The organism is Castellaniella sp. FW104-7C03 (assembly GCF_040276085.1).
GTDB lineage: Bacteria > Pseudomonadota > Gammaproteobacteria > Burkholderiales > Burkholderiaceae_B > Castellaniella.
In genome coordinates this window covers 229,653-286,226 of record NZ_JBELOK010000003.1, presented here as the reverse complement: position 1 = coordinate 286,226, position 56,574 = coordinate 229,653, and the positions used below count along the sequence as shown (strand labels likewise).

The 56,574-nt window shown below is 59.5% G+C and carries 53 protein-coding genes (2 of these 53 running past the window's edge); 32 read left to right on the top strand and 21 right to left on the bottom strand.

All coding sequences use genetic code 11. The annotated features are described in order from the left end of the window. The 4 genes from ABS758_RS05295 to dnaA form a co-directional block, all read right to left on the bottom strand. Positions 1–1,067, bottom strand: the 5' portion of a protein-coding gene (locus ABS758_RS05295; protein WP_350381252.1) for an ATP-dependent nuclease. Its footprint begins 748 nt before the window's first position; only the first 1,067 of its 1,815 coding nucleotides appear in the window; its start codon is at positions 1,065–1,067; its stop codon lies beyond the left edge, outside the window. A gap of 185 nt (positions 1,068–1,252) precedes the next feature. Beyond that, positions 1,253–3,706, bottom strand: a complete 2,454-nt coding sequence (gene gyrB / locus ABS758_RS05290) for a DNA topoisomerase (ATP-hydrolyzing) subunit B (RefSeq protein ID WP_350381250.1) — start codon at positions 3,704–3,706, stop codon at positions 1,253–1,255. 38 nt (positions 3,707–3,744) lie between these two features. Further along, positions 3,745–4,854 carry a DNA polymerase III subunit beta gene (dnaN, locus tag ABS758_RS05285; RefSeq protein WP_350381248.1) on the bottom strand — a complete coding sequence of 370 codons (1,110 nt, stop codon included), beginning with the start codon at positions 4,852–4,854 and terminating at the stop codon, positions 3,745–3,747. A 5-nt stretch (positions 4,855–4,859) separates the two neighbouring features. Then, entirely contained in the window at positions 4,860–6,278 is a 1,419-nt protein-coding gene (gene dnaA, locus ABS758_RS05280) for a chromosomal replication initiator protein DnaA (RefSeq protein ID WP_350381246.1), read from the bottom strand. Between the two features lie 180 nt (positions 6,279–6,458). Between dnaA and rpmH the strand changes: the two genes are divergently transcribed. The 5 genes from rpmH to mnmE all read left to right on the top strand — a co-directional run bounded on the left by rpmH (position 6,459) and on the right by mnmE (position 10,532). After that, positions 6,459–6,593, top strand: coding sequence for a 50S ribosomal protein L34 (gene rpmH, locus ABS758_RS05275; protein WP_043679136.1), 135 nt, complete (start codon positions 6,459–6,461; stop codon positions 6,591–6,593). A 48-nt stretch (positions 6,594–6,641) separates the two neighbouring features. Beyond that, on the top strand, positions 6,642–7,001 hold the full coding sequence (locus ABS758_RS05270; protein WP_350381244.1) for a ribonuclease P protein component: 360 nt from the start codon (positions 6,642–6,644) through the stop codon (positions 6,999–7,001). Further along, complete coding sequence (yidD, locus tag ABS758_RS05265) at positions 6,998–7,216, top strand: membrane protein insertion efficiency factor YidD (RefSeq protein ID WP_350381333.1); 219 nt, start codon at positions 6,998–7,000, stop codon at positions 7,214–7,216. Before ABS758_RS05270 ends, yidD begins: the two co-directional genes overlap by 4 nt. A gap of 102 nt (positions 7,217–7,318) precedes the next feature. Then, positions 7,319–9,067 (top strand): membrane protein insertase YidC, encoded by a 1,749-nt coding sequence (gene yidC / locus ABS758_RS05260; protein ID WP_350381243.1) that lies wholly within the window; start codon positions 7,319–7,321, stop codon positions 9,065–9,067. A 4-nt stretch (positions 9,068–9,071) separates the two neighbouring features. Then, entirely contained in the window at positions 9,072–10,532 is a 1,461-nt protein-coding gene (gene mnmE / locus ABS758_RS05255; RefSeq protein ID WP_350381242.1) for a tRNA uridine-5-carboxymethylaminomethyl(34) synthesis GTPase MnmE, read from the top strand. A 23-nt stretch (positions 10,533–10,555) separates the two neighbouring features. On the opposite strand, the gene ABS758_RS05250 is transcribed toward mnmE, so the two are convergent. Then, on the bottom strand, positions 10,556–10,849 hold the full coding sequence (locus ABS758_RS05250; protein ID WP_350381240.1) for an antibiotic biosynthesis monooxygenase family protein: 294 nt from the start codon (positions 10,847–10,849) through the stop codon (positions 10,556–10,558). A 27-nt stretch (positions 10,850–10,876) separates the two neighbouring features. Beyond that, a complete protein-coding gene (locus ABS758_RS05245; RefSeq protein WP_350381239.1) occupies positions 10,877–11,992 on the bottom strand; it encodes an NAD(P)/FAD-dependent oxidoreductase in 1,116 nt (371 codons plus the stop codon). Between the two features lie 90 nt (positions 11,993–12,082). Between ABS758_RS05245 and ABS758_RS05240 the strand changes: the two genes are divergently transcribed. The 3 genes from ABS758_RS05240 to ABS758_RS05230 all read left to right on the top strand — a co-directional run bounded on the left by ABS758_RS05240 (position 12,083) and on the right by ABS758_RS05230 (position 14,524). Beyond that, complete coding sequence (locus ABS758_RS05240; protein WP_350381238.1) at positions 12,083–12,568, top strand: MarR family winged helix-turn-helix transcriptional regulator; 486 nt, start codon at positions 12,083–12,085, stop codon at positions 12,566–12,568. A 117-nt stretch (positions 12,569–12,685) separates the two neighbouring features. Then, positions 12,686–13,111, top strand: a complete 426-nt coding sequence (locus ABS758_RS05235; RefSeq protein WP_350381237.1) for an organic hydroperoxide resistance protein — start codon at positions 12,686–12,688, stop codon at positions 13,109–13,111. Positions 13,112–13,258: 147 nt separating this feature from the next. After that, a complete protein-coding gene (locus ABS758_RS05230; protein ID WP_350381235.1) occupies positions 13,259–14,524 on the top strand; it encodes an MFS transporter in 1,266 nt (421 codons plus the stop codon). Positions 14,525–14,652: 128 nt separating this feature from the next. On the opposite strand, the gene ABS758_RS05225 is transcribed toward ABS758_RS05230, so the two are convergent. Then, a complete protein-coding gene (locus ABS758_RS05225) occupies positions 14,653–14,937 on the bottom strand; it encodes a heavy-metal-associated domain-containing protein (protein ID WP_350381233.1) in 285 nt (94 codons plus the stop codon). Positions 14,938–15,101: 164 nt separating this feature from the next. Here ABS758_RS05225 and dinB point away from each other — a divergent pair, with 164 nt between their 5' ends. Beyond that, positions 15,102–16,235 carry a DNA polymerase IV gene (gene dinB / locus ABS758_RS05220; RefSeq protein ID WP_350381232.1) on the top strand — a complete coding sequence of 378 codons (1,134 nt, stop codon included), beginning with the start codon at positions 15,102–15,104 and terminating at the stop codon, positions 16,233–16,235. A gap of 53 nt (positions 16,236–16,288) precedes the next feature. On the opposite strand, the gene ABS758_RS05215 is transcribed toward dinB, so the two are convergent. Next, positions 16,289–17,164 (bottom strand): MOSC domain-containing protein, encoded by an 876-nt coding sequence (locus ABS758_RS05215; RefSeq protein WP_350381231.1) that lies wholly within the window; start codon positions 17,162–17,164, stop codon positions 16,289–16,291. Positions 17,165–17,348: 184 nt separating this feature from the next. On the opposite strand from ABS758_RS05215, the gene ABS758_RS05210 reads away from it, so the two are divergent. Continuing rightward, positions 17,349–18,539 (top strand): acetylornithine transaminase, encoded by a 1,191-nt coding sequence (locus tag ABS758_RS05210; RefSeq protein ID WP_350381229.1) that lies wholly within the window; start codon positions 17,349–17,351, stop codon positions 18,537–18,539. Positions 18,540–18,691: 152 nt separating this feature from the next. Here ABS758_RS05210 and ABS758_RS05205 read toward each other — a convergent pair whose 3' ends face one another. After that, positions 18,692–20,866 carry a malate synthase G gene (locus ABS758_RS05205; RefSeq protein ID WP_350381228.1) on the bottom strand — a complete coding sequence of 725 codons (2,175 nt, stop codon included), beginning with the start codon at positions 20,864–20,866 and terminating at the stop codon, positions 18,692–18,694. Positions 20,867–21,089: 223 nt separating this feature from the next. Further along, complete coding sequence (locus ABS758_RS05200) at positions 21,090–21,926, bottom strand: fumarylacetoacetate hydrolase family protein (RefSeq protein ID WP_350381226.1); 837 nt, start codon at positions 21,924–21,926, stop codon at positions 21,090–21,092. A gap of 454 nt (positions 21,927–22,380) precedes the next feature. Between ABS758_RS05200 and ABS758_RS05195 the strand changes: the two genes are divergently transcribed. The 5 genes from ABS758_RS05195 (at position 22,381) to ABS758_RS05175 (ending at position 27,064) form a co-directional block, all read left to right on the top strand. After that, positions 22,381–23,454, top strand: coding sequence for a TRAP transporter substrate-binding protein (locus ABS758_RS05195; protein WP_350381224.1), 1,074 nt, complete (start codon positions 22,381–22,383; stop codon positions 23,452–23,454). A 24-nt stretch (positions 23,455–23,478) separates the two neighbouring features. Continuing rightward, positions 23,479–24,111, top strand: coding sequence for a TRAP transporter small permease subunit (locus tag ABS758_RS05190; RefSeq protein WP_350381222.1), 633 nt, complete (start codon positions 23,479–23,481; stop codon positions 24,109–24,111). Next, entirely contained in the window at positions 24,104–25,402 is a 1,299-nt protein-coding gene (locus tag ABS758_RS05185; RefSeq protein ID WP_350381220.1) for a TRAP transporter large permease, read from the top strand. The genes ABS758_RS05190 and ABS758_RS05185 overlap by 8 nt, the downstream gene beginning before the upstream one ends. Before the next feature lie 44 nt (positions 25,403–25,446). Then, entirely contained in the window at positions 25,447–26,175 is a 729-nt protein-coding gene (locus tag ABS758_RS05180; protein ID WP_350381219.1) for a maleate cis-trans isomerase family protein, read from the top strand. A gap of 172 nt (positions 26,176–26,347) precedes the next feature. Continuing rightward, positions 26,348–27,064, top strand: a complete 717-nt coding sequence (locus ABS758_RS05175; RefSeq protein WP_350381218.1) for a GntR family transcriptional regulator — start codon at positions 26,348–26,350, stop codon at positions 27,062–27,064. Positions 27,065–27,091: 27 nt separating this feature from the next. Here the strand turns inward: ABS758_RS05175 and ABS758_RS05170 are convergent, their stop codons facing one another. Beyond that, positions 27,092–27,811 carry a GntR family transcriptional regulator gene (locus tag ABS758_RS05170; protein ID WP_350381216.1) on the bottom strand — a complete coding sequence of 240 codons (720 nt, stop codon included), beginning with the start codon at positions 27,809–27,811 and terminating at the stop codon, positions 27,092–27,094. Positions 27,812–27,989: 178 nt separating this feature from the next. On the opposite strand from ABS758_RS05170, the gene ABS758_RS05165 reads away from it, so the two are divergent. The 8 genes from ABS758_RS05165 (at position 27,990) to ABS758_RS05130 (ending at position 37,904) form a co-directional block, all read left to right on the top strand. After that, on the top strand, positions 27,990–30,998 hold the full coding sequence (locus tag ABS758_RS05165) for an FAD-binding and (Fe-S)-binding domain-containing protein (RefSeq protein ID WP_350381214.1): 3,009 nt from the start codon (positions 27,990–27,992) through the stop codon (positions 30,996–30,998). A 23-nt stretch (positions 30,999–31,021) separates the two neighbouring features. Then, on the top strand, positions 31,022–31,429 hold the full coding sequence (locus ABS758_RS05160) for a heme-binding protein (RefSeq protein ID WP_350381212.1): 408 nt from the start codon (positions 31,022–31,024) through the stop codon (positions 31,427–31,429). Positions 31,430–31,571: 142 nt separating this feature from the next. Beyond that, positions 31,572–32,768: a pyridoxal-phosphate-dependent aminotransferase family protein gene (locus tag ABS758_RS05155; RefSeq protein WP_350381210.1), complete on the top strand. Its 1,197-nt coding sequence runs from the start codon at positions 31,572–31,574 to the stop codon at positions 32,766–32,768. Between the two features lie 200 nt (positions 32,769–32,968). Next, a complete protein-coding gene (locus ABS758_RS05150) occupies positions 32,969–33,964 on the top strand; it encodes a TRAP transporter substrate-binding protein (RefSeq protein WP_350381208.1) in 996 nt (331 codons plus the stop codon). A gap of 66 nt (positions 33,965–34,030) precedes the next feature. Next, positions 34,031–34,552 carry a TRAP transporter small permease gene (locus ABS758_RS05145; protein ID WP_350381207.1) on the top strand — a complete coding sequence of 174 codons (522 nt, stop codon included), beginning with the start codon at positions 34,031–34,033 and terminating at the stop codon, positions 34,550–34,552. Between the two features lie 55 nt (positions 34,553–34,607). Continuing rightward, positions 34,608–35,894: a TRAP transporter large permease gene (locus tag ABS758_RS05140; protein WP_350381205.1), complete on the top strand. Its 1,287-nt coding sequence runs from the start codon at positions 34,608–34,610 to the stop codon at positions 35,892–35,894. A gap of 18 nt (positions 35,895–35,912) precedes the next feature. Continuing rightward, positions 35,913–36,695 (top strand): enoyl-CoA hydratase/isomerase family protein, encoded by a 783-nt coding sequence (locus tag ABS758_RS05135; RefSeq protein ID WP_350381204.1) that lies wholly within the window; start codon positions 35,913–35,915, stop codon positions 36,693–36,695. Between the two features lie 15 nt (positions 36,696–36,710). Next, positions 36,711–37,904 carry a CaiB/BaiF CoA transferase family protein gene (locus ABS758_RS05130; RefSeq protein WP_350381202.1) on the top strand — a complete coding sequence of 398 codons (1,194 nt, stop codon included), beginning with the start codon at positions 36,711–36,713 and terminating at the stop codon, positions 37,902–37,904. Between the two features lie 23 nt (positions 37,905–37,927). Here ABS758_RS05130 and pyk read toward each other — a convergent pair whose 3' ends face one another. From pyk to gcl, 6 genes are all read right to left on the bottom strand, one after another. Continuing rightward, on the bottom strand, positions 37,928–39,364 hold the full coding sequence (pyk, locus tag ABS758_RS05125; protein WP_350381201.1) for a pyruvate kinase: 1,437 nt from the start codon (positions 39,362–39,364) through the stop codon (positions 37,928–37,930). A gap of 33 nt (positions 39,365–39,397) precedes the next feature. Beyond that, entirely contained in the window at positions 39,398–39,793 is a 396-nt protein-coding gene (locus ABS758_RS05120; protein WP_350381200.1) for a GlcG/HbpS family heme-binding protein, read from the bottom strand. Between the two features lie 21 nt (positions 39,794–39,814). Next, a complete protein-coding gene (locus tag ABS758_RS05115; RefSeq protein WP_350381198.1) occupies positions 39,815–41,074 on the bottom strand; it encodes a glycerate kinase type-2 family protein in 1,260 nt (419 codons plus the stop codon). Positions 41,075–41,208: 134 nt separating this feature from the next. Then, on the bottom strand, positions 41,209–42,093 hold the full coding sequence (gene glxR, locus ABS758_RS05110) for a 2-hydroxy-3-oxopropionate reductase (protein WP_350381196.1): 885 nt from the start codon (positions 42,091–42,093) through the stop codon (positions 41,209–41,211). Positions 42,094–42,170: 77 nt separating this feature from the next. Continuing rightward, complete coding sequence (gene hyi, locus ABS758_RS05105) at positions 42,171–42,947, bottom strand: hydroxypyruvate isomerase (RefSeq protein ID WP_350381194.1); 777 nt, start codon at positions 42,945–42,947, stop codon at positions 42,171–42,173. A gap of 54 nt (positions 42,948–43,001) precedes the next feature. Then, positions 43,002–44,783 (bottom strand): glyoxylate carboligase, encoded by a 1,782-nt coding sequence (gene gcl, locus ABS758_RS05100; RefSeq protein ID WP_350381192.1) that lies wholly within the window; start codon positions 44,781–44,783, stop codon positions 43,002–43,004. A gap of 220 nt (positions 44,784–45,003) precedes the next feature. On the opposite strand from gcl, the gene ABS758_RS05095 reads away from it, so the two are divergent. The 7 genes from ABS758_RS05095 (at position 45,004) to ABS758_RS05065 (ending at position 51,586) form a co-directional block, all read left to right on the top strand. Next, complete coding sequence (locus ABS758_RS05095) at positions 45,004–45,921, top strand: LysR family transcriptional regulator (RefSeq protein ID WP_350381191.1); 918 nt, start codon at positions 45,004–45,006, stop codon at positions 45,919–45,921. Continuing rightward, a complete protein-coding gene (locus ABS758_RS05090; protein ID WP_350381189.1) occupies positions 45,918–46,889 on the top strand; it encodes a DMT family transporter in 972 nt (323 codons plus the stop codon). Before ABS758_RS05095 ends, ABS758_RS05090 begins: the two co-directional genes overlap by 4 nt. Positions 46,890–46,972: 83 nt before the next feature. Then, on the top strand, positions 46,973–48,142 hold the full coding sequence (locus ABS758_RS05085) for an ABC transporter substrate-binding protein (RefSeq protein WP_350381187.1): 1,170 nt from the start codon (positions 46,973–46,975) through the stop codon (positions 48,140–48,142). A gap of 58 nt (positions 48,143–48,200) precedes the next feature. Next, complete coding sequence (locus tag ABS758_RS05080) at positions 48,201–49,121, top strand: branched-chain amino acid ABC transporter permease (protein WP_350381185.1); 921 nt, start codon at positions 48,201–48,203, stop codon at positions 49,119–49,121. Continuing rightward, positions 49,118–50,116, top strand: a complete 999-nt coding sequence (locus ABS758_RS05075; protein ID WP_350381183.1) for a branched-chain amino acid ABC transporter permease — start codon at positions 49,118–49,120, stop codon at positions 50,114–50,116. The genes ABS758_RS05080 and ABS758_RS05075 overlap by 4 nt, the downstream gene beginning before the upstream one ends. 1 nt (position 50,117) lies before the next feature. Beyond that, a complete protein-coding gene (locus ABS758_RS05070; protein WP_350381181.1) occupies positions 50,118–50,879 on the top strand; it encodes an ABC transporter ATP-binding protein in 762 nt (253 codons plus the stop codon). After that, positions 50,876–51,586: an ABC transporter ATP-binding protein gene (locus ABS758_RS05065; protein WP_350381180.1), complete on the top strand. Its 711-nt coding sequence runs from the start codon at positions 50,876–50,878 to the stop codon at positions 51,584–51,586. The genes ABS758_RS05070 and ABS758_RS05065 overlap by 4 nt, the downstream gene beginning before the upstream one ends. Before the next feature lie 79 nt (positions 51,587–51,665). On the opposite strand, the gene ABS758_RS05060 is transcribed toward ABS758_RS05065, so the two are convergent. After that, positions 51,666–52,172, bottom strand: coding sequence for an ureidoglycolate lyase (locus ABS758_RS05060; protein ID WP_350381179.1), 507 nt, complete (start codon positions 52,170–52,172; stop codon positions 51,666–51,668). Between the two features lie 29 nt (positions 52,173–52,201). Continuing rightward, entirely contained in the window at positions 52,202–52,732 is a 531-nt protein-coding gene (uraD, locus tag ABS758_RS05055; protein WP_350381178.1) for a 2-oxo-4-hydroxy-4-carboxy-5-ureidoimidazoline decarboxylase, read from the bottom strand. A 96-nt stretch (positions 52,733–52,828) separates the two neighbouring features. On the opposite strand from uraD, the gene ABS758_RS05050 reads away from it, so the two are divergent. Then, entirely contained in the window at positions 52,829–53,764 is a 936-nt protein-coding gene (locus ABS758_RS05050; RefSeq protein WP_350381176.1) for a LysR family transcriptional regulator, read from the top strand. Between the two features lie 22 nt (positions 53,765–53,786). Here the strand turns inward: ABS758_RS05050 and ABS758_RS05045 are convergent, their stop codons facing one another. Both ABS758_RS05045 and ABS758_RS05040 read right to left on the bottom strand, forming a co-directional pair. Beyond that, entirely contained in the window at positions 53,787–55,175 is a 1,389-nt protein-coding gene (locus ABS758_RS05045) for an NCS2 family permease (protein ID WP_424657960.1), read from the bottom strand. Positions 55,176–55,396: 221 nt separating this feature from the next. Further along, positions 55,397–56,347, bottom strand: coding sequence for a LysR family transcriptional regulator (locus ABS758_RS05040; protein ID WP_350381175.1), 951 nt, complete (start codon positions 56,345–56,347; stop codon positions 55,397–55,399). A gap of 151 nt (positions 56,348–56,498) precedes the next feature. Between ABS758_RS05040 and xdhA the strand changes: the two genes are divergently transcribed. Next, positions 56,499–56,574, top strand: partial view of a xanthine dehydrogenase small subunit gene (xdhA, locus tag ABS758_RS05035; protein WP_350381173.1) — the 5' portion only. The gene runs 1,409 nt beyond the window's last position; the window shows 76 of its 1,485 coding nt (coding positions 1–76); its start codon is at positions 56,499–56,501; its stop codon lies beyond the right edge, outside the window.

Here is a 56,574-nt window from a genome sequence, read left to right as displayed (position 1 = left end):
TTCGTCTTGTCTTTATTCACGATCACTGCATCAGCAGCATTCTCTCTGCTCAACATGAGCGGCGAGTGCGTTGCGTAGACGACTTGAAAGCCCCTCTGTGATAAAGCTGCAAGTGCTTGCCGAAGTCGCCTGACTCCCTGCGGATGAAGATATAGCTCAGGTTCGTCAATAAGTAGAAGGCGGCGGGCGGCACCGGACTTCTCCGCAGTGTGTCGGTCAGCGAGATGTCGTATCAATGCCATTTGAATTGCCCGTTGAGCACCGGTGCCCAGCTGGTCGAATGTCCTCCGGTCGCCCGTGCTCATGTCGGTGATGTTCAAGCTACCAGCTTTGAAAAACTCCTTGATCTCGACTGTTTGCAGGCCCAACTCAATCGTGAGCCCCGGAAAAAAACTTCCGAGAGCCTCTGTCGCGCCTTTATCGAAAGTCTTCAGAAGTTCAGATCGCGACTCACCTTCTACACTGAGGATGCTCCGAACAGTCTGCATGGCTGCTGTCAGCTCGGCGTGTGCCTCAACGATAGGGCCCATGATCAGGTCTAACAGCGATTTCATCGTGCTGCCCGCCTTCGCCTTACCGAGGTCTTCTCCGAGGTCCTCCATTGCATCAATGCATAGTGCGTCCGGTAGTAAAGCCGAAACCGCCTGCGGTAACCCCGTTGGATAGGGCCTCCATGCTAGGGGGAGATCGTTGCCATGATAGGTTTCAAAATCGAAGACTTCACATGCGACCTTTTTGGTTCCGGGCTCGTTGGCGACAACGCGAATCCATATGGAACCGGACGTGCAGTAGGGCGCGATAGCCGCCCGGTGCTTTGGCTCCGGAATTAGTTCCAGGATCTCGTTGGTAATGCCATCGATTCGTGCGGTGACAACCACCGGCTCGCCGATTTTTGAAAAGTCAGATTCCGCTAGAGCGCTTGGTTTCAGTACCCAGGCGAGAGCAAACAGAATCGTCGATTTTCCAGCATTGTTCTGCCCGACAAGTGGGGTGAAGGACTCTATTGGCAGGCTTACATGCTGGCACGCCCGGAGGCCTACGATGTCAATAAAGCCGATCTTGTGCATTTCACCCTCCTATTGTGAACTAATGTTACACGCCCGACTGAGGGTTGCAGGGACTCACCACGCAATGGATAAGGCCTTTCCAGGCAAAAAAATGACCGCCAAATTAGGCGGTCATTCTCTCTGCTCCTATGAATGGCCAACTTTTCCCACAAAACTTGGCCATCTTTTCCGAAAACCAACAAAGCTCACACGTCGATATTCCCCGCCTGCAAGGCATGAGCCTCGATAAACGCACGCCTGGGCTCTACGTTATCCCCCATCAGCGTCACAAAAATCTCATCGGCGGCAATTGCGTCTTCGATCTGCACGCGCAGCAAGCGGCGTACGGTGGGATCCATGGTGGTTTCCCACAGTTGGCTGGGGTTCATTTCGCCCAGGCCCTTATAGCGCTGTTTGCTGATGCCGCGTTCGGCCTCGCTGCGCAGCCAGCGCATTACTTCGCGGAAGTCGGAGACGGACTTTTCTTTGGCCTTGTCGCCAGTGCCGCGACGCACCACGGCGCCTTCGCTGAGCAGGCCCATAAAGGTTTTTGCCGTGCGCGATAGGACGGCGTAGTCGCCACTACGCACGAAGTTGCGGTCGAAGGTGCTGACGCGCAGGTTACCAAAGTGTGGGCGGATGACGGCCAGGCGCCAGGCTTCTTCGATATCGTCGTACTGTGCTTCTACGTGCACGGCGGTGGGGTCCTCGGGGTCTTTCAGGGCTTTTTCCAGGGCGGCAGCGCTGTTGCGTGCGGCGGTTTCGTCCATCAGGCTGATGGCAACACCCTCGGCCATGGCGGACAAGGCTTCGGTATCCAGGATGCGGGATAGCCGTGCGATGACGTTATCGGCCAGCACATACTGGCGGGCCAAATCCATCAGCGCGTCGCCCTGGATGGGCTGGGCATTGGCGCCGGGCACGAGTTCGGTGTCTTTAAGCGCCAGCTGCAGCATAAACTGGGCTTCTTCCGCGTCGTCCTTGAGATAACGCTCTTCGCGGCCTACCTTGACCTTGTACAGTGGCGGCTGCGCAATATACACGTAGCCGCGCTCGATCAGGGCGGGCATCTGGCGATAGAACAGGGTAAGCAGCAGGGTGCGAATGTGGGCGCCGTCGACGTCGGCGTCGGTCATGATGATGATGCGGTGATAGCGCAGCTTGTCGACGTTGAAATCAGGCCCGATGCTGGTGCCCAGGGCGGTGATCAGGGTGGTGATCTGTTCGCTGGACAGCAGGCGGTCGAAGCGTGCTTTTTCTACGTTAAGTACCTTGCCGCGCAAAGGCAAAATAGCCTGAAACTTGCGGTCGCGGCCTTGCTTGGCAGAGCCACCGGCCGAGTCGCCCTCGACGATGTAGAGCTCGCACAGGGCGGGGTCTTTCTCTTGGCAGTCGGCCAGCTTGCCGGGCAGGCCGGCACCCTCCAACACGCTCTTGCGGCGGGTCATTTCGCGGGCCTTGCGGGCGGCCTCCCGGGCGCGGGCGGCTTCAACGATCTTGCTGCACAGGGCGCGTGCGTCGTTGGGGTTTTCAAGCAGCCAGGTTTCCAGGGTGCGGCTGACGGCGTCTTCGACGGCGGGGCGCACTTCGCTGGAGACCAGCTTGTCTTTGGTCTGGCTGCTGAACTTGGGCTCGGGCACTTTAACTGACAGCACGCAGGCCAGGCCTTCGCGCATGTCGTCGCCGGTAGTATCCACCTTGGCTTTTTTGGCCAGCTCGTTGTCGGCGATGTACTTGTTAAGCACGCGCGTCATGGCGGCGCGCAGGCCGGTTAAATGGGTGCCACCGTCGCGCTGCGGGATGTTGTTGGTAAAGCACAGCACGGTTTCGGCGTAGCTGTCGTTCCATTGCATGGCAACTTCTACGCCACAACGCGTGCCGCCTGCGTCAGACTCGGTGGAGACGGCAAAGATGTTGTCGTGCAGGGGCGTTTTGGTGCGGTTAATGTATTGCACGAAGCCTTTGACGCCACCCAGAAATGCCAGGTTCTCGTCCTGGCCTGTGCGCTCGTCCACCAGGCGGATTTTTACACCGTTGTTAAGAAAGGACAGCTCGCGCAGGCGGCGCGCCAGGATATCGTAGGTGTATTCGATGTTGTTGAAGATTTCGGAGTCGGCCAGATACTGCACACGGGTACCGGTGCGCTCTGTGGGGCCGGTGATGGCCAGCGGGGCCACGCGGTCGCCGCGGCGGAACTCCATCTCGTGTTCCTGGCCGTTGCGCCAGATGGTCAGGCGCAGCCACTCGGACAGCGCGTTGACGCAAGATACCCCCACGCCGTGCAGGCCGCCAGACACCTTGTACGAGTTTTGGTCGAACTTGCCGCCGGCGTGCAGCTCGGTCATGACGATTTCTGCCGCGCTGCGGTGTTGTTCGTCGTGCTTGTGGATGGCGGTGGGGATGCCCCGGCCATTATCGGTAACCGAGATGCTGTTGTCGGCATGGATGCAGACAACGATGTCGTCGCAATACCCTGCCAGGGCTTCGTCAATGGCGTTATCCACAACCTCGAAGACCATATGGTGCAGGCCGGTGCCATCGGAGGTGTCGCCGATGTACATGCCGGGGCGCTTGCGCACGGCCTCGAGGCCCTTGAGCATCTTGATCGAATCGGCACTGTAACCAGTGGCCGGCGTGTTGGGGGTAGTGGCTTCTGACATGAAAATCCTGTGTAAGTATCGGGCGGGCGCGGCGGCGATCAGATGCGCATCGGCATGACGACGTACTTGAATTCTTCGTCGTCGGGCACGGTGATCAGGACGGACGCATTGACGTCGGGTTGCACCGACCAGCAGATATCACCGGTTTTGACGTTGGCCAGGACGTCAAGCAGATAGGTGACATTGAAGGCCACGTCCAGTGACTCTTGTGCGTAGTCCACCTCGAGTTCTTCGCGGGCTTCTTCTTGCTCGGCGTTGGATGAGGAGATGCGCAGCAGGTTGTCTCCCAGCTGGATCCTGACGCCCTTGAGCTTGTCGGTGGTAAGGATAGCGGCACGCTGGAGGCTGGCTTGCAAGGCGTCGCGGGGGATCTGGACGTGGCGGGTGTAGCCCGTGGGGATCACCCGTTTGTAGTCTGGGAACTTGCCCTCGACCAGTTTGGAGATGAGTTCGATCTGGCCAAAGGTGAAGCGGATCTGGCCGGTGGCGAGATCGACCTGCACCGGGGTGTCGTCATCGGCCAGCAGACGTTGCATCTCGTGCACGGTTTTACGCGGGATGATGGCGTCCATCTGCGCGGTCAGGCCGTCTACAGTGGCACCGCTATGGGCCAGGCGGTGGCCATCGGTGGAGACGGCGCGCACGTGGCCGGGCTCGAGCACCAGCAGCAGGCCATTGAGGTAATAGCGGATGTCTTGCTGCGCCATCGAGAAGTGCACCTGATTGAACAGTTGCTTGAGCGCTTTTTGCGGCATCGAGAACGACGCATCCCATTGCTGGACTTGCGATACCGTGGGGTAGTCGGTGGCGCTGAGCGTTTGCAAGGCAAAACGGCTGCGGCCTGCCTGCACGGTCAGTTTGTTTTCGTCCAGCGACAGGCGAACATCACCGGATTCGGGCAGGGCGCGAAGAATATCCAGAAACTTGCGTGCCGCGACAGTAGTGGACTGCGTTTCGTCGCCCACGCCGAAGTCGGCCTGGGTGGTGATCTGTACTTCGAGATCATTGGCCAGGAAAGACACTTGCGAGCCATTTTTGCGGATCAGCACGTTGGCCAAAATGGGCAAGGTGTTGCGGCGTTCGACGATGCCGACCACGGTTGTCAGGGGCTTGAGCACAGCATCGCGGGTGGCTTGGATCAGTAGCATGTGTCTTATCCTTTGAGCGTTTGTTCGAGTACGTGAAGTGCGTGATTAAGTTCAGTTTGCTTGGCGCGCAAATCGGTGATTTTGCGCACGGCGTGTAATACAGTGGTGTGGTCGCGCCCACCAAAAAGGTCGCCGATTTCGGGCAGGCTTTTTTGTGTGAGCTCTTTGGCCAGATACATGGCGATCTGACGGGGCACTGCAATATTGGCCGGCCGCCGTTTCGAGTACATATCGGCGACCTTGATTTTATAGAAATCTGCCACGGTCTTCTGGATGTTCTCGACGGTGATCTGGCTATTGGAGACCGACAGCAAATCCTTGAGTGCTTCTTTGCAGACTTCGACGGTCAGTACCTCGCGGCCGTGAAAGCGGGCGTAGGCGGATACCTTGCGCAAGGCGCCTTCAAGCTCGCGCACGTTGCTGCGCAGGTGCTTGGCGATAAAGAACGCCACTTCTTCGGGCATGGTGATGCCCTCGGTTTGCGCTTTACGCAGCAAAATGGCTACCCGCATTTCGAGCTCGGGTGGCTCGATGGCCACTGTAAGACCGGAATCAAACCGGGAGATCAGCCGGCTGTCGATGTTGGCGAGCTCTTTGGGGTAGGTATCCGAGGTAATGATGATTTGCTTGCGCTGCGCCACCATGGCCTCAAACGCATAGAAGAACTCTTCTTGCGTGCGGTTTTTGCCGGCAAAAAACTGAATATCGTCGATCAGCAGAAGATCCAGCGAGTGGTAATAGCGCTTGAAATCATCAAACGCCCGGCGCTGATAGGCCTTGACCACATCAGAGACGTATTGGTCGGCATGCACATAGCGGATGCGCGGGCTGGTGCCACTGGCCAACAGAGCATTGCCGATGGCGTGGATCAGGTGGGTTTTGCCCAGGCCCACGCCACCGTACAGAAACAGCGGGTTGTAGGACACGCCCGGGTTTTCTGCCACCTGCATGGCGGCAGCACGCGCCAGCTGGTTGGCTTTACCGATCACGAAGTTATCGAACGTGAGATCGAGATTAAGCCGCGAACGGTCTTGCATGGCTTCGTCAGTAGCGGCATGCACGACGGAAGGCGGCGCAGCCGGGGTGGCCGTGTGGGCGCTTTGGTTGCTGACGCCCACCGGAGGCGTGCCGCTGGATGGCGCCGGCGAGCGGGGATTGCTTGCTGTGGGCCGGGCAGGGGCAGCCCCCAGCTCGAACTGAACCTGCACCGATTGGGAGAACCAGTCGCTGGCCAGGGATTCGAGGCGGGTAGAAAAGTTTTTGCGCACCCAATCCAGCTTGAAGCGATTGGGCGCAGCGACTCTCAGGATCGCCAGCTCTTCGTCGTAGTCGAGAGGAACCAGGGGTTTGATCCAGGCGCTGATTTGCTGAGGGGGAAGTTCCTGCTCCAGTTGCTGGAGACAGGCCTGCCAGAATTCATTCATAGATATCATCGTGCGAAACCTCGATTCTACCCTTTCCCGAGGCAAGTTATCCACAGGACGGGTGCCTGCGTTTGGATACAGCAGGGGATAACTACGCATGTGATTGACGAAGTGCTCAAAATTTGTTGAAATAGTGGGCTTTTCTGTATCTTTTACCACCCAAGCTCTTTTGGATTCGCCATGAAACGCACTTTTCAGCCTTCTGTAACCCGCCGCAAGCGCACTCACGGGTTTCGTGTCCGCATGAAGACGCGTGCGGGCCGTGCCGTCCTTAGCGCCCGCCGCGCCAAGGGCCGCAAGCGCCTGGCCGTCTAATTGCCTGTCGCGCACAGCCCTTTGCCGGGCATGTGCGACAGCGTTGCCATGCCTTCCGACTTTCCCTCGGCGGCCCGGCTGCATCGCCCCTCGGAATACACCGCAGCCTTAAAGGGCAGGCGTGTCGCTCGAGGGGCTTTGTTCGTTGTTTCCAGTCCGCGTAATACAGCGGCATCGCCGGCCCGGCTGGGCTTGGTGGTGCCCAAGCGATACGCGCCACTGGCGGTAACCCGAAACGCCATCAAGCGGGTCATCCGCGAGGCCTTCCGCATGCGGCGGGCCACGCTTCCCGAAGGTGATCTGGTGTTTCGTCTGGTTAATCGGCCACAGCCGGCCAGCCTGACACAACTCAAGCGCCAGGTGCGTGCCGAAGCCGACCAGCTCCTCGACCGGATCGTCCGATGCTGATACGGTCTTTGTTTATTGCACCGATCCGCTTCTATCGGTATTTTTTAAGCCCGTGGGTGGGGCAGCAGTGCCGTTTTACGCCCACGTGCTCGGCCTACACCATCGAGGCCATCGAAACACATGGCGTGCTGCGCGGCATCTGGCTGGGCATGCGCCGCATCGCACGGTGTCATCCGGGTTGCCCCGGGGGACACGACCCCGTACCGCCAGCCTGACGGCTGATTGTGGGCCTTGTCGGCCCAAGATCAAGTTCTTGTCAGCCACCCTGCGTTAAACTGGTGGGCTTTTGCTCCGACCTCACTCGAATACAGGCGCCAATGGACATTCGACGCACCATCCTCTGGATGATTTTTTCTTTTTCGCTTCTGCTGTTGTGGAACAACTGGCAGATGTATCAGGGCCAGCCCTCGCTGTTTTCTGTGGCGCCTCCGGCAACCGAGGCCAGCAAGACGGCGTCTGGCACAGATGCACCCGCAGGCACGCCTGCCGGGCAAACTGGTGTGCCCACCGCTGCGGCGGGCAGCACCAGCGCGCCAGCCAACGTTCCGTCAGCCGATACCATTCCCCAGGGTCAGCCTGTGCACGTCAAAACCGATGTGTACGACCTCACCTTTGATACGCATGGGGCCCAGCTGGTACGCGCCGAGTTGCTGAAATACAAAAATCAGGACACCACCACCGGCATCTTGCCGTGGTTCAAGGGCTTGATGGGTAAAAAGCCTGGGCAAGATCCTGCAGAGTCCATGTTCCTGCTAAATAATCAGCCGGGCGACACCTACGTGGCACAAACCGGCCTGGTGGGGGCGCCCCAAGGAGACAGCTATCCCACGCACCTCACCCCGTTTACCTTGGTGGGCGCGGGGCCGGTGGTCAAGGATGGCAAGACGCAGATCTCGTTTGAGGCGACATCCGGACAAGTACGGGTGGTCAAAACCTTCACGTTGTCGCCGGATAGCTACGATATCCACGTGCGCAACGATATCTACAACCTGGGCGATCAGCCGATCAACCCGTCTTTGTATTTGCAGCTGACGCGCGACGGCCACGAGCCGGCCAACACCACTGGGTTCTACAGCACCTTTACCGGCCCGGCCGTGTATTCGTCCGAGGATAAATTCCAGAAGATCTCCTTCGAGGACATCACCAAGCAAAAGGCCAGCTATACCCAAAAAGCCGATAACGGCTGGATCGGGATGGTGCAGCATTACTTTGCAACGGCCTGGGTGCCTCAGCAAGGCACCGTGCGCACCAACCAGGCGCTGGCACTGCCCGATGGCCTGTTTGCAATCCGCACCATCGAGTCCGTCGGCACCATTGCCCCGGGCCAGCATACCTCCGTCGATGCGCAGTTGTGGGTGGGGCCGCAAGACCAGCACGCAATGAGCACTGTGGCGCCGGGCCTGGATCTGGTTGTGGATTATGGCTGGGTCACCATCATCGCCAAGCCGATGTTCAAGTTCATGATCTGGCTGCATGGTCTGGTGGGCAACTGGGGCTGGACCATCGTTCTGCTGACGCTGCTCATCAAGCTGGTGTTCTACCCGCTGTCGGCGGCCAGCTATCGGTCGATGGCCAAGATGAAGCTGGTTGCGCCGCGCATGAAGCACCTGAAAGAAAAATTCGGTGACGACAAGGCCAAGATGAACGCGGCCATGATGGAGATGTACCGCACCGAGAAGATCAATCCGCTGGGCGGTTGTCTGCCCATGGTGGTGCAGATCCCGGTGTTCATCGCGCTGTACTGGGTGCTGCTGGGCAGCGTCGAGATGCGAGGTGCGCCATGGATCCTCTGGATCCACGATCTCTCCATCAGCGATCCCTGGTTCATTCTGCCGGCATTCATGATGCTGACGATGTTCCTGCAGATCAAGCTCAACCCCACGCCGCCCGATCCTACCCAGGCCAAGATCATGATGATCATGCCTCTGGTGTTTGGCGGGATGATGTTCCTGTTTCCCGCGGGTCTGGTGCTGTACTGGTGCGTCAACAACACGGTGTCCATCATCCAGCAACGCGTCATTATGAAGCGCCTGGATAAAGAAAAGGCAGCGCTGGCGTCCAGCTGATGCCATGAGCGCATCATCCACCGACCCCATCATTGCCATCGCCACCGCCCCTGGGCGCGGGGGCATTGGCGTGATCCGGGTGTCGGGGCCCAGCCTGCAGGCCTGGGCAGGTGTTGTATGTGGGCAGGCACTCAAGCCCCGGCATGCGCACTATTTACCGTTTCGCACGCAAGACGGCGAGACCCTCGATGAAGGCCTTGCGCTGTTTTTTCCGGGTCCGCATTCGTACACTGGCGAAGACGTACTCGAGCTTCAGGGCCATGGCGGCCCTGCGGTGCTGCGCCGGGTGCTTGAAGACTGCCTGGCACGAGGCGCGGACATTGGGCTGCGTCTGGCCCAGCCGGGCGAGTTCACCCAAAGAGCTTTTCTAAACGACCGCCTGGATCTTGCCCAGGCGGAAGCCGTGGCCGATCTGATCGAGGCCAGCTCGACGGCGGCTGCCCGCAGTGCTATGGCCTCGCTCTCGGGGGCGTTCTCTGCCGAAATCCAGACGCTGAGCGAGCGCATTGTGCAGCTGCGCATGCTGGTTGAGGCCACGCTGGATTTTCCCGAAGAAGAAATCGACTTTCTTGAAACCTATCAGGCGGCCGCCCGCCTGGATGGGATCCGCACGGCGCTGGACGAGGTGCTGAACACGGCACGCCAGGGCCTGGTGCTGCGAGAAGGCCTGCACGTGGTGCTGGCCGGCCAGCCCAATGTGGGTAAATCCAGTTTGCTCAATGCCCTGGCAGGCGAAGACGTGGCCATCGTGACACCCATTGCGGGTACCACGCGCGATCGCGTGATCCAGCAGGTTCATATCGACGGCATCCCGCTACATATCGTGGACACGGCCGGTTTGCGTGAAACCGAAGACACCGTCGAGCGTATCGGCATCGAGCGCAGCTGGGCTGAGATCAGCCGTGCACAAGTGATTGTGCACCTGCAGGATGCGCGCCATCCCGATGACCCCCTGGATATGGAAATCGTCAAACGTTTGCCGGCCGGCACGCCTGTGCTGCGGGTGCTGAACAAGGCTGATCTGCTGGCTGCCGGGGCAAAGGGGCTGGGCGCGCAAGGTCTTGGCGTGCATGGTGCGCCAGACGATCAGCCTGGCGCATACCTGCCTGAACCGCCTGCACCCGCCGGGGCCACGTCTGCGGCCCCGGCCGTGCAGCTGCTGCAGGTCTCGGCCAAAACCGGCCTGGGGCTGGATGCCCTGCGTGCCCGCCTGCTGGAGATTGCCGGCTGGACACCCGGGGCAGAGTCGCCCTGGCTGGCCCGCGAGCGCCATGTTCGGGCACTGGAGCAGGCCCGCGAACACCTGCAACTGGCCAATGAACACGCATCGCACAGCGACCAAGTACTGGATCTGTTTGCCGAAGAGCTGCGCCTGGCCCACGAAAGCCTGTGCGAAATCACGGGCCAATTTACCAGCGATGATCTTCTGGGCGAGATCTTCTCGCGGTTTTGCATCGGGAAGTAAACCGATGCCCGGGGTGTGCAGGTTTACTCGCCCACCACCTCGGTGTGCACAACTTCGGGGGGCTTGGCAAAAAAGCCACCCACAATGCCGCGCCAGGCTTGGAAATCTTCGGATTCGCGGAAATGCGTCATGTGGTCTTCCAGTGTTTGCCAGTGGATTTGCAGCACGTATTGATCGGGGTTCTCGATGACGTGGTGCAGCTCGAGGCGATGAAAGCCGCGTGCGCGCTGAAACAAGGGCAGGGCCTTTTGTACGCCGGCTTCAAAATCAGCCTGTGCGCCGGGTTTGACGGTGATGTGCGCCATTTCGCGGATCATATCGGTTTCCTGTGTTTAAGAAGTAAATCAAGCCTTGATTATGCGCTGTACTACGTGATCTGCAATGGCCAGGCAAGAAGTTAGTCCAGGGGACTCAATCCCGTAAAGATTGACCAGGCCGTTTATCCCATGGGTGTCTGGGCTCTGGATTACAAAATCGGGCTCTTCACCATCTGCCGGTATCAGTTTGGGCCGGATGCCCGAGTAGCTGGGGTGCAGGGCATTGTCGGGCAGGGCTGGCCAGTAGCGCCGGATTGCTGCGTAGAAGTTCTCGGCACGTCCGGGGTCGACGGTGTAATCCAGTGTGTCCACCCACTCCACGTCCGGGCCAAAGCGTGCCTGGCCGGCCAAGTCGATTGTCAGGTGCACGCCCAGGCCGCCGGGCTCGGGGATGGGGTAGATCAGATGTGTAAAGGGTGAGCGCTCTGACAAGGCATAGTAGTTGCCCTTGGCATACCGGCCTGTGGGAATGCTGCCGGATGGCACCCCCTCGATGGCGGTGGCCACGGCTTGTGCCTGCAGGCCCGCGCAATTGATCACATGGCGCGCAGCAATATCCATGGGCTCCGCCCCGCCGATGTGCAGCACGATGGGGGCCTTGCCTGTCGTGATGCGGCCGCCCAGCACGGGGGATTGCAGTGCCAGCAAACCGCCAGCGGTTTCAAGGTCGCCCAGCAAGGCAAGCATCAGGCCGTGGCTGTCGATAATGCCGGTTGATGGTGACTCCAGGGCAGCCACACAGCGCAATGCTGGTTCTCTAGACTGTGCCTCGTCTTGCCCGAGCCAACGCAAATTGTGCACCCCGTTGGCCTGAGCCGCCTGCTGCAGTGTCCGCAGACGATCAGTTTGTGCTGGTTGGGTGGCCACAATCAGCTTGCCGCATCGCTGGTGATCCACCCTGTGCTGCGTGCAGTAGTCGTACAGCATTTCGCGGCCTCGCACGCACAGCTGTGCTTTTAGCGACCCCTTTGGGTAGTAGATCCCGGCGTGGATGACTTCGCTGTTGCGCGAGCTGGTGATGCTGCCGATGGCGGATTCGGCTTCAAGCACGAGGGTTTCAAGCCCGGCCTGAGCGCAGGCCCGCGCGGTGGCCAGGCCAACCACGCCGGCGCCAATGACGACGCAATCCAGGGTTTCAGTCATGGGGTGGTTCGAGCAGTGCGGAAATCGCCATTCTAAGGCACCTGAAATTAATCGTTTGCTATTAAATAGTGCGCGATGTAATATTGAGACATGGATAAACAGCTTACCGCGGCATCATCTGCCGTTTCCCGCCCTCTCAGCCTGGATGCCCAGCTGTGCTTTGCCCTGTATTCGGCGCAGCTGGCCATGGGCAAAATCTACCGGCAACAACTGGCAGTGCTGGGCCTCACATATCCCCAGTATCTGGTGATGCTGGTGCTCTGGGAAACCGATGGCCTGACGGTGTCTGCGCTTGGTGATCGCCTGTATCTGGATTCGGCCACGCTCACCCCGCTGCTCAAGCGCTTGCAAAGTCTCGGCCTGCTGGGCCGCAACCGAAGCCGGGCAGATCAACGCCAGGTGCTGGTGTCGCTTACCCCGGCGGGCCGGGCGCTGCAAAGGCAGGCTCAGGCCATCCCGCACGGGGTGTTGTGTGCCACCGGATGCAGCCCGGATCAAGCTCATATGCTGAAGTCCACCCTCGAAAACCTGCGTGCGCATCTGCTGCACGCTGCCGAAAACCCGGCCGTGCAATAACGCGCGCTTCGGCCGGCCCCGGGGCCGGCCGGATGTGCTGGATGCAAGGTCATCAGAAAAGTAGTCGCTTGTGGTGCCGGCGCTTTTCTTTAGAACCGCACCACCAGGAGTTCAACCATGACAGTCGAAAACGTTCTCTATACCGCACATGCAACTGCCACGGGCGGCCGCGATGGCTCCGCCAAGTCTTCAGATGGCCGCCTGGATGTCAAACTGTCTGTACCTAAAGAGATTGGCGGTGATTCTGGCCCCGGCACTAATCCAGAGCAACTGTTTGCTGCCGGGTATTCAGCCTGCTTCCTGGGCGCTCTTAAATTGGTGGCCGGCAAAGAAAACGTCAAGCTGCCCGCTGACACGCAAATTGCTGGTTCGGTGGGTATTGGCCCCATCCCCACGGGGTTTGGCCTGGCGGTCGAGCTCAAGATCTCGGCACCAGGCGTTGACCACGCCAAGCTGGAGGATCTGGTGCAAAAAGCTCACATCGTGTGCCCGTATTCCAACGCCACGCGCAATAACATTAAAGTGACATTGACTGTTCAGTAATTCTGTCTCACGTTTGGTATCGCCTTGACCTGACACCGGCGGATTTCGTCGGTGTCAGGCCAAGTTCATGATCCAGGTCATAAAACAGTGTTGCCGATATGGATATGATTTGTCCTGCATGCTGCAAATGTGCATCAGGAGAGTCTCATGTCATCTGCCACCCCGGTTGTGTCCGCGGGCCGCCAGGCCTTATCGGTGCTGTTTGCCAGTACCTTTGCCTTCACCGTGTGTTTTGCCATCTGGACAATGTTCTCTGTCCTGGGCGTCCCGCTCAGAACCCAGCTGGCCCTCAATGAAACCCAGTTTGGCCTGTTGATTTCCACGCCTGTGCTCACAGGGTCTTTGGTGCGGGTACCGTTGGGGATGTTCACCGACCGCTTCGGCGGGCGGATCGTTTTTTTCCTGGTGCTGCTGGCATGTGTGCCACCGCTGTACCTCATGGCTTACGCCACAACATATAGACAGTTTCTGGTGCTGGCCCTGTTTGTCGGCTTGGCCGGCGGTACGTTCTCGGTGGGTACTCCCTACGTGGCCCGCTGGTTTGCGCCGCAACGTCGCGGCTTTGCGATGGGCGTCTTTGGTGCCGGCAATTCGGGTTCGGCGCTGAACATGTTTGTGGCCCCCCTGATTATCGGAGCCTTTGGCTGGACGATGTTGCCCAAGGCCTACGCGGCATTGCTGCTGGGCACGGCGCTGCTGTTCTGGCTGTTCAGCCATACAAACCCCGCCCATCAGCTGTCGGCAGCCGTTCCGCTTCGCCAGCAACTGCAGGTACTAAAAGACCCTCGTGTCTGGCGCTACTGCCAATATTATTCGGTGGTGTTTGGCGGCTATGTGGCACTGGCCCTGTGGATCACTCAATACTATGTGGCCGAGTACGGCTTTGATCTCACCCTGGCTGCTTTCCTGGCAATGGTGTTCTCGCTGCCAGGGGGCGTTTTGCGTGCGCTGGGTGGCTGGTTCTCGGATCGCTTTGGTGCATATACAGTTACATGGTGGGTCATGTGGGTGTGCTGGGTGTGCTTCTTTATTCTGTCGTATCCGCAAACTCAAATGACTATCCAGACGCTGGGTGGCCCGGTGTCTGTGCATATCGGCCTGAACGCCACGCTGTTTACCATCCTGCTGTTTGTGGTGGGTGTGGCCATGGCTATCGGCAAGGCTTCAGTGTTCAAGTTCATCAGCGACGACTACGCCGAGAATATTGGCGCGGTGTCTGGCGTGGTGGGCCTGGCGGGGGGGCTGGGCGGCTTTATCCTGCCCATTTTGTTTGGCGTGCTGCTGGATATCACCGGGGTGTATTCCAGTGCGTTCATGTTGCTGTACGGGGCCGTGTGCGTATCGCTGGTGTTCATGCATTACTCGTACCGGGCAGCCCCTCGGGCAGGCACCGAGCTGATGGACGGCTCGTGATATTGCCGGTGACGTCGTGCCGGCTGTGTGGCGCTGGCGGCGACAGTGTGGCTGTTGTGCGGCACTGTTTAAAACAGTGGTTGTGGGGCGGCCGCCGGCGCCCAACCGCGCGTCAGCGGCCGGCGGTCTTAGCCGCCGCAGCCGCCGCAACAGTTGCCGTCCTGGCCGTGCACAGGTTTCATGGCTTCGTAGCCGGCATCTGCCACAGCTACCTGAAGGCGCTGCACCGACACCTGGGCCGTATCGTAGGTAATCGTCATTTTTTCGTCAGCCAGTGACACACTAACCTGCGCGACACCCGGAAGGGCAGATAAAACGTGGTCCAGCTTATCGGCACACTCGGGGCCACGAAGCCCGATCAGGCGCATAGTGTCGGTTTTTTGGGCAGAGCGTTTCAGAGTTTCAGCTTGCATAAGTCCTCGCGAACGGGGAAAGCCCTGGTGAGGGCGGGGTTATAGATACATTAAAAATATATCTTAAAGGTGGGCTAGTATAGCAGTGCCGCAACCGCTTGGCGGGATACGGTTTTCTCCAAGCTAAATCTGCGCCCGATGCCGCCTGAAAGCCGGGATGCCTCATGTCTGAAACCCCTGTTCGCCGAATCGCCCATCTGGATATGGATGCGTTCTTTGCATCTGTTGAGCTGCTGCGCTATCCGGAATTGCGCGGGCAGCCCGTGGTGATTGGTGGCCGCGGCGAGTCGCCCCAAGATGGCCGTTACGCGCGATTGCGGGATTATGTGGGGCGCGGAGTCATCACCACCGCTACTTATGAGGCGCGGGCGCTTGGCGTACATTCGGCCATGGGTATGATGAAAGCCGCCCGGTTGGCTCCGGATGCCGTGATGTTGCCGGTAACCTTCGCCGCCTATCGCCATTATTCGCGTCTGTTCAAGGCGGCGGTGGCTGCGATTGCGCCCCGGATTGAGGATCGCGGCATCGATGAAATCTACGTTGATCTGACGGGCATGCCGGAGGACTCAGAGACGCTGGCACGGCGGATGAAGCAGGCTGTTCGTGATGCCACCGGCCTGGTCTGCTCTATTGGCATTTCGCCCAACAAACTGCTCTCAAAGATCGCCTCTGATCTGGACAAGCCTGACGGCATGACATTGATTGGCCCCGGTGATTTGCAGCGGCGTATTTGGCCATTGCCGGTTTCCAAGGTCAATGGGATTGGCCCCAAGGCTACCCGTCGCCTGCGGGACATGGGTATCGAGACCATTGCACAACTGGCAGCGGCCGCACCGGATCAGTTGCAGGAGGCTTTTGGTCTGGGTACGGCGCGGTGGCTGATGGACGTGGCTCGCGGGATTGATGACCGGCCTGTGGTGGTGGAGTCAGAGCCCCGCTCAATCAGCCGGGAGACAACCTTCGAGCGTGATTTGCATGTGCAGCGGGACAAGGCCCTGTTATCTACGATCTTCCGGGATTTATGCGAGCACCTGGCCCAGGATCTGGCTCGCAAGCGGGTACGCGGGGCCACGATTGGTATCAAGTTGCGCTTTGACGACTTCCGCATTGTGACCCGGGATCTGACCCTGGATGAGGCCATTGGCGATGCCGACGCCATCCATCGGGCCGCCGGGCGGTGCCTCAAGCGGGTAACCCTCGATCGGCGCCTGCGCCTGCTGGGGGTGCGGGCCAGTAAGCTCGAGCCCGTCGATAACGGGAGCGCTGCGCGCCACCCGGTGCAGTTGTCGCTGTACTGAGCGGCATTGATGCGGTGCAGTACGCGGGTGCGGGTATCGACACCGCCACAGGATCAGAAATCGAATTCGGCTTCAACCGCCATGCCCGTTTGCAACTGGCGCACGTCCTCGGGCAAGGCCACTACGGCATTGACGCCAAATAACACGCCTTGTTCAAATTGACGATGGCGTGCCAGCGTCTGGCCTGGCTGGGCAGCAGTTTGGCCAGTGTGCGGATCTACATTGGGAATGGGACAACGCGCGCAGGCCTTGACGAAGGCGAACTGGATATCACCCACGCGTAAGCTTGCCAGGTGGTCTTCGTCGTAGGGCTCCAGCCCCTGCAGCACGATATTGGGCCGAAAGCGGATCATCTCTGCAGGTAGATGGCCGTCTGCCTGCAGCTGCTGGTTGAGTTCTTCCAGCGAGGCCTGGTTGCACACTAAAAACGGAAAGCCGTCGGCAAAGCCAAATTGGTGGTGTGTCAGGGGTAAAAACGCGGCAGCGTCTTCGGGGTGTTTGTCAGCCCAGCTTTGGACGTGCGCCGGGCTGGCCAGGCGGTGTGCTTGCGGGTGCACCTGCAGCAGGCGGCAAGAGACGTCCAAAAACGTGCTCAGCCAATGGGCAACGTCGTCGCCCTGATCCGTCCCTTGGGTTGTGGTGCCCCAGACGGTTACTGGCACGGGCGGGGCGTCGCCGGCTGTGCCGGCAGCCACAAAGCAGTCGGGCATATCGGGCGCCTTGAGCCACAAGCCGTCCGCCTGTGGCAGGGGTTGAATCAGCACCATGCGGGGATGCTGGCGCTGTGTCATGAAGGTGCCGGTGCTATCCACCAACATCCATTGGCGGTCTCCCGCCAGCCCGGCATGGGTGACAGTGATGCGGTCGTGGCGCACCCCGGCGCAGGATTTGACGGGGTAGGTGTACAGGCTGTGGATGCTGGCGGACATGGTGTTTTTGTGTGGCGGACGGGCTCGAGTGCTTATTCTAAGCGCTGCAAGGCAGCCGGCGTGTGGTGTTGATGAGACTGGTGCCTGCTTGTTTGCTTGTGTGGCGCCCATGCCGCCCCGCCCGGGCGGTGTTCCGACCTAAAATACTGGTTTTGATGTCGCTGTCTTACTGGAAATCATACCCATGACCATTGATCGTGCAGGGGTTAACGCCCTGATGGAAATCACATCCCGTCCTGATCTCGTGTTTGTTGGCGGCCAGGGATCCTGGTTGCAGGATAGCGCGGGCAAGCGATATCTCGATTTCATCCAGGGATGGGCCGTTAATTGTCTGGGGCACAACCCTGCACCCATGGTGGACGCGCTGGCCAGGCAGTCGCATGCGCTGATCAACCCCTCGCCGGCCTTCTACAACCAGCCTTCCATTGATCTGGCAAAGCGTATTGTCGAGGCCTCCTGCTTTGATCGCGTGTTTTTTGCCAATAGCGGTGCCGAAGCCAACGAAGGCGCCATCAAGCTGGCGCGCAAGTGGGGCCAGTTGCACCGCAAGGGTGCCTACAAGATCATCACCTTTGATCACAGCTTCCATGGCCGTACGTTGGCAACCATGTCGGCCTCTGGCAAGGCTGGCTGGGACACCAAGTTTGCGCCGCAGGTGGACGGTTTTCCCAAGGCCGATCTCAACGATCTGGATTCAGTGCGCGCCCTGATTGATGATCAAACTGTCGCCGTAATGCTCGAGCCTGTGCAGGGCGAAGCCGGTGTGATCCCGGCTACCCCAGCGTTCCTCCAGGCGCTGCGCGCACTCACGCGTGAGCACGGCCTGCTGCTGATTGTCGACGAAGTACAAACCGGGATGGGCCGTACGGGCCGTATGTTTGCCTATCAGCATGCCGGCATCGAGCCCGATATCATGACGCTGGGCAAAGGCATTGGCGGCGGGGTGCCGCTGGCCGCCCTGTGTGCCCGCGAGGCCGTCAGCTGCTTTGAGCACGGTGACCAAGGGGGTACCTACAACGGCAACCCCCTGATGACGGCGGTGGGTGTGGCGGTGTTCGATACGTTGGCTGCTCCCGGCTTTATGGACGCCGTCAACCAGCGGGCCAATCAGCTTTCGGCCGGCCTGATGGCGCTGTCCGACAAATGGGGGATGAAGGGCGAGCGTGGCCTGGGCCTGTTGCGCGCCCTCATCATGGATCGCGACGATGGCCCGGCGCTGGTGGCCGCTGCCCGCGAGCGTACGCCCGAGGGCCTGCTGCTGAATGCGCCGCGTGGCAATTTGCTGCGCTTTATGCCGGCGCTTAATGTGTCGGCCCAGGACGTCGACACCATGTTGCAGTGGCTGGACGATCTGGTGGCGCAAGTACGCCGCTGATCGATCTTCAAGCCACTGCGGCGCTCGTCAGCGGGTGCTGTATGCGCGGTGGTGGCCGGCCATAAGGTGTGTCTCGCCTGATGCCAGCAATAAAAAAGCCAGGGCCTGGTGCGTAACCGGGCCCTGGCTTTCTAGACGATTCGCGGTGGCAATCAGGCCTTGACGGCTTGCTCAGCCTTTTTTACCTGGCGCCAGTGGTGCAGCAAGGGCTCGGTGTAGCCATTGGGTTGCTCCAGCCCCTTGAAGATCAGGTCGCTGGCGGCCTTGAAGGCGCACGAAGTATCAAAGTGGCCGTCCATGGGCTCGTAGGCGGCATCTCCTGCGTTTTGCTTGTCGACCACGGCGGCCATGCGGCGCAGGGTGGCTTCAACCTGGCTGCGGTCAGTGATCTTGTGCAGCATCCAGTTGGCGATGTACTGGCTGGAAATGCGCAGGGTGGCACGGTCTTCCATCAGGCCGATATCGTGGATGTCGGGGACTTTGGAGCAGCCTACGCCTTGATCCACCCAGCGCACCACATACCCCAGAATGCCCTGGCAGTTGTTGTCGAGCTCTTCCTGGATCTGTTCGGGCGTCCAGCCCGTATCCTTGGCCACCGGCACCGTGAGGATGCGGTCGGTGTAGTCTTCGTGGTGGCCTTCCAGCCCCTTTTGTACCTCGACCACATCCACTTGGTGGTAGTGCAGGGCATGCAGGGTGGCTGCCGTGGGAGACGGAACCCAGGCCGTGTTGCCGCCTGCTTTGACGTGGTTGATTTTTTGCTCGAGCATGGCTGCCATCAGGTCGGGCATGGCCCACATGCCCTTGCCAATCTGGGCATGGCCGCGCAAGCCGCACTCAAGCCCGGTCTGGACGTTGTTGAGCTCGTAAGCCTGGATCCAGGCCTGGGTTTTCATGTCACCCTTGCGCACCATTGCGCCGGCGCGCATCGAGGTGTGCAGTTCGTCACCCGTACGATCGAGGAAGCCGGTATTGATGAAGGCGACGCGTTCTGCGGCTGCGGCGATGCAGGATTTCAGGTTGACGCTGGTGCGCCGCTCTTCGTCCATGATCCCCATCTTGATGGTGTTGGGTGCCAGGCCCAGCAGCTGCTCGACGCGGGCAAAGATTTCGCTGGCAAAGGCGACTTCATCCGGGCCGTGCATTTTGGGTTTGACGATGTAGATGGAGCCTGTGCGGGTGTTTTTACGTGCGGTGAGGTCGTGCATGGCGGCCAGCGACGTGCACACGGCATCCAGGATTCCTTCGGGGATTTCCTGGCCTTGGGCATCCAGGATGGCCGGGTTGGTCATCAGGTGGCCCACGTTACGGACAAACATCAGGGAACGGCCGTGCAGGCTGGCGGTGCTGCCGTCGCGTGCGATGTACTGGCGATCGGGATTAAGGCGGCGGGTAATGGTTTTGCCACCCTTGACCAGATCTTCGGTAAGGTCGGCTTTCATCAGGCCCAACCAGTTGCGATAGGCCAGCACCTTGTCTTCGGCGTCTACCGCGGCCACGGAGTCTTCGCAATCCATGATGGTGGTGAGGGCTGCCTCGAGCACCACGTCCTTGATGTGGGCGGTGTCGGTCTTGCCGATGGGAGACTGAGCGTCAAACTGGATCTCGAAGTGCAGGCCGTTTTGGCAGAACACCAGCGCCTCGGGTGAGGCGGCGTCGCCCCGATGCCCCAGGAAGCAATCATCCTGGGCAAGTGTGGTGACGGTGCCGTCTTTCAGTGTGATTTTCAGATTGCCGGATGCGACCGCATACGCGGTGGCATCACGGTGAGAGCCCTGCTTCAGGGCAATGGTGTCGTCCAGAAACTGGCGGGCAAAGGCGATGACGCGTGCGCCACGTACGGGGTTGTAGCCGCCGGCGCGGGTGGCGCCGTCGGTTTCAGGGATGGCATCCGTGCCGTACAGGGCGTCGTAGAGGCTGCCCCAGCGCGCATTGGCTGCGTTAAGGGCGTAGCGGGCATTCATGACGGGCACCACCAACTGCGGCCCGGCTTGCCGGGTGATTTCGGTATCGACGTGGGCGGTGGTGACTTTTACGTCGGCCGGGACATCCTTCAGGTAGCCGATTTCGTGCAGAAACGCGCGATAGGCGGCAGGGTCGGCCACAGCACCCGGATGCTTGCCATACCAGTCGTCCAGCGCGGCTTGCAGGCGGTCGCGCTCGGCCAGCAAGGCCTTGTTCTTGGGGGCGAGGTCTTGAACCATAGCCGCCAGACCTTTCCAGAAGGCATCAGCCTGTACCCCTGTGCCGGGCAGCGCTTCTTGTTCGATAAATTGGTGCAGTACCCCTGCGACCTGGAGGCCATGGCTGGAGATGCGATCGGTCATGATGGTCCTTGGATAGTCTGAATACAAACCTAAATTATAGGCAGTCTTCTATAAGAGTTAAAGCGGCAAAATTGAGTAGCGTCAATCTTGGTTGTAAGCCAAGTGTTTGTCAGGCAATGAAAAATTTTTGTACGAGCCCCTGGCTGCGGCCTATATGCCGAAGCGGATACTGCTTATTTGTACGCCTTTTTCTAAAGTACGGCAGGCGGCTTTTGGTGTGGCCTTACCCGGGAAGAATCTGGATGTGTTGTTCGCCCAGAATGCCTCCGGAGGCCGTGATTTTGTCGCCCGGTTTCAGATAGCTGCCGGTGGCAAGCCCCACCCCAGCCGGTGTGCCCAGCGTGATGACGTCGCCGCAAGACAGGCGGAAAAAGCGGGAGATATAGGCAATCACCTGCGCCACATTGAAAATCATCCCCGAGGTGTTGGCGTATTGCTTGCGCTGCTGGTTGACGGAGAGCGCCAGCTGGATTTCGCCAGGGTTGGGGATGTCGTCAGCGGTAACCAGCCAGGGCCCCAGCGGGCCAAAACCGGGGGCGCTTTTGCCGATGGTCCATTGGCCTGCGTAATGGTTTTGCCAGTACCTGTCGGTGAAATCATTGCTTAAGCAATAGCCGCCTACGTAATCCAGTGCGTGGGCTTCGCTGACTTGCCAGGCGTCCTGGCACAGCACCACGGCCATCTCCACTTCGTAGTCAAGCTCGTGGCTGCCGGGAGGGATGATGAGGGGGTCGTGGGGCCCGGCGATACACGTAGGGGCCTTATTGAATACCAGGGGGTGTTGGGGGATGGGCAACTTGGCTTCGGCTGCGTGGTCTGCAAAGTTAAGCCCCAGACCAATGAAGTTGTGAACCTTGGCGATGCAAGGCCCCAGGCGGATGGCCGCAGGCAGCGCAGGCAAGCGGGACGTATCCAGCGTACGCAATCGCTGCTGCACCTGTTTTGTGAGGGTGGCGCCGGTGATGTCATCCACGACGTCAGACAGATCGCGGTAGATGCCTTGGGCATCGATGAGGCCGGGGCGTTCTTGGCCGGTGGCGCCGTGTCGAAAGAGTTTCATTGCAGTGCCCTCAAAGCATGAAATTTGCGCAAGGTAAAAACCTGCCCTTGCCGGCCGAGCCCAGGAAGCTTGCTTGCTGAGTAGTTTGGCCGGCTGCCACGCGGGTGGTTTGAGGGCCTAAAGCATGTATAAAGCCTAATATTAAGCGCTTATTGTCAACATTAGTGTTTTCACTTATATAGTGAATTTACCAAGATTTAATAAACAGTGTTTTCTACTGAAATTTCTATTTATATTCATACAGTTATATAAAATATAAAAGAATTTCTGTTCTATTCAAAAAATGTTTTTGAAGGCTTTTTCAAAGTAAATCACAGCACTTTGTATGCAGTTTGTTTTGACATATTGTACACATCATGTTTATGCTTGGATCGCCAATCCGTCCGTCAGGCGTCAGCCGGGGTTTTGCAGGCGGTTATTCACCACACATACGATTAGATATGGCAAGGAGACAATGATGACTTTCAAAATGAAGAGCCTTTTTTTGGCCTCTGCACTGGCTTTCACGTGCGTGGCCTCCACCACCGCCTGGGCAGAGCCTGAAACACTCAGGGTGCTGGGCAATTTTTCGGGTAATAAAAAGCAGGTGGATCTGGTCGAACGGCCGTTTTTCACCAATCTCGCCAAAGACACGGGCATTTCTTCAAAGATCAGCTACAGCCCCATGGATCTGGTCAACGTCAAGGCGGCGGATGCCATGCGCCTTCTGAAATCGGGCGCCTTTGATATCGCTTCGGTGCAGATCGGCATGGCCGCACGTGACGACCCCTTCCTCGAAGGTATCGATCTGGCAGGGGTTGCCACCAATGTGGCAGATCAGCGCAAGGTCATGGAAGCCATCCGCGACGAGTTTGATAAGGAAGTCCAACAGCGCTTCAATGTCAAAACGCTGGCCTTGTGGCCCTTTGGCCCGCAAATCCTGTTTTGCAAAGACCCCATCGAAAAGCTCGCCGATTTCAAAGGCAAGAAAATCCGCACCTTTACAACCTCCATGGCCACCTTGGTACAAGGCCTGGGGGGCTCACCTGTTACCTTGCAGTACGCCGAAGTTTATCTGGCACTGCAGCGCGGTGTAGCCGATTGCGGCGTGACCGCATCGTCTGCCGGCAATGGCGGCAAATGGCCTGAAGTCACCAAGTATCTGGTGCCGCTGGCTGTGTCCAACTCGATGCAAGGGCACTTCATCAATCTGGATACCTGGAAGCAGTTTTCTGCCGAGCAGCAGCAGGCGCTGACCAAGGCATTCAAGAAGATGGAAAGCGATATGTGGGATCTGGCCATCGACGTCGATAAAGATGCCACCAATTGCAATACCGGCAGCGCCGATTGCAAAGAGCACACCAAGTACAACATGACACTCAATCCGGTCACCCCGGCCGAGCTCGCACAGCTCAAGGGCGTGGTTAATCGCCAGGTGTTGCCCCAGTGGGCCGAGAACTGCAATTCGGTGATTCCAGGCTGCTCGGATCGTTGGTTGTCCACCGTCGGCAAGGCGATGGGTTACGGACGGATCTCCGGGGTTAAGTAATACGATTGGATCGGAGACTCTCTCATGGCCAGACCAAATTTGATCGCCAATGCGTGCTTGCCGGTTGCAAAAGCCGCGGCGTATGTGGCTGGGTATGCGTTGATCGTGTTGTCGCTGTTGATTACCTATGACGTCATTGTTCGCAAGGTGTTCAATGCATCCTCTCTGGGAACAGACGAAATCGGTGGTTATATCGTGGCAATCATGGCGGCTTTCGGCTTTACCTATGCCTTGTTGAAAGACGCCCATACGCGCATAGACATCTTCTACCAGTGGCTGCCCAGGCGTTTGCGGCTGCTGGCAAATTTTCTGGCCATGGCAGGCATGGCGGCATACGCCTGCTTCATGGCGTGGCGGGCGTGGGGCACCCTGGCCGAAAGCATCGAATACGGCAGTACGGCCAATACGCCCCTGCACACCCCGCAGTGGATTCCGCAATCTATCTGGTTATTGGGCCTGATTCTGTTTGCCGTGGTTGCGGTACTGCTCTTGTTGCATGCCGTGTGGTTGATGGTGCGGGGGCATTCGCACCAGGCATTACAGTTTTATGGGCCCAAAACCCTCGAAGAAGAAATCCAGGAAGAGCGCCTGAGCGTGGACGATCTGGATGGTCGGCCATCCAGCACCGCCGTCGCCAAAGGAGCTTCTCATGATTGATTTTGGCACGGCGTTTATCGGTTTCCTCATCATGCTGTCACTGATGCTGGTGGGCATCAGCATCGCGGCATCCCTTTTTCTCACGGCCGCGTTGGGGGCCCTGGTTTATCTGGGGCTGCCCACCCTCATGTCTTTTGGCAACACCATGTGGGGGGCGCTCAACGACTTCATCCTCACGTGTATTCCCCTGTTCATTCTCCTCGGAGAAATCCTGGTGCGTGCAGGCGTGACAGACCGCATGTATCGCTCTTTGGCGGGATGGTTGTCGCGCCTGCCCGGGGGCCTGCTGCACACCAATATCGTGTCGTGCTCCATTTTTGCGGCAATTTCCGGTTCTTCGGTGGCAACCGCCGCCACAATTGGTACGGTGGCCTTGCCGGCACTCGAAGAACGCAAGTACGACGAGAAACTGGTGCTGGGAACGATTGCTGCAGGGGGCACCCTGGGGATCTTGATTCCACCCAGCATCAATATGATCGTCTATGGCGCCATCACCAATACGTCCATTGGCAAGCTTTTCATTGCCGGTATTGTGCCCGGCTTGCTGCTGGCCGCCATGTTCATGCTGGCTATTGTCTTGCTCTGCGTCATGCGCCCTTCTTTGGCTGGGGTCAAAGAAGCGGTTCCGCCTTTGTCGCAACGCCTTAGGGCCCTGTGTGATCTGATTCCGCCCGGCCTGGTTTTCTTTGTTGTGATGGGTGGCATCTACATGGGCTGGGCGACACCCACCGAGGCCGCGGCCATCGGTGTGGTGATGTCGTTGCTGGTGGCGGCGTGGTATCGCAAGCTTAGCTTTGCCATGCTGCACGAGTCGTTTCTCGCGGCGACACGCACCACCGCCATGGTGCTGCTGATCATCCTTGGAGCGTTCTTTCTAAATTACGTCGTCGGTATCCTGGGGGTGCCGCAGGCCGTCTCCAGCTACGTGGCTGCGCTGGGTACGACGCCCATCGAAACCATGTGGATTCTGGTCATCCTCTACATCATTCTGGGATGTTTCCTCGAGACCCTGTCAATGATGATCGCCACAGTACCCGTCATCGTGCCGCTGGTGGTGTCGCTGGGTTTTGACCCCGTCTGGTTCGGGATTTTCCTGGTACTGATGATGGAGCTGTCGCTGATCACTCCTCCGGTGGGCATGAACCTCTATGTGGTGCAGGGGATTCGCGGCAAGGGTTCCATCATGGATGTCATCCGCGGCTCACTGCCCTTCGTGGTGATCATGCTGATATTGGTGGCATTGATCATTTATTTTCCCGGTATTGCGCTTTGGCTGCCTTCGCATCTGTAGCGCCGGGGCCGTCCACTTTGTTTATTCAGATCAAGAGGTAAAAAATGGCCAAACGTGTGTTGCTCGGAATCCTGACGCCCTCCTCAAATACGGCGCTGGAGCCACTGACCAGCGCCATTGTCAGCGAGGTGCCGGGGGTCTCGGCACACTTCGCGCGGTTTACCGTCACCGACATTTCGCTGGATAAGAACTCCTTGCGGCAGTTTGATACCCAAAAGATTCTGGATGCGGCCAGGCAACTGGCGGATGCGCGTGTGGATGTCATCGGCTGGAGCGGCACAGCCGCCAGCTGGATGGGTTTTGATTCGGATGAGGCCTTGTGCCGCGAAATCACCGGGGCCACAGGCATACCGACCACGACCTCCGTGCTTGCGCTTAACGAAATCCTGGCGCTTACCGGGGTCAGGAAATTGGGCCTGATTTCGCCCTACATCGAGTCTGTGCAGCAAAAGATCATCGCCAACTATCACTCGGCTGGTATCGAGATCCCTGCCGAGCGGCACGCCGATTTGCACGTCAACTTCGAGTTCTCCGAAGTATCCGAGGCCCAGATCATGCAGATGGCCCGAGAAGTGACCACTGCCGGGGTGGATGCGCTGACCGTGATGTGCACCAACGTCAAGGCGGCACAACTGGCTGGTCGAATCGAAACCGAGTTGGGCGTGCCTTTGTACGACTCCGTCTCTACGGTAGTCTGGAAAGCACTGAAGCTGGCTGGGACAGACCCGAAACAGATCAAAAACTGGGGGCGCCTGTTTCGGGAAGTGGGCTGAGCCAGGCTGTCCGATATCTTGTGGCAGTTTAAACGCGACAATATCGACAAAAAATTGTTACTGTGTTGTGTACAATAAACTGCAACAAAACGAATTTCTGATGTTGGCCGGCCTTCCATTTGCTCCAGCCCTCGGGCCGTGCAGTGGGCAACTACTCTGAAGCCTCAATACTATGCTCACCCCAGTCAAGAAAACCGCCCCCCGCCGCAAGCAGACGCGAGCCGTCATGAGTGTCGAGGACATCTACCAGCGTATCCAGCTGGGTATCCTCGAGCGCCGCTTGCTGCCGGGAGCCAAATTGGCTGAAGAGCGCCTGGCCGAAGTGACCGGCGTCAGCCGCACCAAGATCCGCCAGGTGTTGGCGCGTCTTGCACACGAGCAGATCATTACCCTGATCCCAAACCGTGGTGCCTACGTGGCGCAGCCCACTGTAGAAGAAGCCTGCGAGATGTTCGAAGCCCGGCGCCTGCTCGAGCCCCCCCTGGTGGCCAAGCTGTGCAGCCAGGCCACACCAGAAGACGTGGCGGTGCTGCGTCAACACCTGACCGAAGAAAAAGAGGCCCGCGATCAGGATGACCTGCGCAGGATCATCCGCCTGTCGGGCGTCTTTCACATCCATTTGGTGGATATGGTGGCCGGTGGCTTTCTGGCCCGCGCGATTCGCGAGCTGACGTCCCTGACGTGCCTCATCATCACCTTGTATGACAGCCCCACGGCCGCTGCATGTCCGCAAAACGAACACGCCGACCTCGTTGATCTGATCGAGGCGGGCGATGCGGCAGGCGCCGAGCGCCTGATGCGCGAGCACCTGATCCACATCGAGCGCAGCCTCAATCTAAACGGCGGCCAGGCACTTGAGCCGGATTTCGAGGAAATCTTTAAGGTTTAAGGATTTGGGCTTGGCTGCTGTGGCGGTTTAGCTGACTGCTGCACTACTGTTTTCTGCAGCCAGCATACGCAGCACGGTTTCGCGCTTGGTTAGCAGGTGCTGGCGCAGCAATGCCGCCAGCCGCGGGCCATCCCGAGCCTCAAGAATCTGGATCATCTCGGCGTGCTCTTGCACGGCTTTGTCCCATTTGGCGTGTTCCAGGTTCGAGCGAAAGCGCAGCGCCTGCAGCCTTTGGTTTGTGGTGAGATAAATATGGCGTAGTGACGCATTGCGGGCCACTTGATTGATCTTGTCGTGAATCTCGTGGTTTTTTGCATAGTAGCCAGGAAGGTCTCCCTGGGCGTGGCACGCCAGCATCGTGTAGTGCAATGCCTTGATCTCGGCCAGCTCGGCCGGGGTGATGCGCTCGCAGGCCAGTAAACCGGAAAACGCTTCCAGCCCGCTCATGAGCTCAAAGAGCTCGCAGACCTCGTCTTCGGAAATCTGGAAAACAGAGGCACCCCGATTGGGGGTAATAACAACCAGGCCCTCGGCTGCCAGCACTTTCAGGGCTTCTCGTAATGGCGTGCGAGAGATACCCAGGCGCTCGCAGAGCTCACGCTCGTTGAGTTTGCTGCCGGGCGGCAAAACGCCTTCGACGATGAAATTGCGCAGATGCCCCACCACGGTATCGTGCAGCTGCGTGCGTGTCAGGCGGGAGATTTGTGCCGGCGGGTGCTCTTGGTGGATATTTTTAGCGTTTTGCATGCAAAAGACAAATATATTCAAACGACGTCATGGTACTCGATTGTATGTTTTCCGGGAAGAACTAGGGAAAATACCCACGCAAAACAGGGGGGTTATGCGCCTTTGACACTTTCTTTTCGGAATAAGTGTTGTTAATCTAAATTGAATTCAAAATTCAATATTCACGGTACTGTACTCCATGGATACTCTGGCGCCTCGCACAATTGTTCATGCCGGCCAACAGCGCAATGCGCTGTCGCAACGTCTGGCTCGCGAAGTCCAGGGTGAAATCCTGTTCAGCAGCGGTGATCGCGGGCGTTATGCCACAGATGCCTCTATCTACCAGATAGACCCCATCGGGGTCTTGGTGCCAAAAACCTTCGACGACATCCGTATTGCAGTAGATATCTGCCGCGAACTCAAGGCGCCCATCATTGCTCGTGGGGCCGGTACCTCGCAGTGTGGGCAAACCGTGGGTCATGCCCTGATCCTCGACAACAGCAAATACCTGAACCAGATTGTTGATCTGAACCTCGATGCCATGACGGTTACCGTCGAGCCAGGCATCGTGCTGGATCAACTGAATGCCGCCTTGCGCCCACATGGCGTGTGGTTTCCGGTGGATGTCAGCACGGCAGCCCAATGCACGCTGGGGGGTATGGCGGGCAATAACTCCTGCGGCTCACGGTCAATCGCCTACGGCAATATGGTGCACAACGTGCAGGCCATCGATGCCTTGTTGTCGGATGGCACCGAAGGCTGTTTTCAGGCAATGGCCCAGATGCTGGATGACACGTCTCGCCTGGGTGCACTGGTGCAGTCGCTGCGCGATATCGCCACTCGCGAGCACGAAGAAATCGCGCGCCAGGTGCCCAAGGTGCTGCGTCGGGTTGGGGGCTACAACCTGGATATATTTAATCCGCAGAGTGTTCGTCCGTATACGCCGGATAACAGTGTCAATCTGGCGCATTTGCTGGTGGGCAGCGAGGGCACGTTGGGGATCACCCGGCAAATCACCCTGAAACTCTCGCCGTTGCCGGCCAACAAGGTGCTGGGGGTGGTTAATTTTCCGTCGTTGCGTGCCGCGATGGAGTCTGCCAAACATATTGTCACCCTCGAGCCCACCGCCGTCGAGCTCGTCGACCACACCATGATCACGTTGGGTCTGGGCAATCCCGCCTTTGCGCCGGTTATCCGTCAGGCCCTGATTGGTGAGCCCAGTGCCCTGCTGCTGGTCGAGTTTGCCGGCCCGTCGCGTGATACTCAGTTGCACAAACTTGATCAATTGGCGGATCTGATGGGTGATCTTGGTCATCCGGGCTGTGTGGTACGCCTGCCCGAGGCCCATCAGCAGCAGGCCTTGTGGGGTGTGCGCAAAGCGGGCCTGAACATCATGATGAGCATGCGGGGCGATGGCAAGCCGGTATCCTTCATCGAAGACTGCGCTGTACCACTAGAGCACCTGGCCGATTACACCAGTCGCCTCACCGAAATTTTTCACAAGCATGGCACCAGCGGTACTTGGTATGCCCATGCCTCAGTGGGTACGCTGCATGTACGGCCGATTCTCGATATGCGGGCGGGTGGTGCCGAAAAAATGCGGGCTATTGCCGAAGAGGCCAGCGCTATCGTGCGCGAATACAAAGGGGCCTACTCCGGCGAGCACGGCGACGGTCTGGTTCGCAGCGAGTGGATCTCCTGGCAGTTTGGTCCGCGCCTGGCTCGTGCTTTCGAAGACATCAAGGCGCTGTTCGACCCTGCCGGCCTGATGAATCCGGGCAAGATCGTTCATCCACCCAAAATGGATGACGTCTCCCTGTTTCGCTTCAAGCCGTCATACCAGATACTGCCATTTCAGCCTGGTCTTGATTGGGGGGCCTGGAATGTCACTCAAAACCCCCGCGAGCAAACCTCTGGGCCCGCCGGCTCGGGCAGCGATCCAGCCAAGGGCTTTGGCAAAGCCATCGAGATGTGCAACAACAATGGCCACTGCCGCAAGTTTGATGCGGGGGCCATGTGCCCCAGCTACCGTGTCACCCGCGACGAGCAGCACCTTACCCGTGGGCGTGCCAATACCTTGCGTCTGGCCTTATCGGGCCAAATGGGCCCCAATGCGTTTGTGTCCGAAGAGGTCCGACGCAGTCTGGACCTTTGCGTGGGCTGCAAGGCTTGTAAACGTGAGTGCCCCACCGGCGTCGATATGGCGCGGATGAAAACAGAATTTCTCTATCAGTGGCAAAAGCAACATGGCACGACACTCAAAGATCGCCTGATCGCCACGATGCCCAAGTGGGCGGGCTGGGCTGCACGCATGCCGTGGCTGTTTAATGCACGAGATACCGTGCCGGGTGCCGCGTGGCTGTCCGAAAAACTCCTTGGGTTTTCGGCGCGGCGCACACTGCCCAGGTGGCGGCGCGATACCTTTCTATCTTCAGCGCCTGCCGATCATCACGACGACGCAGATGTGGTGCTGTTTGCCGACACCTTTAACAACTACCTCGAATCCGAGAACGCACACGCAGCGCTGACGGTGCTGTCTGCAGCAGGCTACAAGGTGCATGTGGCACGCCCGGCCAGCCATGACGCCGAGCGTCATCGGCCCTTGTGTTGCGGGCGCACCTACCTGTCGGCAGGCTTGCTCGACGAGGCCAAAAAAGAAGCCAGCCGTGTGGTGTCTGCCTTGCAGCCTTTTGTGGCGCGCGGTGTGCCGGTGGTGGGGCTCGAGCCCTCGTGCCTGCTGTCGCTGCGTGACGAATTCTTGGTGATGGGGCTGGGAGAAGACGCGCAGGCGCTGGCCAAACAATCGTTCCTTTTCGAAGAGTTTCTTGCCAAAGAGCACCAGGCTGGGCGCCTGAATCTGCCACTGAAGGCGCTGCCGCAAACGCGCGCATTGCTGCATGGACACTGTCATCAAAAGGCCTTTGACGCCGTCAGGCCAGTGCAACAGGTGCTGGGCCTGGTGCCCGGGCTTCAGGTGCAGTTGATTGAGTCCAGCTGTTGCGGGATGGCGGGCGCTTTCGGTTACGAAGCCAGCCACTTTGATATTTCCATGAAGATGGCCGAGCTTTCTTTGTTACCCGCTGTGCGCAGTGCCGGGCCCGACGATCTGATTGTTGCTGATGGCACTAGCTGCCGCCACCAGATTGTTGATGGTGCACAGCGCCAGGCAGAACACGTTGCCCGGGTGCTGGAACGCGCCCTGGCGTAAGCCTTGTTTTTTGGAGCCTCACCATGAACACCAAGCCTGTTCTCACGGACATAGATGTCCAAACGATTTTGCAGGGTGCCGCCAGATACGCCCGCGAGCACCAATGGGCGGTCACCATTTCGGTGGTGGACGACGGTGGCCATCTTCTGGGCTTGCTGCGCCTGGATGGTGCGGCCCCCATCACGGCCACCATTTCACCGGGCAAGGCCCGCGCATCGGCCATGGGGCGCCGCGAATCCTCTGCCTACGAAACGTCCATCAACGAAGGCCGAACCGCCTATCTGTCTGTCCCCATGGATGCCATGCTGGAGGGTGGTGTGCCTGTTCTTGTAGATGGGCAGGTCGTTGGTGCAGTGGGAGTCTCGGGCGTCAAGTCGGTGCAAGACGTTGAAATCGGCAAGGCGGGCATTGCCGCACTGTTGAGCCCATAAGCATTTGTATGGATCCCGCCTGGCGAGATCCGCAACCGTGGGGTACGGCATATCCTGCCAAGCCTGGTTTTAAGGCCGCCAAAGAGGTGCTTCATCTCTTCGGCATACGAAACGTTGATCTTACCTAGAGGGCAATCCCGATATGTTACGGCTCAGTGCACATCCTTCTGGTCGTCATTTTCTGCAGATTCCCGGGCCTACCAATGTGCCCGATCGGGTTCTGCGCGCCATCGACCATGGCACCATCGATCACCGGGGGCCCGAGTTCGGCGAACTCGGGAAATCTGTGCTGTCCGGCTTGAAAAAGCTCTTCAGGACAGAAAGCCCCGTCATCATTTATCCCGCTTCGGGCACTGGGGCCTGGGAGGCCGCACTGGTCAATGCATTGTCGGCCAACAATTTGGTGTTGATGGCAGAAACCGGGCACTTTGCCACGCTCTGGAAAAAAATGGCGGTCAGCCTGGGCTTGCGGGTTGAATTTCTGCCTGGAGACTGGCGGCGCGCGGCAGACCCAGATGTTATCGAAGCGCGCTTGCGCGCCGACACCGCCCACGAGATCAAGGCCGTGTGCATTGTGCACAATGAAACCGCTACGGGGGTTACCAGCGATATCCCCGCTGTTCGCAAGGCCATCAACCGTGCCAGTCATCCCGCCTTGCTGATGGTCGATACCATTTCGTCACTGGGCTCGATTGATTATCGGCATGATGAGTGGGGGGTGGATGTTACGGTCGCCGGTTCTCAAAAAGGCATGATGTTGCCTCCGGGGCTGTCATTCAATGCCGTCAGCGAAAAAGCACTGGCCGCCAGCCAAAAAAGTGATCTGCGCCGCTCTTACTGGGATTGGCATGCCATGATTGCCATCAACCCCACCGGCTATTTTCCGTACACGCCGGCCACCAATTTGCTGTATGGCCTGCACGAGGCCCTGGAGATGCTCTTTGACGAAGGGCTCGATACCGTATTCCAGCGCCATAAGCGTCACGCCGAGGCTACGCGCCGTGCTGTTCGGGCCTGGGGCCTGGAAATCCTCTGTGCCGACCCCGATCGTTACAGCCCCTCGCTTACCGCCGTGATGATGCCCGAGGGGCACAGCGCCGATGCGTTTCGCACGATTGTGCTCGATCACTTCAATATGTCACTTGGCCAGGGGCTCAGCAAAGTAAAAGACAAAGTATTCCGGATCGGTCATCTGGGCGATCTAAACGATCTCACGGTCTGCGGGACGCTCGCAGGCGTCGAGATGGGGCTGGCTTTGGCAGGGGTGCCGCATCAACCGGGTGGCACTCGGGCAGCCATGAGCTATCTCACCGAAAAGGCCGAGGTGCGGTCGCGCTAGCGCACGACTGGCCAAGGATATGAGCAAACAGTCGTCGCAGCCCTGTGATCGGGTTGCGGCTTGTCCTACAGGAGGAACCGCACACTCAATAAGCAGCACAGGAGGCTTTATGGAGACAACCCAACAGCCGATACGGTGGCCATTTACGGGTGCATTGCATGCCGGACACCGCCAGCGGCTTACAAATTCAGGGTGAAGCAATGATTAGACAGACCAAAAAATTAGTTCGTTTGATGGCCGCCGCCGGCGTATTTGCGTTTGCTGCGATGTCCACCGCACAGGCGGCCACCACCACCATCCGTCTGGGCCACGTGGGCGAGCCAGGCTCGTTGATGGAAGCCACTGCCAACGAGTTTGCCAAGCGGGTAAATGCCAAGTTGGGCGACAAGGCCAAGGTAGAAACCTATGGCTCCAGCCAGTTGGGCAACGACACCGAGATGTTGCGCAAATTGAAGCTGGGCACCATCGACATGGCGTTGCCGTCTACCGTCATGAGCTCCGTCGATCCCGTATTTGCCTTGTTCGAGATGCCGTTCCTGATCAAGGATCATGCGCATATGGCCAAGGTGCAGCACAACGAGTACATCGTGGGCAAGATGACCGAAGCCGCCAAGAAAAACGGCTATGTGTTGCTGGCCTTGTGGGAAAACGGCTTTCGCAACATCACCAACAACGTTCGTCCCATCCGCACCCCCGAAGACCTCAAGGGGATCAAGTTGCGTACCCCCAGCGGCGAGTGGCGCGTGAAGATGTTCAAGTCTTACGGTGCCAGCCCCACACCGCTGCCGTATTCGGAAACCTTTGTAGCGTTGCAAACGGGTGCTGTAGACGGCCAGGAGAACCCCTTGGCACAAATCTATCCGGCGCACTTCTACGAGGTGCAAAAGTATCTCACCCTCTCGCACCACGTATACACCCCGGTGTCTTTGGTCTCAGGTGCCAGCTGGAAACGTCTGCCCGAAGATGTCCGCAAGACCATCCGGGAAGTCGGGCTTGAGATGCAGCCAGTGGCGCTCGAGTACGGTGCCAAGATGGACGAAGACTTGCTCGGCAAGCTCAAAGAGAAAGGCATGGAAGTCAACACCATCGACCAGGCTGCTTTCGAGAAGGCATCCAAGCCTATCTATGACGAGTTTGAGAAAACAGTCCCTGATGGCAAGAAGATGATTGAAGTCATCGAGTCGCTGAAACAATAAACCGTGGCACGGGCCCAGCCGCCTGGTGGCCGGGCCCGCCAACTGCTGCTTCCAAATGAGACTCTTATGAATACAGTTGATTCTCTGCGGTATGCCCTGGATCGTATCCTGGCGGCGATCGTGATGATTCTGGTGCTGGCATTGTCGTTTATTGTCATTTTGGGGTTTACCACGCGTTTGATGGGTATGCCTTTGTCCTGGACGGACGAGCTTGCGGGTATTGGATTGGCCTGGCTGACGTTTTATGGCAGCGCATTGGCCGCCGGACGAGGTGCGCACATTGCCAGCCCCAGCATCCTGGCAATTATCCCGCTTAAGTGGCGCCTGGTCGTCACCGTGCTCTCGGAAATCTGCACCATTGCATTTTTTGTCCTGCTGGGTTGGATGGGTATGTATGTGGTCGAGATCCTGGCGGGCAGCAATCTGGTCAGCTTGCCGGCGATTTCTCAACAGCTCACGCAATCTGCGGTGCCGGTGGGTGCGGCCCTGTTTATTCTGGCCGAAATCCTGCGTTTGCCCGAGCTTCTGAAAACAACGGCTGCTGGTAATTCCTCGGCCGAAAGCGATGCCGAAGATGACATTTTCTGATCTTTCCCCGTACTGATCTCTAGCTACCGGTCTCTCCTATCCGCCGAGGTTATCCATGGCTATTACCCTCATGTTGTTGGGTCTGTTGGCCCTGATTGTCATCAATATCCCGATTGCAGTGGCACTGGCAATTGTGGGTGCCGCGGGCACGTATCTCAGTTACGGTGCCAATGCGCTGCCAGAGGTGCCGCTGGTGCTTTTTGATGGTTCCACCAATTTTTCGTTGCTGGCCATCCCGCTGTTTATCTTTGCCGGCGCCATCATGAACAGCTCAAGCCTGGCGCGTCGCCTCATCGACCTGACCACGGCATTGCTCGGTTTCATCCGCGGCGGTCTGGCGTTGGTCACTATTGGCGCTTCGGCATTTTTTGCCGAGATCTCGGGCTCAGCCGTGGCCGGTGTGGCGGCACTGGGCAGTGTCCTCATCCCGGCGATGGAAAAAAAAGGCTACTCCAAAGAATTCGCCGCAGCGATTTCGTCTTCTGCGGCCAGTCTGGCCATTATTTTGCCGCCGTCGATTCCGATGATTTTGTATGCGGTGATGGCTCAAGAATCCATCGTCAAGATGTTCATTGCCGGGGTGTTGCCAGGTCTTCTGGGGGCATTGGGCCTGGCTGCGATGTCGTACTACCTGGCACGCAAAAACAATTTTCCGGTTGAGGCGCGATTCAAGGCATCGGTGCTGGGCAAGGCTTTTAAAGAAGCCTTTTGGGCGCTTACCATCCCGGTGATTATCCTGGGAGGGATCTTTGGCGGGTTTGTGACGGCAACCGAGGGTGCCGGGTTGGCCGTACTGGTGGCACTGATCATTGCCGGCATTATTTATCGCGAGCTTAGCTTTAAAAAGCTCTACGACGCCTGCGTGCAAAGCGGGATCCAGACTGCCGTTGTGATGTTGCTGGTGGCCGCCTCGGCACTGGTAGGCTCGTACCTTACCCAGGCGCGCCTGCCCCAGGAGCTTGCCGCCAGCATCGAAAGCTTCAGCTCCAACAAATACGTCATTTTGATGATCATGAACGTGTTCTTCCTGGTGCTGGGGATGTTCCTGCATTCGGCTGCAGCCATCATTCTGGTCGTTCCAATCGTGATGCCGCTGGTGCACTCGGTAGGAATCGATCCGGTGCACTTTGGCCTGATCGTCACCATCAACCTGGCGATTGGTCAGCAAACCCCGCCGGTTGCCAGTGTGCTGATCACTGCGTGCTCAATTGCAAAATCCGATGTCTGGCGCACCACCCGTGCCAATCTGGGCTTCATCGGTGTGCTGCTGGTCGTGTTGATGATCAACACCTATTTGCCGGATATTTCGCTGTCGCTGGTGCGGTTGGTGTATGGCGGCTAATGGCCCACAGGTGCTCAGATGACTAACGATCTTGTTTTCAAAAAATCCGGTACACGGGCAGATATTTGCTTCAACCGTCCGCATCACCACAATGCCATGACGTTTGCTATGTACGAGGGGCTGGAAGCTATCTGTGATGAGCTTGATGCTGATCCCGGCGTACGGGTCGTTGTGTTGCGTGGGGCTGGCGACAAAGCTTTCGTGGCGGGTACCGATATTGCACAGTTTCAGCATTTCAAAAGTGGCGACGACGCCATTGCCTACGAAACGCGAATTGACCGGGTGGTGGGGCGCCTGGAGCGCCTTAAGTGCACCACCATCGCCGTGTTGCACGGGATATGTGCCGGCGGTGGTGTGCCTATTGCCTTGGCGTGCGACTTTCGCTATGCAGATCCTGCGCTGCGTCTGGGTGTGCCTATCGCCCGCACATTGGGCAATTGTCTTTCGATGGCCAATGTGGCGCTTTTGCTGGATTTTGTGGGGGTCGCCCGTGCCAAAGAGCTCCTGATGCTGGGACGCATGATCACAGCTCAGGAGGCGCTGGCTGCCGGTGTGGTTAATGCCATATATGAGACATCCGAGATGGTGCAAAAAATAGAGGATGTCATCACCGAGATTCAGGGCCTGGCGCCACTCACGCTAACGGCCATGAAAACCGCCATCAGACGTACCCAGATGGTGCGTCGGGCCAGCCCAGAGGCCGCCGAGGACCTGATCCGTCTGTGCTATGGCAGCGAGGATTTTCACGATGCCGTCGAGGCATTTTTACAGAAACGCCGGCCGGTATGGCATGGCCGATAAAGAAAGGAAACCGCGATGTCTTTGCCGCTAGAAGGTGTCCAGGTACTGGATATGTCACAGATTATGGCGGGGCCCTATTGCACCATGGTGCTGGCCGATATGGGCGCCGATGTCATCAAGATCGAGAAAATCAAAGGGGGGGATGACTCCCGCCAGATGGGGCCGTTTGTCGAGGGCGAATCCACTTGCTTCATGCAGATCAATCGCAATAAGCGCAGCGTGGCACTCAACCTCAAGGACGAAGCCGTGCGCGAGGTTTTCTACGACATGGCACGCCAAAGCGATATCGTGGTCGAGAACTACCGGCCCGGGGTGACACAATCCTTGGCGGTGGATTACGAGACACTACGCAAAATTAATCCCGGCCTTATTTATTGCTCTATTTCAGGCTATGGCCAAAGCGGCCCCTATCGCAACAAGGGTGGGTTTGATTTGGTCGCCCAAGGTGCCACGGGCCTGATGTCGATGACAGGCGAGCCAGGAGGCAGGCCCCTGAAAACCGGCGTGGCTGTCTATGACATCGGTGCGGGCATTACCGCCCTGTATTCCATTCTGGCTGCGTATATTCATCGGCAAAAAACCGGCGAAGGCCAGCATGTGGATGTCGCGATCAGCGAGTGTGGCATCCCCTGGTTTACCTGGGAGGCAGCCGCCTATTTTGCCGAGGGGCGAGAGCCCCACGCCGATGGCTGGCGTCATCGGGTGTCTGCGCCGTATCAGTCACTGGCCACGCGCAACGGCTATCTGGTGCTGGGGTGTGCCAACCAGCGCACCTGGGAGCGCTTTTGCGAGGATGTCGTTACCAGGCCTGAGTGGATTCAGGATCCACGATTCCTCACCAACTCAGATCGCAAGGCCCACATTGAGGTGCTTGAGCCGCTCATTGAAGCCGAGCTGGCCAAAGAGGACACTGCCTTCTGGATTCAGCGCTGCGATGCGGCTGGTGTGCCGGCCGGCCCCATCAACCGCTTTTCAGAGATGCTGGCCGATCCGCATTATGTCGCTCGCGGGATGGTCCAGCAGTTTGATCATCCTACGGTGGGGCTGGTTAAAACGCTGGGCTTTGCCAGCAAATTTTCAGCCACACCGCAGCAAATCCGGCGTCCCAGCCCCTTGTTGGGCCAGCACACCGACGAAGTGCTGCACGCATTTGGCATGGATGACGAGCGGATCGCCACGCTACGTGACCGTGGGGTTGTCGGCCCCTGATGTTATTGGGCTTTAGCCTGCAATCAGCAGGCCTTTTGCGTTTCAGGCACCTGCGAAATATGCAGCAAATTGGTGCTGCCGCTGCGGCCAAACGGCAAACCGGCAATCACAATCAGGGTATCGCCAGGTTGTGCCAGGCCGGCGGTGCAGGCTGCCTGGGTGGCGCAAGCAATTATCTCGCTGGATTCTTGCAGTTGTTCGGGAAAATGCACCGGCCGCACGCCCCAGACGAGGGCCAGACGCCGGGCGGTGCGCTGCTCGGGTGTCAGGGCCAGGATGGGGGTGGTGGGGCGCTCGCGGCTGGCCCGCAAGGCGCTAAACCCCGACGCCGTGTAGGCCACGGTGGCCGCCGGCTGCAGCAGGCCGGCTACCCGGCGCAGGGCACAGCAGATGGCGTCGGGTATATTGGATTCGGCCTGGCTGTGGGTGGCATCCAGGTTGTCGCGCCACGATGGGTCGGACTCTACCTCGCGGATGATGTTGTTCATGATGGTGACGGCTTCAAGCGGATACTGGCCCGAGGCAGATTCTGCCGACAGCATCACGGCATCGGCGCCGCTGTACACGGCCGTAGCCACATCCGAGGCCTCGGCCCGCGTGGGTACGGGCGAGGTGATCATGGACTCGAGCATCTGGGTGGCCACCACCACCGGCTTGCCGGCGGCGCGGGCATGACGCACGATGCGCTGTTGCAGTACCGGCACGCGCTGGGGGGGAAGCTCGACCCCCAGATCGCCGCGGGCCACCATGATGCCGTCGGCCTGTTCGATGATGCCATCCAGGTGGTCGATAGCGGCGGGCTTCTCCAGCTTGGCCATGATCCAGGCCTGATCGCCAATCAGCTGGCGTGCCTCGGTGATGTCTTCGGGGCGTTGCACAAAAGACAGCGCCACCCAATCCACCCCCAGCGACAGCCCAAATGCGAGGTCATCGCGGTCTTTGGCGGTAAGGGGCGAAATCGGCAGGATCACCCCGGGGACATTGACCCCCTTGCGATCGGACAACGGCCCGCCCACCATCACAGTGGTTTCGGCAAAATCGGGGCCATGCTGGTCTACCCGCAGGCGCAGCTTGCCATCGTCCAGCAGCAGGTCGGTGCCGTCTTCCAGTGCGGCAAAGATTTCGGGGTGGGGCAGATGGGCGCGCCGGGCATCGCCTTCGGCGGCGTCCAGATCCAGCCGGAACGGCTGGCCCGCCTGCAGGGTAACCTTGCCGCCCGCCATTTTGCCCACGCGCAGCTTGGGGCCTTGCAGATCCATCAGGATGCCGATGGGCCGGCCGATGTCCTGCTCGATCTGGCGGATGATGCGGTAGCGTTCGGCGTGGTCCTCGTGGGTGCCGTGGCTGAAATTAAGCCGAAACACATTGGCGCCGGCGTTCACCAGGGCGCGGATTTGGTCGGGGGTGGAGCTGGCCGGGCCCAGGGTGGCCAGAATGCGGGCACGTCGTTCGCGGGTCATGCAAAATATCCTTGTTGACGAATCGTCAAAACGTTACAGGGCGCTGATGCCGGCGCGAGCCACTTGCGCGTCCTGGGCGGCTTGTACGCCCGAGACGCCGACTGCGCCGATCACCTGACCCTGCTCCATGATGGGTTCGCCCCCTTCGAGGGGCATCACCGGCATCGACAATGCCGAATACCGGCCTTTGTTAACCATTTCTTCGTATACCTTGCTGGGCTTGCCGCTGAGCACGCAGGTGCGGGCTTTTTCAGGGGCAATCATGGCGCTCATCAGGGGCGCCCCATCCATTCGTTGCAGCCACAGCGCATGCCCCCCTGCATCGCAGATGGCGATGCTGACGTTCCAGCCTTGTGTGCGTGCCTCGGCTTCTGCCGCGGATGCCATCTTGCGGGCGTCTTCGAGAGTCAGGATGCGGATCGTTTTCATGGGGAGTCTCCTGTGGTGGGGTTAAAGAATCAGTAGTGCACGGAAATCGTTGACGTTGGTGAGTGTAGGGCCGGTAACCAGGGAGTTGCCCAGCGCTTCGAAAAACCCATGGCCGTCATTGTTATCCAGAAACTGGCGCGGTGGCATGCCGGCCTGCCAGGCGCGTGCCAGCGTATCCGGGGTGATGAGTGCACCCGCGATTTCTTCCTGGCCGTCCACACCGTCAGTGTCGCCTGCCAGGCCGTACACATCTTTGGCGCCATCCAGTGCAATGGCACTGGACAGCAGGCACTCGACATTACGCCCGCCACGGCCCTGGCCACGCACGGTAACCGTGGTTTCACCCCCCGAGAGCAGCACGCAGGGCGCGGCAGCCGGCTGGTTGTGGGCGCGCACCTGCAGGGCGATGCCGGCCAGCACTTTACCCACATCCCGGGCCTCGCCTTCGATGCGATCGCCCAGCAATACTGGTGTGATGCCAGCCTCGCGCGCCACTTCGGCGGCGGCTTCCAGCGCCATCTGAGGGGTGGCGATCAGGTGTGTTTCAACGCGGGACAAGGCTTTGTCGCCCGGTTTCAGGGTTTCGCCCTGGCCGGATTCGAGCAGCGCCCGGGCACCCGCCGGTAGGGTGATGCCGTAGCGCTGCACGATCTCCAGTGCGTCGCTGCAGTGGGTGGGGTCGGCTACGGTGGGGCCGGAGGCAATATCGCTGGGCGCATCTCCGGGGACGTCGGAAATCAGCAGGTTGACCACGCGGGCAGGCGCACAGGCAGCGGCCAGGCGCCCACCTTTGATGCCTGACAGGTGGCGGCGCACGCAGTTCATCTCGGAGATGGTGGCGCCGGATTTAAGCAAGGCGCGATTGATGGCCTGTTTGTCGGCCAGCGTGACGCCGGGCCCCGGCATGGGCAGCAGGGACGAGCCGCCACCGGAAATCAGGCAGATGACGAGATCGTCTGCGCCAAGCCCGCGGACGGCTTCAAAGAGTCGTTTGGCAGCGCGTTCGCCGGCTTCGTCGGGCACCGGATGTGCGGCCTCGATGATTTCGATGTGTCGGCAGGGAACGGCATAGCCATAACGCGTCACCACCACACCCGAGAGGGGGCCGGCCCAGTGTTTTTCCAGTGCCTGAGCCATGGCGGCCGATGCTTTGCCGGCGCCAATGACGAGGGTACGCCCCTTGGGCGGTTTGGGCAGGAATGCCGGAATACAGTGCTCGGGCTGGGCTGCGCGAACGGCAGCGTGAAACATGCGGGTCAGGAGATCGCGAGGCTCGGTCATGTAGGCATTCCTGTCAGGGACATCGTGTGGGCAGGCACCCGCCTGGATACCTGCCCACGTAAAGGGAGGTGCTTCGCCCGGGGGGCTGAGATGCTGCGGTTAAGGCAGCATCCCGGGCGGGCACCCTGACCAGTTTATTGGCCGATTTCGTGATTGGCCATGATTTCCAGTGCACGCACCATGCCGGAGTGATCCCAGCCAGCCCCGCCGTGTGCCACGCAGGCGTTGAAAAGCTCTTGCGCCACTGCGGTGCTGGGCAGGGAAAGCCCCAGCTGGCGTGCGGTGGAGAGTGCCAGGTTGAGGTCTTTCTGGTGCAGGTTGATACGGAAACCCGGGTCGAAGGTGCGCTTCACCATGCGCTCGCCGTGCACTTCCAGGATCCGCGAGCTGGCAAAGCCGCCCATCAGCGCCTGCCGCACCTTGGCGGGGTCGGCGCCTGCCTTGGAGGCCAGCACCAGGGCTTCGCCCACAGCTTCGATGGTGAGGGCCACGATGATCTGGTTGGCCACCTTGGTGGTCTGGCCGTCGCCGTTGCCGCCCACCAGTGTGATGTTCTTGCCCATCAGCTCAAAAATCGGCTTGCATTGGTCAAACGCCGCCTGACTGCCGCCAATCATGATGGTGAGGCTGGCAGCTTTTGCGCCCACCTCGCCACCCGAGACCGGTGCGTCCAGGTATTCGCAGCCCAGCGCGTTGATCTTTTTGGCGAATTCTTTGGTGGCCACCGGCGAGATCGAGCTCATGTCGATAACCGTCTTGCCTTTGGACAGGCCCGCGGCCACACCGTTTTCGCCAAACAGCACGGCTTCGACATCGGGTGTGTCGGGCACCATGATGATGATGATGTCGGAAGCCTTGGCCACTTCGGTGTTGTTGCTGGCCGCTTTGGCGCCTGCGTCCAGCAGGCTTTGTGGCACATTGCCGTGCGTGTGGACAAGCAGCGTATGACCGCCCTGGATGAGGTTGGCTGCCATGGGTGCGCCCATGATGCCCAGACCGATAAAACCAATATTTGCCATGAGAATTCTCCTTGTTGGATAAGGGGTGAGCCGCTGCGGTGCATGAAAGGCCGCAGCGAATCAGACAGGGGTGGGCTTTAAGCCAGGGCTTTGATCCAGCCCAGGCCGTCTTCTGTTTTGCCTGCCGGCTTGTATTCGCAACCAATCCAGCCCTGGTAGCCGGTCTGGTCGATGTGGCGCAGCAACCAGGCGTAGTTGATTTCGCCGGTGCCCGGCTCGTGGCGCCCGGGGTTGTCGGCCAGCTGGATATGGCCGATGGATGCCAGTTGCCGGCTGATGGTGTTGCCCAGCTCGCCTTCCATGCGCTGTGCGTGGTAGATGTCGTATTGCACCTGAAGATTGTCCGATCCGACTTCAGCCACGATGGCCAGTGCCTGATCGGTGCGGCTGAGGAAAAAACCGGGGATGTCAAAGGTGTTGATGGGCTCGATCACCAGACGGATCCCGGCCTTTTTGAGCTCGGCCGCGGCATGACGCAGGTTCTCGACAAACGTTTTGTGTGCGGTGGCCTGGTCTACGCCTGCAGGAACGATGCCGGCCAGGCAGTTCACCTTGGGACAGTGCAGGGCCGTGGCGTATTCCACCGCTTGGGTGACACCTGCCTTGAATTCTTCGATACGGTCCGGGTGACAGGCAATCCCGCGTTCGCCGGCTTCCCACTTGCCTGCGGGCAGGTTGTGCAACACCTGCTCCAGGCTGTTGTCTTTAAGACGCTGGGCCAGGGTTTCTTTGGGATAGGCGTAGGGAAACAGGTATTCGACGCCTTTGAATCCAGCCTTGGCCGCGGCTTCGAAGCGGTCAAGAAAGTCGATCTCGGTAAACAGCATCGACAGGTTGGCAGCAAATTTCGGCATATGGGCTCCTTGTTGGTGTGGGGCAGCCCGTTGGGCGGGCTGCCGCGGCCTGCTTTAATCCAGCAGGGTAATTGCGGTGGGGGCGTCTTCGCCGCACTCGGCCAGTTCTTCGAACTCGTTGATCGCGTTGATGTCGTTGCCCATCGAAATATTGGTGACGCGCTCGAGGATGAACTCGATCACCACCGGCACCTTGAACTCCTGGATCCAGGCACGTGCCTGGGCAATTGCCGGCTGGATGTCCTCGACCTTCTTGACACGGATGGCCTTGCAGCCCAGGCCCTCGGCAACCCTGACGTGATCCACTCCATAGCCCTCGGTTTCGGGGGCGTTGATGTTGTCAAAGGACAGCTGCACGCAGTAGTCCATGTCAAAGCCGCGTTGGGATTGGCGAATCAAGCCCAAGTAGGCATTATTGACCACGATGTGGATGTACGGCAGATTGAATTGTGCACCCACGGCCAGCTCTTCGATCATGAACTGGAAGTCGTAGTCACCCGACAGGGCCACCACTTCGTCGCCCGTGTTGGCGGCCACCACACCCAGTGTGGCCGGTACCGTCCAGCCCAGGGGGCCGGCCTGGCCGGCATTGATCCAATGGCGCGGGCCATACACGTGCAGCAATTGTGCGGCAGCAATCTGCGACAGGCCGATGGTGGTGACGTAGCGGGTGTTGCGCCCAAAGGCCTTGTTCATTTCTTCGTATACGCGCTGCGGCTTTAACGGCGCCTGCTCGAAGTGCGTCTTGCGCTGCATGGATTTCTCGCCACGGCGGTTGCGGCAGGCCTGGGCCCAGTCACTGCGGTCGCGCAGCTGGCCGGCCGACTTCAGGCGCCGGGCTTCTTCGATCATCAGGCGCAGTGCCACGCCGGCGTCGGAGGCGATCCCGTAATCCGGGCCAAAGACTTTGCCGATCTGGGTGGGATCAACGTCGATGTGCACAAAGGTGCGCCCTTCGGTGTAAACCTGGGTGGAGCCCGTGTGCCGGTTGGCCCAGCGATTGCCGATCCCCATGACAAAATCGGAGGCCAGCAGGCTGGCGTTACCGTAGCGGTGGGCGGTTTGCAGTCCAGCCATCCCGGCCATCAGCGGGTGATCATCAGGGATGACGCCCCAGCCCATCAGGGTGGGGATCACCGGCACGCCGGTCAGCTCGGCAAACTCTTGCAGCAGGTCAGCGGCATCTGCACTGAAAACGCCGCCGCCGGCCACCAGCAAGGGGCGCTCGGCAGCATTCAGCATGGCCACAGCCTTGGCGGCCTGGGCAACGCTGGCGGCTGGCCTGTATACGGGCAGGGGCTCGTAGGTGTCGATATCAAATTCGATCTCGGCCATTTGCACGTCAAACGGCAGATCCACCAGCACGGGGCCCGGCCGGCCGGAGCGCATGACGTGAAACGCCTGTTGCAGGATGCGTGGCACCAGCTCGGGCTCGCGGGCCATCACGGCCCATTTGGTGACCGGTTTGGCGATGGTTTCGATGTCCACCGCCTGAAAGCTTTCCTTGTGCAGCTGGGCGCGGGGTGCCTGGCCGGTGATGCATAAAATGGGGATTGAATCACCCAAAGCGGAGTACAGCCCGGTAATCATATCGGTGCCGGCAGGCCCTGAGGTGCCCAGGCACACACCGATATTGCCCGGATTGGCACGGGTGTAGCCTTCGGCCATATGCGAGGCGCCTTCGACGTGGCGCGCCAGCACGTGCTTGAACTGGCCGTTTTTGCGCAGGGCGGAATACAGTGGGTTGATGGCGGCACCAGGCACGCCAAATAATGTGGTGATGCCTTCTTTCTGCAAGACTGCTGCGGCGGCATCGACGGCTCTCATTCGGGCCATGGTCACTCCTTGTCTGGTTCAATGGATCTCTACGGATTGAAATCAGAATAAAGAAAGCCATGCGGATGAGGAATCCCAGTGAATCTCGGTTCTGTCGATACTATAAGTATCTGATAAACAAAACATGGGATAGAATCCGAACGAACGGACCACCGATGTTCTTGGGTGGAAGTCTTTTAAACATCAGTGTTTAGGCTGATTTGCCATTCAGGAGCCTGCCTTGGGGCGCTATACAGACATCAGCAGTTTTGTATTGATTGCCGAGAAAGGCAGCTTCGCTGCTGCCGCGTTGGCCGAAGGGGTTACCCCCGTGGTGATGGGGCGGCGCCTGACGGCCATGGAGAAACGCCTGGGGGTGCAATTGATGCACCGCTCCACACGAGGCCTGGTGCTGACCGACCTGGGCGAGCGCTACCTGGAACAATGCCAGCAACTGATCCAGGATTTTGATGCGGCCGAAGCCGGTATCATGTCCCGGCGCCGCTCGCTGACCGGGCATCTGGTGGTGTCTGCACCGGCCTCTTTCGGGCGTTTGCATGTTGCTCCTCATGCGCTGGCCTTCAGGCAGCGCTACCCCGATCTGGCGCTGTCCTTCAACTTTACCGACAGCGTGGTCGACCTGGTGCGCGAGGGCTATGACATGGCCATCCGGATTGGCGAGGTGCGCGACCCCAATTACGTGGCGGTGCGCCTGTTTCCCAATCGGCGGGTGGTGTGCGGCACACCTGCCTACTTTGAGGCCAACGGCGTGCCGCGTGTGCCCGAAGATCTGGTGCGCCACAATTGCCTGGCATTTAATCTGCAAGGCGGTCAGCATCGCGGCTGGACATTTGTGCGCGACAGCAAACCGTTTGCGGTGCGTGTGCACGGAGACCTTGCCTGTAATGATGGCGAGTTGCTGTATCGCTGGGTGCGCCAGGGCCTGGGGATCGGCTGGCGGTCTACCTGGGAGATCCAGCGGGAGCTCAAGCGTGGAGAGCTGGTGACCGTGCTGGATGATTTTGCCTTGCCCGCCTATGACATCCAGGCGGTGTATCCGCAACAACGCTACCTGCCCGCCAAGGTACGATACTTTATCGATGATTTGAAACAGCATTATCAGCAGCCCGGTTATTGGGAAGGCCAGGAGTTATCTTGAGTTCCAGTCAGCACGTGTCATCCTCTGCTTCAAAGAGCCTTCTTAAGGGGGTTGAGCCCCCGCCCACACCCCGCGCGCGCCCCCCGGCCACCACCGAACGCCAGCGGCGTCTCGCCTTGCTGGCGCTGGCCGGCATGGCGGTGGGCTGGGGCTATAACTGGGTGGTCATGAAATCAGTGCTGGCCTATGTGGGGCCGTTTGATTTCTCTGCCCTGAGAACCCTGTTTGGCGCCTTGCTGTTGCTGGCTGTGCTGCTGGTGTTGCGCCGGCCACTCAAAATCCGCGCCTGGCCGCGTGTGGTGCTGCTGGGCATCCTGCAAACCGGGGCGTTTTCCGCCCTGATCCAGCTGGCCTTGCTGCAGGGCGGGGCGGGCAAAACGTCCATATTGGTCTACACCATGCCCTTTTGGGTGGTGCCGATGGCCTGGCTGGCCTTTGGCGAGCGCGTTCGCGGCTTGCAGTGGGTGGCATTGGCACTGGCCGGGGCAGGTCTGATGCTGATTCTCGAGCCGTGGTCTTTGAAACAAAGCAATCTGCTCAGCGAGTTCCTGGCGATTTCGGCCGGCCTTTGCTGGGCCCTGGCCACCATCGTGGCCAAGTGGATTCGGCGGGACGCCCCGATGGATGCCTTGCCACTGACGGCGTGGCAGATGCTGTTCGGCGCCTTGGCGCTGTGTCTGGCCGCCTGGTTGGTGCCCGAGCGCCCCATCGATCCTGCCCCGTATTTTATTGGTGCGCTGGCCTACAACGCCCTGATTGCCACGGCGATTGCATGGTTCCTCTGGCTGTTTGCGCTGCAGCATCTGTCGGCCGGGTTGGCCAGCATGTCATCCCTGGGGGTGCCAGTGGTGGGCGTTCTGGCTGGCTGGCTACAGCTGGGTGAACAACCCGGAATGCTTGAGCTGGGCGGCATGGTACTGATTGCGGTCGCTTTGCTGATCATCACCCGGCGCTCGAACCCCGGTTAAGGGGGTGGCTTGCACGCTGCTGAGTTTCGTGTAATGTCTGCAATACTTTAAAACTAAATCATAAACACCTTGGGGAGACAATCATGGCCTTTTGCAAAACGGCGCTTGCCGCTGCACTCACTTTATCTCTGGGCCTTACCGCAGGCTCGGCGCTGGCTGAAGTCAAAATCGGCTTTCTGGCCACGCTATCGGGCGCTGGTGCGGCACTGGGCCAGGATATGGTCGACGGCTTCAATCTGGCGCTGGATCAAAACGGCGGCAAGCTGGGTGGGCAGGAGATCGTCTTTCTGAAAGAAGACGACCAGCTCAAGCCCGACGTCGGCGTGCAGGCCGTGCAAAAGTTTCTCGAGAAAGACAAGGTGGATATTGTGGCGGGGGTGACGTTCTCCAATGTCATGATGGCCATTGCCAAACCGCTGGCCGATGCCGGCGTGACGTTTGTGGGCTCCAACGCAGGGCCCGCGCCGCTGGCGGGCAAGCAGTGCAACCCGGGGTTTTTCTTTGCCTCCTGGCAAAACGATGGGCAGGCAGAGGTCATGGGCCAGTACGCCGCCGACCAGCAGTACAAGGACGTCTACCTGATCACACCCAACTATCAGTCGGGTCGTGACCAAGTGCTGGGCTTCAAACGGTTTTACAAGGGCAAGATTTCCGGCGAGGTCTATACCCAGCTGGGCCAGCAGGATTACTCGGCCGAGTTGCTGGCATTGCAGGCAGCCAATCCCTCTGCGGTATGGGTGTTTTTGCCCGGTGGCATGGGGGTTAATTTTGTCAAACAGTACAAGCAGTTTGGCCTGATGGGCAAGATCCCGCTGCTCTCGGCGTCTACCGTGGATGGCAGCACCTTGCCGGCCCTGGGCAACACGGCGCTGGGCGTAAAGGCCGGCACTTTCTGGGGGCCTGATTTCACCAATGCCACCAGCCAGCAGTTTGTTGCAGCCTTCGAGAAAAAATACAATCGCATCCCCTCGCAGTATGCTGCGCAGGCATACGACTCCGCCTTGCTGATTGACAGCGCACTGAAAAAAACCAAGGGTGATGTCAGCGATAAACAGGCCTTTCGCGATGCCTTGCGGGCGGCTGACTATCAGTCGCTGCGTGGCGATTATGCCTTTAACGTCAATGGCTTTCCCATCGAAGACTTCTACGTCTTTGAGGTGGCCAAAAACGACAAGGGCCAGGTCTCGCTCAAGACCTTGGGCAAACCCCTGCCCAAGCACTCGGATGCCTACTTTGGCCAGTGCAAATATTGATTCCGCCCGTCTGGCTTAATTGGCAGGCGGCCCAGGCCGCCTGCCTCGGAGATCGGGCATGAGTCCGCAGCTGTTGTTCATGCAGGCGCTCAATGGCCTGCAATATGGCATTTTGCTGTTTTTGCTGGCGGCAGGCCTCACCCTGGTGTTTGGCATCATGAGCTTCATCAACCTGGCTCATGGTGCGCTCTACATGATGGGGGCTTATTTTGCGGCCGCCACGTTTCACCAGACCCACTCCTTTATCCTGGCCATTTTTGCGGGCCTGGCCGGTGCCATGGTGCTGGGCGTGGTGCTGGATCGCTGCGGCTTTGCGCGCCTTTACCCGCGTGCGCACCTGGATCAGGTGCTGGCCACCTTTGGGCTGATGCTTTTTTGCAATGAGGCAGTGCGCATGATCTGGGGTGCCGCGCCGGTATTCATGAGTTTGCCGGACGCCCTGAGCAACGTCGTCATGGTCTTTGGTACGCCCTATCCCTTGTACCGCCTGCTGATCATCCTGGCCGGTTTGCTGGTGGCCCTGGGCCTGTATTGGCTGATCGAGCGCACCCGGGTGGGGATGCTGATTCGCGCAGGCGCCAGCAATCGCACCATGGTGGCGGCGCTGGGGGTCAACATCGGCTGGCTGAACACCTTTATCTTTGCGTTGGGTGCGGGCCTGGCCGGCCTGGCGGGTGCCCTGGTGGGCCCGATTCTGTCCGTGCAGCCCGGCATGGGGGATTCCATCCTCATCATGACCCTTGTCGTGATTGTGATTGGCGGCATCGGCTCCATTCGCGGGGCGTTTTTGGGTGCCCTGGTGGTTGGGCTGGTGGACACGCTTGGCCGTACCGTTGTGCCGGCCTTGCTGGCCAAGTTCCTGGCGCAAGGGCTGGCCAGCACACTGGGTGCGGCCATTTCTTCGCTGGCGGTGTATGTGCTGATGGTGGTTGTGCTGGCGCTTAAGCCTGAAGGCCTCTTTCCGGTAAGAAAACCATGAATCCTGTTGTCAGCACAGCGTCTTCTGCTGCAGGCCTGCGCCTTGCGCGCCCTGCAGGGCGCCGCCGCGTGCCGGTGGTGCTCACGTGCCTGATTTTTGCCTTGTTGCTGCTGGTGCCCGTGCTTGCCCAGGTGACCGACACGCCCTATCTTTTGCTGCAGTTCAGCCGCATTTTGGTGTTTGCCCTGGCCGCCATCGGTCTGAATCTGGCGCTGGGCTATGGCGGCTTGATCAGCTTTGGCCATGCCATGTATGTGGGCCTGGGGGCCTATTGTGTGGCGGTGGCATCGCACTATGGCGCCGATAGCGGTGTGCTGCATCTGCTGCTGGTGCTGGGCGTCACGGCTGTGGTGGCGGTGCCGGTGGGCCTGATTGCGCTGCGTACCACGGGGATTGCCTTCATCATGATCACGCTGGCCCTGGCGCAGATGTTTTATTTTCTGGCGGTGGGGCTTAAACAGTATGGCGGCGACGAGGGTCTGCCCATCCACCAGCTAAGCCGGTTTGGCAGCCTCACCGGCAGCCATCTGGCCTTGTATTTGTCTTTGCTGGCCTGCGTGGCGGGTAGCGTGTGGCTGATGCGCCGGCTGGTGGCCTCGCGCTTTGGGCTGATCCTGCGGGCCTGCAGCCTGGATGTGCGGCGGGTGCGGGCCTCGGGTACGACACCCTTGCCCTATTTGTTGCTGGCGTATGTGCTGTCGGCTCAGCTGTGTGCGCTGGCAGGGTTTTTTCTGGCCAATCTCACGGCCTTTGCATCGCCCGCCTATATGGCCTGGACGGCTTCGGGCGAGCTCATCATCATGGTGTTGCTGGGTGGTGCCGGGACGCTGATGGGGCCTGTGGTGGGTGCTGCAGGTTTTCTGCTGCTCGAAGAAGGGCTTAAAGCCTTCACCGACCATTGGTTGATCGTCATGGGGCCGGTGATTGTGTTGATCGTGCTGTTTCTGCGCAATGGGCTTTGGGGGATCCTCAGCCCTGCGCCGGAGGATCACTGATATGGCGCCCCTTCTTTCCGTGCGAGGCCTGGCCAAGTGCTATGGCGGCCTGTTGGTTACCGACCATGTGGATCTGGATGTTTTTCCCGGTGAGATCCACGCGGTGATCGGGCCCAACGGGGCAGGCAAAACCACGCTGATCTCCCAGATCATGGGCGAAGTCCCCAGCGATGCGGGCCACATCCAGTTGGCCGGGCGGCCTTTAAACGGCTTATCCATGCCACAACGCGTGCGCGCGGGTATCGGGCGTTCGTATCAGATCACCTCTGTCATACAGCAGTTTACGGTGCTGGAAAACATCCTTTTGGCAGTGCAGGGGTGTCAGGGCCATGGGTTTCATTTCTGGACGCCTGCTGTCCAAACCCGTGCCCTGCTTGAGCAGGCCGATCAGTTGATCGCCTTGATGAGCTTGGGTGCCTATCGTGATGTTCATGCGGCATCGCTGTCTTATGGACAGCAGCGGCAGCTTGAAATCGCCATGGCGCTGGCGGCAAAGCCCAAGGTCTTGTTGCTGGATGAACCCATGGCGGGGATGGGCCACGGAGATACCGGGTCAGATCGCATGGTGGCGCTGTTGCAGGGTCTGCGATCCCGTTGCGGCATTTTGCTGGTAGAGCACGATATGGATGCCGTGTTCTCATTGGCCGATCGCATCAGTGTGCTGTGCTATGGCAAGGTGATTTGCTGCGGAGACGTGGACACGATTCGCAACAGCGCCGAGGTTCGCGAAGCTTATCTGGGCGACGAAGAGGTTGCGGCATGAGCCCATTGCTGCAGCTCAGCGAGGTGGTGTCCGGTTATGGCCGCAGCCAGGTGTTGTACGGCATGCAGCTCAGCATCCAGGCCGGGCAGTGTGTGACATTGCTGGGCCGCAACGGCATGGGCAAGACCACCACTGTCAAAAACATCATGGGGATGCATCCCATGTGGCAGGGCCAGATTCGTTTTGCGGGTGCGCCCATCCACAATTTGCCCAGTTACCGCATTGCGCAGCGAGGCATTGGCCTGGTACCCGAGGGGCGTCAGATTTTCCCCAATCTGTCGGTCGAAGAAAACCTGGTGGCCACGGCTGCCAATCGCAAAAGAGCCGCCGCCCCGTGGGATCTTGCCCGCGTGTATGCACTGTTTCCGCGGCTGCATGAAAGATCCGGCAACTTTGGCAATCAGCTTTCGGGTGGCGAGCAGCAAATGTTGGCCATCAGCCGGGCGCTGATGACCAATCCCGAGTTGCTGATTCTGGATGAAGCCACCGAGGGCTTGTCGCCCCTGGTGCGCCAGGAAATCTGGGCGGCACTGGCCATGTTGCGCCGCGAGGGCATGGCCATTTTATTGATCGACAAGAACCTGGCACCCTTGCTGCAGCTGGCAGACCACCACTACATCATCGAGAAAGGCCGAGTGGTGTGGGAAGGGCCATCCGGGGCCCTGCGCGCAGTGCCGCAGGTGCAGCAGGCCTATCTGGGCGCGTGACCCTGGCACTGCTTGCGGGATAGGCTGCCCGGCGCAGCCCAAACCGGTGTTGGATATTTGCTGCGCCGGGGGACTGCGTTTAAGCCAGTGCGGGAATCAGCCCCTGATCCGGCAGCTGCACGACATCACAGTTATCTCCCGGGCCTGCGCGGTCGATGATCAGAAAATCGGATACGGCATCCAGTGCCAGCAGCGGGTGGTGCCACACCCCTTTGGCGTAATTAACCCCTTGCTGTCCCGTGCACGCAAAAACCCGAAGATTCCCGGCAGTGGGCGTGGCGTTGGGGTTGGCCACCACCACCAGATAGGGCAGCCCGGACAGCGGGATGAAGGCCTGGCTGGCTTTTGGATGGCGCTCCATCATGCTGACGGTAAAGGGCAGCGTGCGCGGCTGGCCACGAAAGATCGAGACAATCGCGTGGCCGTCCGCGCCGGCGTCGATGTGGGCGAGGTCGTGGTAGCGCTCGGTGTTGCCGTCGTTGATGGTGAAGTGTTTGGCGGCATCATCGGCCTGGATGACATCACCGAAGGGCGCGAAGGCCTCGTGGGTCAGGGGTTCGATGTGAAGCTGCACGGGAGTGGTCATGGCGGTTATTGAGTAAAGACAATGAAAGATTATCGGGCAAACAGGGCATCCAGGCGAAACCGCGCAATCTGTGCGATTTGATCGAGACAGGTGGCCAGTTCGGTGTCGCGGTCATTTTCCAGGCGCGCCTCGACGGCGTCCATGATCTGATACCGGCTGCGTCCCTTGACGGCGATCACAAAGGGAAATCCAAAACGTTGGCGGTAAGCCGCGTTTAATCCACGCAGGCGCTTAAGCTCTTGCGCGCTGCATTGATCCAGGCCGGCGCCGCGCTGCTCGTGGGTAGAGGCGTCGGTCAGCGTGCCCTCGGCGGCTTCTTTGCCGGCAAGCTCGGGGTGGGCCGTGATCAGGGCCAGTTGCTCTGCCAGGCTTGCCTGCTGCACCACTTGCACCATGGCGTGGTGCAGGTCGTCAACCGTTGCAAACGGACGGGCTGCCCAGGCGCGTTGCGGAATCCAGGGAGAGTGCTCGAAAATGCCGCTGAGTTCGTGGGAGAATTCGGCTTGCGGCAATGCGCACAGGTCTGTCAGGGTCATGGTGGGTGTCGTCAATTGCATCATGGTAGAAAGTCTAAGGGGTATCCTGCATCAAAAGAAGGGTGTTCCAACGTATAAGTGGTATAAGCCCAACCGCATCTCCATCCAGGAAAAATAACGATGGCCATACGACGTAGCAGTGCAACGCTGGATACTTATTTGCTTAAAGTATTTTGCATCCTGATGGCAGAGCGCAGTGTGTCGCGCACGGCGCTCAAACTGAATCAATCTCAGCCCGCCATTAGCGTGGCACTTAAAAACCTGCGTCTGATTTTTGGCGACCCGCTGCTGGTGCGTGAAAAAGGCGGCATGGTGCCTACGGATCGCGCGATGGCGATTCTGGATCATGCCAAAACGGCGCTGCAGTCGATTGACACCATGCTGGATTCGGGCGAGTCCTTCGAGCCCGAGAGCAGCCGGCAGGTGTTTCGGATTGGTTCGCCCGATTATCTGGCACCCGCCTTTGCGGCATCGGTGGTGGCCCGGTTTCGGCAAGAGGCCCCGCACGCCCGCCTGGTACTGCATGCGCTGGGCCCCGCGTTTGATTTCGAGCGCTCGCTGGCTGAAGGCGAGCTGGATGTGGTGATCGGCAACTGGCCCGAGCCCCCCGATCGCATGCATTTGTCGATGCTTCTGGAAGACCCGATCGTGTGCCTGATGTCGGCGGATAATCCGCTGGCTTCGCGCACTCTGACAGTGGATGATTTCCGGCGCATGCAGCACGTGGTGCCTACCCCGTACTCGATGACGCAGCGCGGCATGATTGACACCGTGCTCACATCCTTGCGCATCCAGCGCGAAGAATGTGTCGAGGTGCAGTCGTTCATGCTGGCACCCTATCTGCTGCCGGGCTCTGATCTGGTCTTTACCACCACCCGGCACTTTGCCCGCTACTACGCCGGCTTGTTGCCGCTGGCGATTGTAGAGTCGCCCATCGAGTTTCCGGCCATGCGGTTTTACCAGTTGTGGCACGCACGTAATCACCATGCTCCGTCCCATCAGTGGCTGCGTCACCTGTTGGGCGACTGCGGCCGGGGTTTACTGGGCCAGGCGTAAAGCGCCCGGCCCGGGTAACAGCTTAAATGGCCCAGCCGCCCAGGTAAAACACCGCCAGAGCAATGGCGATGGCCAGGGTGCCAACGTTAAGCTTGCGCCATTCGCCGGCAAAGATGCGGCCAATCACCAGGGTGCTGAAACCCAGCATGATGCCGGTCACGATGTTGCAGGTGAGCACAATAAAAACCGCACAGACCATGCCGGCCATGGTGTCTACCGTGTCGTCCAGATGCAGCTTGCGCACGCCGCCCAGCATCAGCAGACCTACGTACATCAGGGCGGGTGCCGTGGCGTAGGCAGGTACAAGCGCCGCCAGGGGCGACAAAAAGATCAGCGCCAGGAAACCCAGACCCACAATGGTTGCCGTCAGGCCGGTTTTGCCGCCAGCAGCGGTGCCCGCTGCCGATTCGATGTAAGCCGCTGCCGGAGCGCCGCCCAGGCCGGCCGATACGATCGAGCTGACCGAGTCTGCCGTCAGGGCACGGCCGCCGTTGATGATCTGGCCGTTTTCGTCCAGCTGGCCGGCCTGCCCGGCCACGGCGCGGATGGTGCCGGTGGCGTCGAACACGGCGGTCATCACCAAAGCCAGCACACTGGGGATCACCAGCCCGCTCAGCGCGCCGCCGATATCCATGGTGCCAATGAGAGAGTGCTCGCCGCCAAACGAAGGCAGCGCAAACAGACCATTGAACTTCACCGCCGGATCCCAGATCAGGCCAACGCCAGACAGCGCCAGAATCACCAGCAGGATGCCGCCCGGCACGCGGCGGTGTTCAAGCCCAAAAATGGCGGCCAGACCCAACACCGACATCAGCGCGGGCAGGGCGTTCAGGTCGCCCAGCGACACCGGCAGGCCCGGGCCCGGGTTCTTGACCACCAGGCCGACTTCGTTGGCGGCAATCAGCAGCAGGAACAGGCCAATCCCGATCCCTGTGCCGTGGGCAATGCCCGCCGGCAGGTTGCGCAAAATCCAGGTGCGCACGCCGGTCACCGAGATGGCGGTGAAGATCAAGCCCATCAGAAAAATGGCACCCAGCGCCACAGCGGGCGACAAGCCCTGGCCTAGCACCAGGTCAAATGCCGTAAAGGCGGTAAGCGAGATCGCACAGCCCACGGCGATGGGCAGGTTGGCCCACAGCCCCATCAGCAAAGAGCCAAAGGCGCTGGTGAGGCACACGGCGATGAAGACCGATGAGGTGTCAAAGCCGGCCTTGCCCAGCATCGCGGGCACCACAAACACCGAGTACACCATCGCCAGAAAAGTGGTGAGGCCGGCCAGAGTCTCCTGGCGGGCATTGGTGCCGCGGGCGCTAAGTTGAAAGTGCTTTTCCAGCCAGTTACCTGTATGCGCTGGATGGGAAGCCGGGGCGGCGGGAAAACCTGCCGGCATGACTGATTCTTGCTCGCTCATGAGCCTTGTCTCCTGATGATCTGCCGGATCTGTGGCCGGTTTTTTTAAAAGGGCGCGCCACTTTTTTACAATGGGCCCGAATTATTCTAGGGACAAGGTTTTGCGCTGTGCGTGGCCGTCGATGATGACGGTTATCAATTCTGGCTGATAGTTGTCGCCGCGCCCGCAACGCATTGACGGTGCGAAATAGGGCGCGGCAAACCCGTGGCCGGGTGCGATTTTTAGAGGGTTTCGGGGGGTGCTTGCAGGCTGGCCTGCAGCATGGAGGCGACCCGCACAATGCACTGGCGCAGCCAGATGACTTCGGCTGCGCCGTGGCAGCGATGGTGCCACAAAAGATAAAACCGCATGCGTGGAAACGGAAACGGCGAGGGTAAAACAGTGATGGGCAGGTAGCGGGCGTAATGCTGGGCAAACTGGCGCCCCGTGGTAAAGATAAGGTCAGTGCGCAGCAGCATCCCGGCCACCTGACCGAAATACGGGATGGTCATCTGGATATTGCGTCGCAGCCCTTCGGAGGCCAGATAGCCGTCGATAAAGCTTTGCCGCTCGGAGACGTACGGAAACGGCGCCAGGTGCGGCATCTCGAGGTATTGCGCCAGGCTGAGCTCGCGGTGAGCCACGGGGTTCTGGCTGCCCACCATGCACACCACTTCGTCGTCGAACAGCCGGGCCATGTGCATCTGCGGGGGCGGCTGCAGCCAGTTGCCAATCACCACGTCCAGGCCGCCGTCTTCGAGGCCCTCCGCGTAGTCGTAATCGGCGTTGATCGGGTGTACGATGAACTTGGCATGCGGCGCTTCGCGGCGCAGGGTTTCGGCAATATTGGGCAGAAACATCGCATCCAGATAATCCGGCGCGCCCAGATGAAACTCTCTTTCTGTTGTGGTGGGGTCAAATGCGCCAGGCGGCTGGGTAATACGCCCAATGGCCGATAAAGCCTCGTTGGCATAGGCCAACAGCTCCAGGCCGCGCGCAGTGGCTACCATCCCCGTTTTGCTGCGTACCAGGATGGCATCGCCAGTGATGTCACGCAGGCGCCGCAACGAATTGCTGATCGCGGGCTGTGACAATCCCAGTTTGATGGCCGCGCGCGACACGCTTTGCTCGGTCAGCAAAATCTGCAGGGTGCGCAGCAGGTGGGTATCCATAGAATCGCGGGGTTTGCTCATGGGCTTCATTATTCACGGCATCGGCAGCGGCGTCCATGGTGGGGGCTGTTCATCCCCCCTGATACTGGCCATCATCACCAGTGAATACTGCAGCCATAACCTTGGTGCTATCTTGGCTGATAACACAAGGCTAGACTAAAAAGGTATCACGATGGAGACAACAGCCATTCGTTTTCAGTATCGGGGCCAGATCCACGAGGTCACCGATCAACCCACCACCCGTACGG

Bases quoted from the DNA above. Each gene is read 5' to 3' on its own strand.
- gyrB (WP_350381250.1), bottom strand. From the start codon at position 3,706: ATGTCAGAAGCCACTACCCCCAACACGCCGGCCACTGGTTACAGTGCC.
- dnaN (WP_350381248.1), bottom strand. From the start codon at position 4,854: ATGCTACTGATCCAAGCCACCCGCGATGCTGTGCTCAAGCCCCTGACA.
- dnaA (WP_350381246.1), bottom strand. From the start codon at position 6,278: ATGAATGAATTCTGGCAGGCCTGTCTCCAGCAACTGGAGCAGGAACTT.
- rpmH (WP_043679136.1), top strand. From the start codon at position 6,459: ATGAAACGCACTTTTCAGCCTTCTGTAACCCGCCGCAAGCGCACTCAC.
- ABS758_RS05270 (WP_350381244.1), top strand. From the start codon at position 6,642: ATGCCTTCCGACTTTCCCTCGGCGGCCCGGCTGCATCGCCCCTCGGAA.
- yidC (WP_350381243.1), top strand. From the start codon at position 7,319: ATGGACATTCGACGCACCATCCTCTGGATGATTTTTTCTTTTTCGCTT.
- mnmE (WP_350381242.1), top strand. From the start codon at position 9,072: ATGAGCGCATCATCCACCGACCCCATCATTGCCATCGCCACCGCCCCT.
- ABS758_RS05250 (WP_350381240.1), bottom strand. From the start codon at position 10,849: ATGATCCGCGAAATGGCGCACATCACCGTCAAACCCGGCGCACAGGCT.
- ABS758_RS05245 (WP_350381239.1), bottom strand. From the start codon at position 11,992: ATGACTGAAACCCTGGATTGCGTCGTCATTGGCGCCGGCGTGGTTGGC.
- ABS758_RS05240 (WP_350381238.1), top strand. From the start codon at position 12,083: ATGGATAAACAGCTTACCGCGGCATCATCTGCCGTTTCCCGCCCTCTC.
- ABS758_RS05235 (WP_350381237.1), top strand. From the start codon at position 12,686: ATGACAGTCGAAAACGTTCTCTATACCGCACATGCAACTGCCACGGGC.
- ABS758_RS05230 (WP_350381235.1), top strand. From the start codon at position 13,259: ATGTCATCTGCCACCCCGGTTGTGTCCGCGGGCCGCCAGGCCTTATCG.
- ABS758_RS05225 (WP_350381233.1), bottom strand. From the start codon at position 14,937: ATGCAAGCTGAAACTCTGAAACGCTCTGCCCAAAAAACCGACACTATG.
- dinB (WP_350381232.1), top strand. From the start codon at position 15,102: ATGTCTGAAACCCCTGTTCGCCGAATCGCCCATCTGGATATGGATGCG.
- ABS758_RS05215 (WP_350381231.1), bottom strand. From the start codon at position 17,164: ATGTCCGCCAGCATCCACAGCCTGTACACCTACCCCGTCAAATCCTGC.
- ABS758_RS05210 (WP_350381229.1), top strand. From the start codon at position 17,349: ATGACCATTGATCGTGCAGGGGTTAACGCCCTGATGGAAATCACATCC.
- ABS758_RS05205 (WP_350381228.1), bottom strand. From the start codon at position 20,866: ATGACCGATCGCATCTCCAGCCATGGCCTCCAGGTCGCAGGGGTACTG.
- ABS758_RS05200 (WP_350381226.1), bottom strand. From the start codon at position 21,926: ATGAAACTCTTTCGACACGGCGCCACCGGCCAAGAACGCCCCGGCCTC.
- ABS758_RS05195 (WP_350381224.1), top strand. From the start codon at position 22,381: ATGATGACTTTCAAAATGAAGAGCCTTTTTTTGGCCTCTGCACTGGCT.
- ABS758_RS05190 (WP_350381222.1), top strand. From the start codon at position 23,479: ATGGCCAGACCAAATTTGATCGCCAATGCGTGCTTGCCGGTTGCAAAA.
- ABS758_RS05185 (WP_350381220.1), top strand. From the start codon at position 24,104: ATGATTGATTTTGGCACGGCGTTTATCGGTTTCCTCATCATGCTGTCA.
- ABS758_RS05180 (WP_350381219.1), top strand. From the start codon at position 25,447: ATGGCCAAACGTGTGTTGCTCGGAATCCTGACGCCCTCCTCAAATACG.
- ABS758_RS05175 (WP_350381218.1), top strand. From the start codon at position 26,348: ATGCTCACCCCAGTCAAGAAAACCGCCCCCCGCCGCAAGCAGACGCGA.
- ABS758_RS05170 (WP_350381216.1), bottom strand. From the start codon at position 27,811: ATGCAAAACGCTAAAAATATCCACCAAGAGCACCCGCCGGCACAAATC.
- ABS758_RS05165 (WP_350381214.1), top strand. From the start codon at position 27,990: ATGGATACTCTGGCGCCTCGCACAATTGTTCATGCCGGCCAACAGCGC.
- ABS758_RS05160 (WP_350381212.1), top strand. From the start codon at position 31,022: ATGAACACCAAGCCTGTTCTCACGGACATAGATGTCCAAACGATTTTG.
- ABS758_RS05155 (WP_350381210.1), top strand. From the start codon at position 31,572: ATGTTACGGCTCAGTGCACATCCTTCTGGTCGTCATTTTCTGCAGATT.
- ABS758_RS05150 (WP_350381208.1), top strand. From the start codon at position 32,969: ATGATTAGACAGACCAAAAAATTAGTTCGTTTGATGGCCGCCGCCGGC.
- ABS758_RS05145 (WP_350381207.1), top strand. From the start codon at position 34,031: ATGAATACAGTTGATTCTCTGCGGTATGCCCTGGATCGTATCCTGGCG.
- ABS758_RS05140 (WP_350381205.1), top strand. From the start codon at position 34,608: ATGGCTATTACCCTCATGTTGTTGGGTCTGTTGGCCCTGATTGTCATC.
- ABS758_RS05135 (WP_350381204.1), top strand. From the start codon at position 35,913: ATGACTAACGATCTTGTTTTCAAAAAATCCGGTACACGGGCAGATATT.
- ABS758_RS05130 (WP_350381202.1), top strand. From the start codon at position 36,711: ATGTCTTTGCCGCTAGAAGGTGTCCAGGTACTGGATATGTCACAGATT.
- pyk (WP_350381201.1), bottom strand. From the start codon at position 39,364: ATGACCCGCGAACGACGTGCCCGCATTCTGGCCACCCTGGGCCCGGCC.
- ABS758_RS05120 (WP_350381200.1), bottom strand. From the start codon at position 39,793: ATGAAAACGATCCGCATCCTGACTCTCGAAGACGCCCGCAAGATGGCA.
- ABS758_RS05115 (WP_350381198.1), bottom strand. From the start codon at position 41,074: ATGACCGAGCCTCGCGATCTCCTGACCCGCATGTTTCACGCTGCCGTT.
- glxR (WP_350381196.1), bottom strand. From the start codon at position 42,093: ATGGCAAATATTGGTTTTATCGGTCTGGGCATCATGGGCGCACCCATG.
- hyi (WP_350381194.1), bottom strand. From the start codon at position 42,947: ATGCCGAAATTTGCTGCCAACCTGTCGATGCTGTTTACCGAGATCGAC.
- gcl (WP_350381192.1), bottom strand. From the start codon at position 44,783: ATGGCCCGAATGAGAGCCGTCGATGCCGCCGCAGCAGTCTTGCAGAAA.
- ABS758_RS05085 (WP_350381187.1), top strand. From the start codon at position 46,973: ATGGCCTTTTGCAAAACGGCGCTTGCCGCTGCACTCACTTTATCTCTG.
- ABS758_RS05080 (WP_350381185.1), top strand. From the start codon at position 48,201: ATGAGTCCGCAGCTGTTGTTCATGCAGGCGCTCAATGGCCTGCAATAT.
- ABS758_RS05075 (WP_350381183.1), top strand. From the start codon at position 49,118: ATGAATCCTGTTGTCAGCACAGCGTCTTCTGCTGCAGGCCTGCGCCTT.
- ABS758_RS05070 (WP_350381181.1), top strand. From the start codon at position 50,118: ATGGCGCCCCTTCTTTCCGTGCGAGGCCTGGCCAAGTGCTATGGCGGC.
- ABS758_RS05065 (WP_350381180.1), top strand. From the start codon at position 50,876: ATGAGCCCATTGCTGCAGCTCAGCGAGGTGGTGTCCGGTTATGGCCGC.
- ABS758_RS05060 (WP_350381179.1), bottom strand. From the start codon at position 52,172: ATGACCACTCCCGTGCAGCTTCACATCGAACCCCTGACCCACGAGGCC.
- uraD (WP_350381178.1), bottom strand. From the start codon at position 52,732: ATGATGCAATTGACGACACCCACCATGACCCTGACAGACCTGTGCGCA.
- ABS758_RS05050 (WP_350381176.1), top strand. From the start codon at position 52,829: ATGGCCATACGACGTAGCAGTGCAACGCTGGATACTTATTTGCTTAAA.
- ABS758_RS05045 (WP_424657960.1), bottom strand. From the start codon at position 55,175: ATGAGCGAGCAAGAATCAGTCATGCCGGCAGGTTTTCCCGCCGCCCCG.
- ABS758_RS05040 (WP_350381175.1), bottom strand. From the start codon at position 56,347: ATGAGCAAACCCCGCGATTCTATGGATACCCACCTGCTGCGCACCCTG.